This window comes from Bifidobacterium sp. LH_419, assembly GCF_056356955.1.
The window spans coordinates 57,672-115,342 of record NZ_JBKEVG010000005.1 but is presented as its reverse complement, the minus strand read 5'-3'; the positions used below and the strand labels follow the sequence as shown (position 1 = coordinate 115,342).

46 protein-coding genes and 1 tRNA gene (2 of these 47 cut by a window edge) are annotated in these 57,671 nt (G+C 64.9%); 37 read left to right on the top strand and 10 right to left on the bottom strand.

The features are described 5' to 3' along the window. The 3 genes from AC1AYX_RS05240 to AC1AYX_RS05230 form a co-directional block, all read left to right on the top strand. On the top strand, window positions 1-2,545 hold the 3' portion of the coding sequence (locus tag AC1AYX_RS05240) for an Ig-like domain-containing protein (protein ID WP_476502513.1). Its footprint begins 2,216 nt before the window's first position; the window shows 2,545 of its 4,761 coding nt (coding positions 2,217-4,761); the start codon falls outside the window, past its left edge; its stop codon occupies window positions 2,543-2,545. Window positions 2,546-2,624: 79 nt separating this feature from the next. Continuing rightward, a complete protein-coding gene (locus AC1AYX_RS05235) occupies window positions 2,625-3,005 on the top strand; it encodes a glycerophosphodiester phosphodiesterase (RefSeq protein ID WP_476502512.1) in 381 nt (126 codons plus the stop codon). A gap of 161 nt (window positions 3,006-3,166) precedes the next feature. Next, the gene (locus AC1AYX_RS05230; RefSeq protein WP_476502511.1) at window positions 3,167-3,886 is read left to right on the top strand and encodes a hypothetical protein; all 720 of its coding nucleotides are present in this window, start codon (window positions 3,167-3,169) and stop codon (window positions 3,884-3,886) included. A 126-nt stretch (window positions 3,887-4,012) separates the two neighbouring features. Here the strand turns inward: AC1AYX_RS05230 and AC1AYX_RS05225 are convergent, their stop codons facing one another. Next, entirely contained in the window at window positions 4,013-4,435 is a 423-nt protein-coding gene (locus AC1AYX_RS05225) for a glycerophosphodiester phosphodiesterase (protein WP_476502510.1), read from the bottom strand. A gap of 373 nt (window positions 4,436-4,808) precedes the next feature. Between AC1AYX_RS05225 and AC1AYX_RS05220 the strand changes: the two genes are divergently transcribed. The 9 genes from AC1AYX_RS05220 (at window position 4,809) to AC1AYX_RS05180 (ending at window position 12,839) form a co-directional block, all read left to right on the top strand. Continuing rightward, window positions 4,809-4,882 (top strand) — tRNA-Ile (locus tag AC1AYX_RS05220). A 148-nt stretch (window positions 4,883-5,030) separates the two neighbouring features. Then, a complete protein-coding gene (gene rpmE / locus AC1AYX_RS05215; RefSeq protein ID WP_151917191.1) occupies window positions 5,031-5,243 on the top strand; it encodes a 50S ribosomal protein L31 in 213 nt (70 codons plus the stop codon). A 138-nt stretch (window positions 5,244-5,381) separates the two neighbouring features. Continuing rightward, window positions 5,382-6,470 carry a peptide chain release factor 1 gene (gene prfA, locus AC1AYX_RS05210; protein ID WP_476502509.1) on the top strand — a complete coding sequence of 363 codons (1,089 nt, stop codon included), beginning with the start codon at window positions 5,382-5,384 and terminating at the stop codon, window positions 6,468-6,470. A gap of 2 nt (window positions 6,471-6,472) precedes the next feature. Continuing rightward, entirely contained in the window at window positions 6,473-7,390 is a 918-nt protein-coding gene (gene prmC / locus AC1AYX_RS05205; protein WP_476502539.1) for a peptide chain release factor N(5)-glutamine methyltransferase, read from the top strand. A 430-nt stretch (window positions 7,391-7,820) separates the two neighbouring features. Next, complete coding sequence (locus AC1AYX_RS05200; protein ID WP_476502508.1) at window positions 7,821-8,999, top strand: ABC transporter substrate-binding protein; 1,179 nt, start codon at window positions 7,821-7,823, stop codon at window positions 8,997-8,999. 236 nt (window positions 9,000-9,235) lie between these two features. After that, window positions 9,236-10,162, top strand: coding sequence for a branched-chain amino acid ABC transporter permease (locus AC1AYX_RS05195; protein WP_476502507.1), 927 nt, complete (start codon window positions 9,236-9,238; stop codon window positions 10,160-10,162). Window position 10,163: 1 nt separating this feature from the next. Then, the gene (locus AC1AYX_RS05190) at window positions 10,164-11,264 is read left to right on the top strand and encodes a branched-chain amino acid ABC transporter permease (RefSeq protein WP_476502506.1); all 1,101 of its coding nucleotides are present in this window, start codon (window positions 10,164-10,166) and stop codon (window positions 11,262-11,264) included. 1 nt (window position 11,265) lies between these two features. After that, complete coding sequence (locus tag AC1AYX_RS05185) at window positions 11,266-12,135, top strand: ABC transporter ATP-binding protein (protein ID WP_476502505.1); 870 nt, start codon at window positions 11,266-11,268, stop codon at window positions 12,133-12,135. Next, the gene (locus AC1AYX_RS05180; RefSeq protein WP_476502504.1) at window positions 12,135-12,839 is read left to right on the top strand and encodes an ABC transporter ATP-binding protein; all 705 of its coding nucleotides are present in this window, start codon (window positions 12,135-12,137) and stop codon (window positions 12,837-12,839) included. The genes AC1AYX_RS05185 and AC1AYX_RS05180 overlap by 1 nt, the downstream gene beginning before the upstream one ends. A gap of 64 nt (window positions 12,840-12,903) precedes the next feature. Here AC1AYX_RS05180 and AC1AYX_RS05175 read toward each other — a convergent pair whose 3' ends face one another. Continuing rightward, window positions 12,904-13,506 (bottom strand): sugar O-acetyltransferase, encoded by a 603-nt coding sequence (locus tag AC1AYX_RS05175; protein WP_476502538.1) that lies wholly within the window; start codon window positions 13,504-13,506, stop codon window positions 12,904-12,906. Window positions 13,507-13,770: 264 nt separating this feature from the next. On the opposite strand from AC1AYX_RS05175, the gene AC1AYX_RS05170 reads away from it, so the two are divergent. From AC1AYX_RS05170 to guaB, 3 genes are all read left to right on the top strand, one after another. Continuing rightward, the gene (locus AC1AYX_RS05170) at window positions 13,771-14,418 is read left to right on the top strand and encodes an L-threonylcarbamoyladenylate synthase (RefSeq protein ID WP_476502503.1); all 648 of its coding nucleotides are present in this window, start codon (window positions 13,771-13,773) and stop codon (window positions 14,416-14,418) included. Next, the gene (locus tag AC1AYX_RS05165) at window positions 14,415-15,605 is read left to right on the top strand and encodes an MraY family glycosyltransferase (protein ID WP_476502502.1); all 1,191 of its coding nucleotides are present in this window, start codon (window positions 14,415-14,417) and stop codon (window positions 15,603-15,605) included. Before AC1AYX_RS05170 ends, AC1AYX_RS05165 begins: the two co-directional genes overlap by 4 nt. A gap of 110 nt (window positions 15,606-15,715) precedes the next feature. Beyond that, the gene (guaB, locus tag AC1AYX_RS05160; RefSeq protein WP_476502501.1) at window positions 15,716-17,266 is read left to right on the top strand and encodes an IMP dehydrogenase; all 1,551 of its coding nucleotides are present in this window, start codon (window positions 15,716-15,718) and stop codon (window positions 17,264-17,266) included. Between the two features lie 138 nt (window positions 17,267-17,404). On the opposite strand, the gene AC1AYX_RS05155 is transcribed toward guaB, so the two are convergent. Continuing rightward, window positions 17,405-18,487, bottom strand: coding sequence for a LacI family DNA-binding transcriptional regulator (locus AC1AYX_RS05155; protein ID WP_476502500.1), 1,083 nt, complete (start codon window positions 18,485-18,487; stop codon window positions 17,405-17,407). Window positions 18,488-18,863: 376 nt separating this feature from the next. On the opposite strand from AC1AYX_RS05155, the gene AC1AYX_RS05150 reads away from it, so the two are divergent. From AC1AYX_RS05150 to AC1AYX_RS05130, 5 genes are all read left to right on the top strand, one after another. After that, the gene (locus AC1AYX_RS05150) at window positions 18,864-20,594 is read left to right on the top strand and encodes a glycoside hydrolase family 13 protein (RefSeq protein WP_476502499.1); all 1,731 of its coding nucleotides are present in this window, start codon (window positions 18,864-18,866) and stop codon (window positions 20,592-20,594) included. 127 nt (window positions 20,595-20,721) lie between these two features. Continuing rightward, window positions 20,722-21,987, top strand: a complete 1,266-nt coding sequence (locus AC1AYX_RS05145; RefSeq protein WP_476502498.1) for an MFS transporter — start codon at window positions 20,722-20,724, stop codon at window positions 21,985-21,987. 418 nt (window positions 21,988-22,405) lie between these two features. Beyond that, window positions 22,406-23,062: an oligoribonuclease gene (orn, locus tag AC1AYX_RS05140; RefSeq protein WP_476502537.1), complete on the top strand. Its 657-nt coding sequence runs from the start codon at window positions 22,406-22,408 to the stop codon at window positions 23,060-23,062. 22 nt (window positions 23,063-23,084) lie between these two features. Then, window positions 23,085-24,530 (top strand): DEAD/DEAH box helicase, encoded by a 1,446-nt coding sequence (locus AC1AYX_RS05135; RefSeq protein ID WP_476502497.1) that lies wholly within the window; start codon window positions 23,085-23,087, stop codon window positions 24,528-24,530. Window positions 24,531-25,065: 535 nt separating this feature from the next. Further along, complete coding sequence (locus AC1AYX_RS05130) at window positions 25,066-26,607, top strand: polysaccharide deacetylase family protein (RefSeq protein WP_476502496.1); 1,542 nt, start codon at window positions 25,066-25,068, stop codon at window positions 26,605-26,607. 19 nt (window positions 26,608-26,626) lie between these two features. Here AC1AYX_RS05130 and amrS read toward each other — a convergent pair whose 3' ends face one another. From amrS to AC1AYX_RS05115, 3 genes are all read right to left on the bottom strand, one after another. Then, a complete protein-coding gene (amrS, locus tag AC1AYX_RS05125; protein WP_476502495.1) occupies window positions 26,627-27,757 on the bottom strand; it encodes an AmmeMemoRadiSam system radical SAM enzyme in 1,131 nt (376 codons plus the stop codon). Next, window positions 27,744-29,624, bottom strand: a complete 1,881-nt coding sequence (gene amrB, locus AC1AYX_RS05120) for an AmmeMemoRadiSam system protein B (RefSeq protein WP_476502494.1) — start codon at window positions 29,622-29,624, stop codon at window positions 27,744-27,746. Before amrB ends, amrS begins: the two co-directional genes overlap by 14 nt. A gap of 589 nt (window positions 29,625-30,213) precedes the next feature. Continuing rightward, the gene (locus tag AC1AYX_RS05115; protein WP_476502493.1) at window positions 30,214-32,709 is read right to left on the bottom strand and encodes an SCO7613 C-terminal domain-containing membrane protein; all 2,496 of its coding nucleotides are present in this window, start codon (window positions 32,707-32,709) and stop codon (window positions 30,214-30,216) included. A gap of 751 nt (window positions 32,710-33,460) precedes the next feature. Here AC1AYX_RS05115 and AC1AYX_RS05110 point away from each other — a divergent pair. The 3 genes from AC1AYX_RS05110 to AC1AYX_RS05100 all read left to right on the top strand — a co-directional run bounded on the left by AC1AYX_RS05110 (window position 33,461) and on the right by AC1AYX_RS05100 (window position 37,075). Beyond that, window positions 33,461-35,263: a proline--tRNA ligase gene (locus AC1AYX_RS05110; RefSeq protein ID WP_476502492.1), complete on the top strand. Its 1,803-nt coding sequence runs from the start codon at window positions 33,461-33,463 to the stop codon at window positions 35,261-35,263. A gap of 166 nt (window positions 35,264-35,429) precedes the next feature. Next, window positions 35,430-36,320: an aldo/keto reductase gene (locus AC1AYX_RS05105; RefSeq protein WP_476502491.1), complete on the top strand. Its 891-nt coding sequence runs from the start codon at window positions 35,430-35,432 to the stop codon at window positions 36,318-36,320. Further along, window positions 36,317-37,075, top strand: coding sequence for an HNH endonuclease family protein (locus AC1AYX_RS05100; protein ID WP_476502490.1), 759 nt, complete (start codon window positions 36,317-36,319; stop codon window positions 37,073-37,075). Before AC1AYX_RS05105 ends, AC1AYX_RS05100 begins: the two co-directional genes overlap by 4 nt. A gap of 25 nt (window positions 37,076-37,100) precedes the next feature. On the opposite strand, the gene AC1AYX_RS05095 is transcribed toward AC1AYX_RS05100, so the two are convergent. Then, entirely contained in the window at window positions 37,101-38,474 is a 1,374-nt protein-coding gene (locus AC1AYX_RS05095; RefSeq protein WP_476502489.1) for an ATP-binding protein, read from the bottom strand. Between the two features lie 333 nt (window positions 38,475-38,807). Between AC1AYX_RS05095 and AC1AYX_RS05090 the strand changes: the two genes are divergently transcribed. Continuing rightward, the gene (locus AC1AYX_RS05090; protein WP_476502488.1) at window positions 38,808-40,322 is read left to right on the top strand and encodes an Nramp family divalent metal transporter; all 1,515 of its coding nucleotides are present in this window, start codon (window positions 38,808-38,810) and stop codon (window positions 40,320-40,322) included. Between the two features lie 582 nt (window positions 40,323-40,904). Here the strand turns inward: AC1AYX_RS05090 and AC1AYX_RS05085 are convergent. Next, on the bottom strand, window positions 40,905-41,783 hold the full coding sequence (locus AC1AYX_RS05085; RefSeq protein WP_476502487.1) for a hypothetical protein: 879 nt from the start codon (window positions 41,781-41,783) through the stop codon (window positions 40,905-40,907). 463 nt (window positions 41,784-42,246) lie between these two features. Between AC1AYX_RS05085 and AC1AYX_RS05080 the strand changes: the two genes are divergently transcribed. The 11 genes from AC1AYX_RS05080 to AC1AYX_RS05030 all read left to right on the top strand — a co-directional run bounded on the left by AC1AYX_RS05080 (window position 42,247) and on the right by AC1AYX_RS05030 (window position 54,833). Further along, window positions 42,247-44,607 (top strand): autotransporter outer membrane beta-barrel domain-containing protein, encoded by a 2,361-nt coding sequence (locus AC1AYX_RS05080; protein WP_476502486.1) that lies wholly within the window; start codon window positions 42,247-42,249, stop codon window positions 44,605-44,607. Between the two features lie 58 nt (window positions 44,608-44,665). Further along, window positions 44,666-44,833 (top strand): hypothetical protein, encoded by a 168-nt coding sequence (locus AC1AYX_RS05075; protein WP_476502485.1) that lies wholly within the window; start codon window positions 44,666-44,668, stop codon window positions 44,831-44,833. Window positions 44,834-45,439: 606 nt separating this feature from the next. Next, the gene (locus tag AC1AYX_RS05070; protein WP_476502484.1) at window positions 45,440-47,347 is read left to right on the top strand and encodes a hypothetical protein; all 1,908 of its coding nucleotides are present in this window, start codon (window positions 45,440-45,442) and stop codon (window positions 47,345-47,347) included. A gap of 22 nt (window positions 47,348-47,369) precedes the next feature. Further along, complete coding sequence (locus tag AC1AYX_RS05065; RefSeq protein ID WP_476502483.1) at window positions 47,370-47,543, top strand: hypothetical protein; 174 nt, start codon at window positions 47,370-47,372, stop codon at window positions 47,541-47,543. 20 nt (window positions 47,544-47,563) lie between these two features. After that, window positions 47,564-47,971, top strand: coding sequence for a hypothetical protein (locus tag AC1AYX_RS05060; protein WP_476502482.1), 408 nt, complete (start codon window positions 47,564-47,566; stop codon window positions 47,969-47,971). Window positions 47,972-48,194: 223 nt separating this feature from the next. Further along, entirely contained in the window at window positions 48,195-48,995 is an 801-nt protein-coding gene (locus tag AC1AYX_RS05055) for a hypothetical protein (RefSeq protein ID WP_476502481.1), read from the top strand. A gap of 211 nt (window positions 48,996-49,206) precedes the next feature. Continuing rightward, a complete protein-coding gene (locus tag AC1AYX_RS05050) occupies window positions 49,207-50,538 on the top strand; it encodes a hypothetical protein (protein WP_476502480.1) in 1,332 nt (443 codons plus the stop codon). Window positions 50,539-50,547: 9 nt separating this feature from the next. Next, complete coding sequence (locus AC1AYX_RS05045; RefSeq protein ID WP_476502479.1) at window positions 50,548-50,721, top strand: hypothetical protein; 174 nt, start codon at window positions 50,548-50,550, stop codon at window positions 50,719-50,721. A gap of 100 nt (window positions 50,722-50,821) precedes the next feature. Next, on the top strand, window positions 50,822-51,325 hold the full coding sequence (locus tag AC1AYX_RS05040) for a hypothetical protein (RefSeq protein WP_476502478.1): 504 nt from the start codon (window positions 50,822-50,824) through the stop codon (window positions 51,323-51,325). An 8-nt stretch (window positions 51,326-51,333) separates the two neighbouring features. After that, window positions 51,334-53,094 carry an ABC transporter ATP-binding protein gene (locus AC1AYX_RS05035; protein WP_476502477.1) on the top strand — a complete coding sequence of 587 codons (1,761 nt, stop codon included), beginning with the start codon at window positions 51,334-51,336 and terminating at the stop codon, window positions 53,092-53,094. A gap of 188 nt (window positions 53,095-53,282) precedes the next feature. After that, window positions 53,283-54,833: a sugar transferase gene (locus AC1AYX_RS05030; RefSeq protein ID WP_476502476.1), complete on the top strand. Its 1,551-nt coding sequence runs from the start codon at window positions 53,283-53,285 to the stop codon at window positions 54,831-54,833. A 136-nt stretch (window positions 54,834-54,969) separates the two neighbouring features. On the opposite strand, the gene AC1AYX_RS05025 is transcribed toward AC1AYX_RS05030, so the two are convergent. Both AC1AYX_RS05025 and AC1AYX_RS05020 read right to left on the bottom strand, forming a co-directional pair. Continuing rightward, on the bottom strand, window positions 54,970-55,608 hold the full coding sequence (locus AC1AYX_RS05025; RefSeq protein WP_476502475.1) for an ATP-binding protein: 639 nt from the start codon (window positions 55,606-55,608) through the stop codon (window positions 54,970-54,972). 109 nt (window positions 55,609-55,717) lie between these two features. Continuing rightward, the gene (locus tag AC1AYX_RS05020; protein ID WP_476502474.1) at window positions 55,718-55,966 is read right to left on the bottom strand and encodes a hypothetical protein; all 249 of its coding nucleotides are present in this window, start codon (window positions 55,964-55,966) and stop codon (window positions 55,718-55,720) included. A 175-nt stretch (window positions 55,967-56,141) separates the two neighbouring features. Between AC1AYX_RS05020 and AC1AYX_RS05015 the strand changes: the two genes are divergently transcribed. Together AC1AYX_RS05015 and AC1AYX_RS05010 are read left to right on the top strand one after the other, a co-directional pair. Next, window positions 56,142-57,350, top strand: coding sequence for an AAA family ATPase (locus tag AC1AYX_RS05015; RefSeq protein WP_476502473.1), 1,209 nt, complete (start codon window positions 56,142-56,144; stop codon window positions 57,348-57,350). Then, window positions 57,350-57,671, top strand: partial view of an RloB family protein gene (locus AC1AYX_RS05010; RefSeq protein ID WP_476502472.1) — the start only. Its footprint extends 329 nt past the window's final position; only the first 322 of its 651 coding nucleotides appear in the window; its start codon is at window positions 57,350-57,352; its stop codon lies off the right edge, out of view. The genes AC1AYX_RS05015 and AC1AYX_RS05010 overlap by 1 nt, the downstream gene beginning before the upstream one ends.

Genomic DNA, 57,671 nt, shown 5'->3' with positions numbered 1-57,671 from the left:
CAAGTCGCTCGGCGTGCGCAACTTCGACGAACAGACCACCCGGCTCGGTCTCATCTACCGCACCGCCGCCGACCGCAACACGATCGATGTGGACGACAGCAAGGACCGCAACGATTTCTACCTCACGTGGGACGACGTCGCCTACGAGCCCGGCGAGCTCAAGGCCGTCGCCTACGCGGGGAATGACGCCACGGGCGGCGTGATCGCCGAGGACACGCTCAAGACCGCCGGCAAGGCCGCCGCGTTGAAGCTCACCCCGGACCGCCGCCTCATCGACAACTCCGGATATTCGGGCGACGACCTGTCGTTCATCACCGTCGAAGCCACCGACCTCGACGGCACGCCCGTGCCCGACGCCGACGACACCGTCACCTTCGACGTGAGGAATGGCTATATCGCCGGCGTCGACAACGGCGACGGCGCCAGCCTCGAGAAATGGCAGACCGCCACCGGCGACTACACGACCAGCCATCGCAGCCTGTTCTCCGGCAAGGCGATGCTCATCGTCCGTTCCGACGGCAGCGGCAAGCCGATCGAGGTGAACGCGCAGTCGGACGGCCTCGCCGACGGCACCACCACCGTACGCACCGTGAAGGGCGACGCGAATACCGTCGTCGAAGTGCTCGGCGAACGCCGCGCCACCGACGTCGGCGTCGATCCGGGCGCGAAACTGCCCACCACCGTCACCGCCGTATACGGCGATGGCCATACCGCCCAGCTGCCGGTCACCTGGAACGCAATCGCACCCGCCGACTACGCGAAGACGGGCGTCGTGACCGTGGAAGGCATGGTCGACGGCACCACGATCAAGGCGACACTCACCCTCTCCGTCGGCGACGTCAAACCGGGCGAACCGTCGACGCTCGCCGGCCTCACGGCAGGCCTCGATGGTCTGAAGGCCGACGGTTCCGGCGCATACACGCTCAAGGACGGCGACGACGCCCGCATCACCGTCACCGCGACCGGCAAGAACGGCGAGAAGATCGGCTTCGGCGTGGACTACACCTATGCATGCGACGACGAGACCGTCGTCGACGTGAAGGCGGACGGGGCGAGCGGGACCCTGACCGCGATCGGCAAGGGCACGGCCACCGTCACCGTGACCGGCTCCTATCGTGGGAAGACCGCGACCACCGTCATCACCGTGAACGTCGTCGATTCCGGCCGCGACGTCACCGCCGTCGAACCGGTGAGGACGACGGTCATGGTCGGCGCGGCCAAGGTCACGCTGCCGGACTCGGTCAAGGTGACGTATGCGACCGGACCGGAAGGCACGCGCGCCGTCAGGTGGGATCCGGCCGCCGTGGCCGGACTCGACCTGACGCGCGTCGGCGTCGCCAAGGTGACCGGCGCGGTGGACGGCACGCCGTTGCCCGCCGAGGCCGTCGTGACCGTGCGCGACGTGGCAGCCGTCGAGAACATCGCCGTCGCCACGCCGGTCGGCGCCGTGCCGACGCTGCCCGAAACCGCCGTCGTCTACTACACGGATGGCACGGACGCCGAACAACCGGTCGCCTGGAATCCGATCGACCCCGCATCCGTCGCGAAGCTCGGCTTCGCCGACGCCACCGGCGCCGTCTCCTTCGAGGAGGACGGCGTGACGGTGACGCGCAAGGTGAGGGCGCGCATCCGCGCCGGCGAGGAGAAGACCGGCGAGAACCGCATCCTCTACCAGACCAACGCGTTCCCGCAGGTGAGCTCCACGCCCGCCTCGCCGGCCGAATCGGTGGGGCAGGTCAACGACGGCATCGTCAGCTTCAAACGCAGCAGCGGCAAGAACCGCTGGACCACGTACAAGCTGGACGACGGCGCGACCCCCAAGGACGCGAAGCTGGACTTCATCCTCGGACTCGCCAACGAGACCGCGTACGACTTCAACAGGCTGCGCGTGTACTGGTACAAGTCCGGCATCGACGGCCCCGCAGACACGATCGCCATCACCGAGATCGAGGCGTATGAACGTGATGTGGCCGCCGGCACCTCGACGGCGCTCACCGGGCTCAAGGTCGGGGGAGCGGCGCTCGACGGATTCTCCACCGACAAGACCGACTACACGGTCAAGATCGAAGGAACGGCGATGGACGGGACCGTGGCGGACGGGGAATATCCGGCCGTCGAACCCGAGTACGACGTGGCCGACAACCCCGGCGTCACCGTCGTGCCCGCCTCGACGACCTATCCGACCGCGCGCGTCGTCGTGCGCAGCGAGGACCGGGAGAGTTCCGCCACGTACACGGTCGTGTTCGTCGGGGATGGACAGCCGGACCCGGAGCCCGAACCGACACCGGACCCGGACAGGCCGGGCAACGGTGACGGCGGTGGTTCCGGCGATATCGGCGGTACCGGCAACGTCGGTGGTTCCGGTGACGACGGTGGTGACGGTGACGGCGGTGGTGCCGGCGGCAAGACCGGTGCCGGCGGCAAGACTGGCGGTCTGAGCGCCACCGGTTCGGCGGTCGCGCTCGCCGTCCTGGCGACGGCCGTGTGCGGCGCGGCCGGCGCGGCGCTGACGGCCGGACGCCGGCGCAGGGGACGCCGCAGCTGAGGAATCCGGTCCATGGCCGCCGAATCATGGCGGCCATGGACCTGTCAAGACCATGGACCCGTCAATCAAGGAGGACATCATGTCATTGCCCGTTCCGCCGCGAGACTGCGGCTATGACCACGACCACGCCGTCGCACTGGCGCGCCGCGCAGGCGTGACCGACGCCGAGTTCGCCGAAGCCGCCGATTACGCGCGGCGACTCGACGCGCACCGGGCGTGGGGACTGCCGTTCAACGGCTACTGCAACGCCGCCGGATACGGCTACGTGCAGGAACCGACGTTCGCCGTGGCCCAGGACGGGTGGAACGCCTACGCGGCGTTCGCCGGCCTCTCCCGCGGCGCGCAGACCGCCGTCGTCTACGAGAGCCTCACCGACGCGCACGACGTCGACCATGAGTCCGCCCGCCAGTTCCTCAAACACGAACGTGGCATCATCATCCACGCCAACCAGCCGTACTGACCGGCGGCGGCGATGCGGACGCCGGGCCGCTCGTCCACCGGGTTTTCCACCGTCCCGCACCGCGGGGCGGCCGGGGTTGCCCGGGCCGTGACGCGGGCCTTATGGTGGGCCGCACATGGAGGGCGACGGCGCCTTCCGCAGGACCCTGAAGGGGGAGGACCATGACGATGTGCGATGTAGTGACGGTGGACGGGTGCGAGCGCGGCGATCCGGGATTCTCGACGATTCCGACCGACAAGGTGGTGTCCCTGTTCCGGGAGAACGACCTGGTGACGTACGGGGACGCGCGACGCGAGTTCTTCATCCAGCTGAATCTGAACCCGTTCCGTACGCGTTCGCGCTCCTTCCACGAGCATGTGGAGGACGCGTTCGCCCAATGGTTCGCGTTCGACTACCATCTTGACGTCTCCGGGCTGACGCCGTTCGTCGTGGCCGCCGCGCGCGAAAGCGAGGACGGCGGCGACGTGAAGGAGCGCGGTTACCAGGACCTGTGCGAGACGGCGGTCTCGAACTTCGCCTCGTGGTTCTGGGTGCACGCCGCCAACGCCGCCGACGGCGTCGTGACGGTGGAGGACCTGGCGCGCGGCGGCATGATCGAGATCCATGACCGTGCGGCGGCCGGCCGGTTCGACGGCGCGGCCGGCGGTTCGATCATCGGGCGCGTCGCCCAGGTGCGCGGCGTGTGGCGCATGCCGTGGACGCCGTTGTATGAGGCGCATACGCCGAACGACGACACGTTCCGCGTGCATGTGGCGGCCTCGCTACATGAGTGGGAGCCGGGGTACGTCGACTACGCGCGCATGCTGTTCGGCCGGGACCGTCGACTCAAGATCGATTGGGAGGAGATGGCGCGTGCGGGCGCGCCGCGGGTGCGTCGTTAGCCGGCGGATGCCGGTGCTGGCTCGCCGGAACGCACAGGGCCGTGGGGCGGACGACTTCCGGCCCACGGCCCTTCGGTGTTGTCTGTGCGGACGCCCCGTTGCGTCGCATCGGTGAAGCGGTGCGGATCAGTACTTGTTGGCGCCGGTGCCGACGAAGTTCACCTTGAAGCCGCGCTGGTAGTGCAGGAACATGCTGGCACCGTAGCGGTCGACCGGACGGTGGGTGAACAGCATGCGGATTGCGAACGCGGTCTGCACATCCTCCGGCAGCGCGAGGAACGCCTTGTGGGCGTCCCAGTAGGGCTCACGCACGATGGCGGCATCCGGCACATAGGCGTAGCCGTAGCCGTCGTCGTTCACGTAGCCCATGAACGGCAGGTCCCACGCGTTGTAGCGGGTGAGCTTGGCCTTGTACTCCTCGACCTCGGCGATGGCCTCGTCGCTGACGCCGAACGACTTGGCGACCTTGTTGGCCTCGGCGGTCTTCTCCTCCGGGGTCTTGTCGAACATGTCGAAGTTGACGGTGATTTCCTTGGCTTGCTCTGCCATGTCTGCTCCCTTCCACCGTGAATCGAACAATATTGATGTTCGATTCAGTGGTGAGAAAATGTACGGTTTTACTGTAACGTTTGTCTGTTGTTGGGGATGCCCTTGCGAACATCTGCGATATAGGTTAGCACGTTGTGAGCGCTAAACATATTGAAAATGCGTGATTTTTGACCTTGTTAACGCGAGCTTTACCTGAGTGCGCGGTATTGTGCGGCTCCTTCGCTTTGTGTGCGAATGACTACGTAATCTATCATCTACAATGGTAGATTTTTCATTGAAACGAACATTGATGTTCGTTTTGGCTGGGTGCTCCGGCGTGTTGCGCGACGGTGCGCCGCGCGCCGTCCTCGCCGCCGGTACAATCGTGTGGGTCGCCCCCGTAGCTCAGTCGGTTAGAGCAGCACCCTTATAAGGTGTTTGTCCTGGGTTCAAGTCCCAGCGGGGGCACTGTCCGTTCGTCGGCCCCCTCGTCAGAGGGGACCGGGCTCAGCGTGTCCTGGGTGTCGGCGGTGGGGACTATCATCCACTAGGTTCCGGTTCACGCCAGCCATAGGGGCATGGCGACCCGGGTCACCTGAATTCCTTAGGAGACATCATGAAGCAGGGTATCCATCCCGATTACCATGCCGTCGAGGTCCTGTGCTCGTGCGGCAACACCTTCGTCACCCGTTCCACCTACAAGGGCGACCACATGACGGTCGACGTGTGCTCGAAGTGCCACCCCTTCTACACCGGCAAGCAGAAGATCCTCGACACCGGTGGCCGCGTCGCCCGCTTCGAGCGTCGCTACGGCAAGAAGACCAAGTAGCATACTTGACGCCAGTCCCGCGAGACGGGTCGGCGCGCTTCGGCGTACCGTCCCGTCGTCCATCGCAGGACTGGCGTTTTTGTATGCCCGCGCACCGCGAAACCGAACACCATACCAATCCCAAGGAAGACAGCGACCATGGCAGACGAACAGTTCCCCGCGGCGGCGACCGCGCTGGAGGAATACCAGAACATCGAACAGGAGATGGCCAGCCCCGAGGTGGTGACGAACCCGGACAAGATGCGCAAGCTGGGCCGTCGTCACGCCGAACTCGGCGCGATCGTCTCCGCATACAAGACCTACCTCTCCCTGCGCGATGACCTCGAGGCCGCCCGCGAGATGGCCGGCGAGGACCCCGACTTCGCGGCCGAGGCGAAGCGGCTCGAAGCCGAGCTGCCCGCCGCCGAGGAGAAGCTCCGCACCGCGCTCATCCCGCGCGACCCGGACGACGCGCGCGACGTGATCATGGAGATCAAGGCCGGCACCGGCGGCGAGGAGGCCGCGCTGTTCGCCGGCGACCTGCTGCGCATGTACACCCGATACGCGGAGAAGCGCGGCTGGACCGTCACCATCCAGTCGGAGAACGGCACCGAGCTCGGCGGCGTCAAGGACGTGCAGGTCGCGATCCGCGCCAAGGGCACGCCTGCTCCGGAGGAGGGCGTGTGGGCGTCCCTCAAGTACGAGGGCGGCGTGCACCGCGTGCAGCGCATCCCCGTCACCGAATCGCAGGGCCGCATCCAGACGTCCGCGGCCGGCGTGCTCGTCTTCCCGGAGGCCGACGAGGACGACGACGAGATCGAGATCGATCCGAAGGACCTCAAGATCGACATCTTCATGAGCTCCGGCCCCGGCGGCCAGTCCGTGAACACCACGTACTCCGCGGTGCGTATGACCCACCTGCCCACCGGCATCACCGTGAACATGCAGGACGAGAAGTCGCAGATCCAGAACCGCGCCGCCGCGCTGCGCGTGCTCAAGAGCCGCCTGCTCGCCATGAAGCACGAGCAGGAGGCCGCTGAGGCCGCCGACATGCGTCACTCTCAGGTGCGTTCCCTCGATCGTTCCGAGCGCATCCGCACGTACAACTTCCCGGAGAACCGCATCGTCGACCATCGCACCAACTACAAGGCGTACAACCTCGACGCCGTGCTCGACGGCGACCTGCAGGCCGTGATCGACTCCGACATCCAGGCCGACGAGGCCGAGCGTCTCGCCAACCAGAAGTGATGATGGACATCGACGATATGATCCGCGCCGCGGCTGCGCGGCTGCGCGAGGCGGGCGTCGACACGCCCGAGCATGACGCGAAGCTCCTGCTCGCCGAGGCGGCGGGCGTTCAGCTGCGCGACGTCGACAAGGCGCTGCTCATGGGCGATCCGCTCGACGCCATCGGTGATGCCGCCGACGACGCGGACGGCTTCGACGCCGTCGCCTCCCGCTTCGACGCGATGGTCGCGCGCCGCGCCAAGCGTGAGCCGCTGCAGCATATCACCGGCCATGCGCCGTTCCGCTATCTCGATCTGAAGGTCGGCCCGGGCGTGTTCATCCCGCGGCCGGAGACCGAGACCGTCGTGCAGGCGGGACTCGACTGGATCACGCGCAACGGGCTGTACCATCCGATCGTCGTCGACCTGTGCGCCGGCTCGGGCGCGATCGGCCTCGCCGTCGCGACTGAGGTGCCCGGCGCCGAGGTGTGGGCCGTCGAGAAGTCGCCGGAAGCCTACGCGTGGACGGAACGCAACCGCGACCTCGTCGCGCGCGCGAACCCGACCGCCGGCTACAACTACCATCTCGAACTGGGCGACGCGACCAGCGCGCTCACCCTCCCGCAGCTCGACGGGCGCGTCGACGCCGTCATCACGAACCCGCCGTACGTGCCGCTCGACCAGATCCCCGAACAGCCCGAGGTGCGCGACCATGATCCCGCGCTCGCGCTGTACGGCGGCTCGGCGGACGGCGCGCTCATCCCCGAGCGGATCGTGCTGCGCGCCTCGCACCTGCTGCGTGCCGGCGGCGTGCTCGTCATGGAGCATGACGTGACGCAGGGGGAGCGGCTCGTCGCCTACGCGCGCGCGAACGGCTTCGTCTCCGCGCGCACCGAGAACGACTGGACCGGCCGCCCCCGCTTCCTCTTCGCCGAGAGATAGGATTTCGGCCCCCTCTGCTGAGGGGGCTCCCGGCGTAGCCGGGTGGGGGAGAGACAGCCGGCGCGTAACGATTCCGGTATCTCTCCCTCCGTCAGCCTGACGGCTGACACCTCCCTCGTCAGAGGGAGGCTGATATGTCCGGGATGCGGAAGATGACCGCATCCCGGACGTGAATGTGACTCGTCTCACAATAAGAAACGGCACTGCGGCCGGTACGGGCGTACCTGTATAACAGTCGGCGGCAAGCATCGTGAGAGAAGAGACACGGGTGCCGTACGCATGGCCACAAGCCGTGCGGGCCGCACACCGCCAGGATGTCCCGCGCGCACATCATGCGCGTCACCGCACGAGCCGGCGATCCCGGAAGGACCGGGTGGAGGCTTGTGGCCGCGATGCGTAATTCACGAAGAAGAAAGAAGGCAGAACAGTCATGTTCTCCAAGAAGATGATCGCGGCCGGCGCGGCCGCCGTCATGGCCATGTCCCTCGCCGGATGCTCCGGCGGCAGCATGGACGACTCCTCCAGCTCCAGCTCCGCGGCTTCGGGCGACACCATCACCATCGGCTCCGTGACCACCAACTCCGGCACCGCCGCCGCGTACGGCGAGGCCGAGCTCAAGGGCTTCGAGCTGGCCGTCTCCGAGATCAACGCCAAGGGCGGCATCAATGGCAAGAAGGTCAAGCTGGAGTCCCTCGACGACAAGGGCGACGCCACCGAGGCGTCCAACGCCTACAACAAGCTCGCCGCCGACGGCAACGTGCTCGCCGTGGCCGGCCCGACCATCTCCTCCACCACCGCCGCCGTCGCGCCGCTGGCCGACCAGACCAAGCTGGTCACCATCGCCCCGGCCGCCACCGCCGACTCCATCGAGACCGGCAACTACCTGTTCCGCACCTGCTTCAAGGACTCCTACCAGGGTGAGGTGGCCGCCCGCTTCGCCGCCGAGAACCTGAAGGTCAAGAAGGTCGCCGTGCTCTACGGCACCGGCGATCCGTACTCCTCCGGCGTGGGCGAGGCCTTCGCCAAGGCCGCCGAGAAGCTCGGCATGCAGGTGGTCGACAAGGAGAGCTCCTCCTCCGCCGACGACACCGAGTACTCCGCCCAGCTGCAGAAGATCCAGGCTTCCGGCGCCGAGCTGCTGTACGCCCCGTACTACTACTCCGTGGCCGGCCCGTACATCATCCCGCAGGCCCGCTCCGTCGGCTTCGAGGGCTACGTGATGGGCCCCGACGGCTACGACGGCCTCAAGCTCACCGGCGACAAGTCCCAGTACGACAAGACCTTCTACACCACCCACTACTCGGCCGACGACACCTCCAACACCAAGGTGCAGGACTTCATCAAGTCCTACAAGGCCAAGAACAACGCCGATCCGAACACCTTCGCCGCCCTCGGCTACGACACGATCTACATGATCAAGCAGGCCGTCGAGAAGGCCGGCAAGAACGCCACCCGCGAGGACGTGCGCAACGCCGTCGCCGGCATGAGCTTCGAAGGCGTCACCGGCAAGTTCACGATGGACAAGTCCGGCTCGCCGACCAAGTCCGTGATCGTGCTCGAGCTCAAGGACGGCAAGCCCGTCTACAACACCACCGTCCAGCCCAAGTGAGCCACGCTCCAGTGAGTTCCGCCCACCAGGGTCGCGGCGTGTGACGCGACGCAAACGAGGAGAGCGGCCGGTTTCGCCGGCCCTCTCCGTTTTTGCGTTTTTCCGATCGATTTCTTTGTCGATTACCCGTTACCTGTTTCCGTTTTCGATTTTCGATTCATCCATCCATAACCATCCGTTCATGACGTCCCTGATTCGTGGGGACGTCCACGACTACCAGAAAGAAAGGGGGAGCGATGACCGATCAGATCATCATGTTCATCAGCCAGCTGTTCAGCGGTCTCAAGATCGGCAGCGTCTACGCGCTCGTGGCGCTCGGCTACACCATGGTCTACGGCATCATCCGACTGATCAACTTCGCCCACGGCGATTTCATCATGGTCGGCGCCTACGTGCTGATGCTCACCATTCCCGCCATCGTCGCCATGGGCCTGCCCGCCTGGGTGGCGATCGTCCCGGCCGTCCTCGTGTGCGTGGCCGTCGGCATCATCGTCGAGAAGGCCGCCTACAAGCCGGTGCGTGAGAAGGGCAATTCGATGACCGCCCTCATCACCGCCATCGCCATGTCGCTGCTGCTGGAGAACGGCGCCCAGGCCATCTTCGGCGCCGACTTCCAGACCGTCCCGACGATCTTCCACCTGCCGTCCATCGCATTCGGCAAGCTCAAGCTGCCCGGCGACACGCTCCTGACGATCGTGCTCGGCCTGGTCATCATGGTCGGCCTGCAGCTGTTCGTCAAGTTCACCAAGCAGGGCAAGGCCATGCGCGCCGTCTCCGAGGACAAGGAGGCCGCCGTGCTCATGGGCATCAACGTGAACTCCACGATCGCCCTCACCTTCGCGATCGGCTCCGGCCTCGCCGCCGTCGCCTCGCTCATGTACTGCGCCGCCTACCCGCAGGTCTCCCCGATGATGGGCGCCATGCTCGGCCTCAAGGCGTTCGTCGCCGCCGTGCTCGGCGGCATCGGCTCGATCCCGGGCGCCATGATCGGCGGCATCGCCATCGGCCTCGTCGAGAGCCTCACCAAGGCGTACATCGGCACGATCACCGGCGGCGTCATCACCTCGGCGTTCTCCGACGCCATCGTGTTCGCCATCCTGATCGTCGTGCTGCTGGTCAAGCCGTCCGGCATCATGGGCAAGAACGAGGGAGAGAAGGTCTGATATGAAGAAGTCCATGCTTTCCACGAGGCAGTCGTACCTCGTCTGCTTCCTCGGCATCCTCGCCTCGTTCGGCGTCGTCATGGCGCTGTGCGAGTCCGGCATCGCCAACTCCTACATCAAGGGCATCATGATGACCGCCTGCATCGCCATCATCATGACCACCTCGCTGAACCTCACGATCGGCGTGCTCGGCCAGCTGACGCTCGGCTGCTGTGGCTTCGAGGCGATCGGCGCGTACGTGGCGGCCCTCGCCTCCAAGTACATGGTCGCCAACGGCATGCTCGCCGACCCGACGCTGCGCTTCCTCGTCACCACGCTGCTCGGCGGCATCGTGGCCTGCGTGTTCGGCATCCTCATCGGCATCCCGGCGCTGCGCCTGCATGGCGACTACCTCGCCATCATCACGCTCGGCTTCGGCGAGATCATCCGCGTGGTCATCCAGAACCTCAAGGTGGCCGGCGGCATGGGCCTCGACAAGGGCGCGGCCGGCCAGGCGCTCATCGGCATCGAGCGCACCGCCAACCTGTACATCGTGTTCTGGATCATGATCATCACCGTCGTGGTGCTGTTCATGTTCGGCCGCTCCCGTTACGGCCGCGCCGTCAAGGCCATCCGCGACGACGAGATCGCCGCCGGCGCCTCCGGCCTCAACACCACGTACCTCAAGGTGCTCGTCTTCGCGATCTCCGCGTTCTTCGCCGGCATCGCGGGCGGCATCTTCGCCCAGTACATCGGCTCGCTCAACCCGACGATGGCCGGCTGGCTCAACTCCATCAACTACGTGATCATGGTCGTCTTCGGCGGCATGGGCTCGATCACCGGCTCGATTGTCTCCGCGGTCGGTCTGACGATCCTGCCGGAGCTGCTGCGCGCGTTCGCCGACTACCGCATGCTCGCGTACTCGGTGGTGCTCGTGCTCGTCATGATCTTCCGCCCGCAGGGCATCTTCGGCTCCTGGGAGTTCTCGCTGCCGCGCCTCGTGAACCGCCTGCTGTTCCGCAACCCGAAGGCCGAGGCCGAGGAGAAGGCGGAAGCCGCCGGGAAGGCCGCGACCGGAACCGCCGCGACCGCCGCAACCGCCACGGACACGAAGGAGGCGTGAGATGACCGACGCGAAGAACAACGGACAGCCCATCCTCAAGGCCGAGCATCTCGGCATCACCTTCGGCGGCCTCAAGGCCGTCTCCGACTTCAACATGACGATCCGCAAGGGCGAGCTCATCGGCCTGATCGGCCCGAACGGCGCCGGCAAGACCACCGTGTTCAACCTGCTGACCGGCGTGTACAAGCCAACGGAAGGCGACTTCTGGCTCGACGGGCAGCACATGAACGGCAAGAAGACCTATCAGGTCGTGCGCGCCGGCATCGCCCGCACCTTCCAGAACATCCGCCTGTTCAAGCAGCTCACGGTCGAACAGAACGTGCTCGTCGCCTTCGACGAATCGTTCAGCTACCGTCTGGGCGGCGCCATCTTCCGCACCCCGCGCTTCTGGAAGCAGGAGAACGAGATGCACGCCAAGGCGATGGACCTGCTGAAGATCTTCGACCTCGACGGCCTCGCCTCCACGCAGGCCGCGAACCTGCCGTACGGCCAGCAGCGCAAGCTCGAGATTGCGCGCGCCCTCGCCACCGGCATGAAGCTGCTGCTCCTCGACGAGCCGGCCGCCGGCATGAACCCGACCGAGACCGAGGACCTGCTGCGCTGCATCAACACGATCCGCGACCGCTTCGGCATCGCGATCCTGCTCATCGAGCACGACATGAGCCTCGTGATGAGCGTGTGCCAGCGCATCCAGGTGCTCGACTACGGCCGCACGATCGCCTCCGGCACCCCGGAGGAGATCGCGAACAACCCGCAGGTCATCTCCGCCTACCTGGGCGCCGACGACTCCGACGACGCCGAAGGCGACTCCACCGACCACGCGACGCCCGAACCGAGCATCGCCAAGACCATGCAGGAAGGGGCACGCTGATGCTGGAAATCAAGGATCTGTGCGTCTCCTACGGCGCGATCGAGGCGGTCAAGGGCATCAGCCTGACCGTGAACGACGGCGAGATCGTCTCGCTGATCGGCGCGAACGGCGCCGGCAAGACCACGACGCTGCACACGATCACCGGCCTCGTGCCGGCGAAGTCCGGCTCGATCGTCTACGACGGCCACGACCTGCTCAAGACGCATGCGAACAAGATCGTGACCCTCGGCATGGCGCACGTGCCGGAAGGCCGCCACGTGTTCACCCGCATGACCGTGCAGGAGAACCTGGAGATGGGTGCGTTCAGCCTCAAGGACCAGTCCGGCATGGCCAAGGACCTCGAGATGGTGTTCGACTACTTCCCGCGCCTGAAGGAGCGTCGCCGCCAGCTGGCCGGCACGCTCTCCGGCGGCGAGCAGCAGATGGTCGCCATGGGCCGCGCCCTGATGAGCCATCCGAAGACCATCCTCATGGACGAACCGTCGATGGGTCTGTCGCCGCTGCTCGTCAAGGAGATTTTCAACATCATCGTGGCGCTGCGCGAGAAGGGCATCACCGTGCTCCTCGTCGAGCAGAACGCGAAGATGGCCCTGTCCATCGCCGACCGCGCCTACGTGCTCGAGACGGGCCGCATCACGATGGAGGGCAAGGCCTCCGACCTCCTCCACGACGAAAAGGTCCGCAAGGCCTACCTCGGCGCGTGAGCGCTCGGTAGCGCCGAAAGACGACGTGGCCCCCTCCGTCAATCGCGGAGGGGGCCACGTCGTCTCACGCCCGGCAGTAGTCCTGGTACACGCTGGCGTCCTTGTCGGTGATCGTCTTGATCACGCGGGCCGGGTTGCCGACGGCGACCGAGTTCGCGGGGATGTCCTTGGTGACGACCGCACCGGCGCCGATCACGCAGCCGTCGCCGATCGTCACGCCGCCGAGCACGGTCACGTTGCCGCCGAACCAGCAGTTCGAGCCGATCCGAATCGGCTCGCCGTATTCGTAGTCGTAGCTGGAGCCGTCCTCGCGCGTGCGCACGTTGCGGTCCTGCCAGCGAAGCGGGTGCATCGGCGGCAGCAGGGAGACGTTCGGGCCGAACAGCACGTCGTCGCCGATCGTGACCGGCGCGCAGTCGAGCACGGTGAAGTTGAAGTTCGCGAACACGCGGTCGCCGATTCGTGTGTGGCAACCGTAGTCGAAGAAGACGGGGCCCATCACGTCGAGGTTCGCGCCGTGGCCGGGCAGCAGTTCGTCGAGGATCGCGGCGCGCGTCGCGTCGTCGTGGCGGGAGGTCGCGTTGAAGCGGGTGCACAGGTCGCCGGCCTTGCGGCGCAGTTCGTCGAGTTCCGGGTCGGAGGCATCGTACAGTCTGCCGTCGAGCATCTCCTCGCGTTCGGAGCGGCGCGGCGTCGGCAGTTCGACGGGCGGGACCGCGAAGACGGGGGAGTCGGATGCGGCGGATGTCGCGGAATCGTTGGAAACGTTGTCATCGGTGGTGACGTCGGTCATGATGCTCCTTTGCGTTACGGATGTCGCGTGGTTGCGATTCAGCTTAGATGTACGACCGTACATAACGGGTCATATGTGGCGGTCGAGGTGCGATGGTGCAATGATGGATTGTGTCAGACAGGTTTCAGGAGGCGTTCGATGAGTGAGATTCGTGCGATCGACGACGATGCGCTGCGCGAGGCGGCGGCCATCGTGAAGGACGGCGGACTGGTGGTCATCCCCACGGACACGGTGTACGGGATCGCCGGCGATCCGCGTTCGACCCGTGCCATCGACCGCATCTACGAGCTCAAGCGCCGTCCGCGCTTCAAGGCCCTGCAGGTGCTGCTCGCCGGCACCGACCAGCTCGACGAGATCGGCCTCGACCTGCCCGCCCCGCTCAACCGTCTGTCCGCTCGTTTCCTGCCCGGCGCGTTCTCGCCGATCGCCGTCGCGCGCGAAGGCTGCACGCTGAAGACCGTCGCCAAGGACGGCACGCAGGGCATCCGCGTGCCGAACTCGGCGCTCACGCTGCGCATCCTCAAGGCCACCGGCCCGCTCGCCGCGTCCAGCGCGAACCTGTCCGGCGACGAAAGCGCGCAGAGCGTGCACGAGGCCGTCGAGGCGTTCGGCGACGCCGTCGCCCTGTATCTCGACGGCGGTTCGACGCCCGGCCACGTCTCCAGCACCGTCGTCGCCGCCGATCCGCACGAGCGCGACGGCATCGCCATCCTGCGCGAGGGCGTGATCGGCCAGTCCGAGATCCGCGCCGCGCTGCACGTCAACGGGGGAGGACTCGGCGCATGAGGATCTACCTGTTCATCGCCGCCATCGCCGGCGGCGCCACGTACCTGCTCACCCCGCTGATCCGCCATGTGGCGATCGAGATCGGCGCGGTCGGCGAGGTGCGCGCCCGCGATGTCCACACGATCCCGACGCCGCGCATGGGCGGCCTCGGCATGATGCTCGGCTTCGCCGTCGCCATGCTGTTCGCCAGCCACATCAGCTTCATCCAGGGCCTGTTCCAGGGCAGCCACCTGCCGTGGGTCGTGCTCGCCGGCGCGGTCATGATCTGCCTGCTCGGCATGGCCGACGACCTGTGGGACCTCGACTGGATGCTCAAACTCGCCGGTCAGCTGCTCATCTCCGTGTTCGTCGCGTGGGGCGGCCTGCAGATCATCTCCCTGCCGCTCGGCTCGCTCGTCACCGCCTCGCCGAGCCTGTCGATGGCGATCACCGCGTTCCTCATCGTCGCGTCGATCAACGCGGTCAACTTCGTCGACGGCCTCGACGGTCTCGCCTCCGGCATCGTCGCGATCGGCGGCATCGCGTTCGCGATCTACTCGTACATCCTCGCGCGCACGTCGCCCTCCTACGCCTCGATGGCGACGCTCATCGACGTGGCGCTCGTCGGCATCTGCGTCGGATTCATCCTGCACAACTGGCATCCGGCGAAGCTGTTCATGGGCGATTCCGGTTCGATGCTGCTCGGCTATCTCATCACCTGCGCGTCGATCGTGATGACCGGCCGCATCGACCCGGCCTCCGTGCACACGAGCATGTACCTGCCCGTGTTCATGCCGATCCTGCTGCCGATCCTCGTGCTGTTCCTGCCCGTGCTCGACATGTGTCTGGCGATCGTGCGCAGGCTCGCGAAGGGGCAGTCGCCGATGCACCCCGACCGCATGCACCTGCACCACCGCATGCTGCGCATCGGGCACAGCGTGCGCGGCGCCGTCGCGATCCTGTGGTCGTGGGCCGCGCTCATCTCGTTCGGCTCGCTGATGATCCTGTTCTTCAAGGCGTGGCACGTGTTCATCGGCATGGCGGTCGTGGGCGCGGTGCTCGCCGTCGCCACGATGTACCCGTACCTGAAACGCCGCCTGCCGGAGATCATGGAGGAGAACGCGCGCGACGCGGTCGCCAGGGCCGAGCACGCCTCCGGGCGCATCGCCATCGGCGACCCGGACGAGGACGGGGAATCCGGCAAGTGAGGCGTCCCCACGCCTCGCCGGGCCTCCGCCCACTTTGCCTACGGCGTGGCGGAACGCCCGCATAACGCAGGATTGTGTATTACGTCACCCCACGTTCTTATAGTGGACGCATGGCTACAAACCCCGATATGAACGCGCAGTCCGCGTACGCTCCGCTCCCTCCGATCTTCGCCAAGCTCGGCCTCGCCTATGACGATGTCCTGCTGCTGCCGAACGAGACGGACGTCATTCCCTCCGAGGTGGACACCACCACCCATCTGACCCGCAAGATTACGATGAAGGCCCCGGTCCTCTCCGCCGCCATGGACACCGTGACCGAGTCCGAGATGGCCATCGCCATGGCCCGCAACGGCGGCATCGGCGTGCTGCACCGCAACCTCTCCATCGACGACCAGGCCGCCCAGGTCGACGTCGTCAAGCGCTCCGAGTCCGGCATGATCACCGACCCGCTGACCGTCAACCCGGACGTCACCCTCGCCGACCTCGACAAGCTGTGCGGCAAGTTCCACATCTCCGGCCTGCCGGTCGTCGACAAGGACAACAAGCTCGTCGGCATCATCACCAACCGCGACATGCGCTTCATCGCGTCCGAGGACTACGACCACCTCAAGGTCAAGGACGTCATGACCCGCGAGAACCTCATCACCGGCCCGTCCAACATCTCCAAGGAGGACGCGCACGACCTGCTCGCCAAGCACAAGGTCGAGAAGCTGCCGCTCGTCGACGCCGAAGGCCACCTGACCGGCCTGATCACCGTGAAGGACTTCGTCAAGACCGAGCAGTACCCGGACGCCACCAAGGACGAGCAGGGCCGCCTGCGCGTCGCCGCCGGCGTCGGCTTCCTCGGCGACGCCTGGCAGCGCGCCTCCGCCCTGATGGAGGCCGGCGTCGACGTGCTCGTCGTCGACACCGCGAACGGCGAGGCCCGTCTCGCCCTCGACATGATCTCCCGCCTCAAGCATGATTCCGCCTTCGACGGCGTGCAGATCATCGGCGGCAACGTCGGCACCCGTTCCGGCGCGCAGGCGATGATCGACGCCGGCGCCGACGCTGTCAAGGTCGGTATCGGACCGGGCTCCATCTGCACCACGCGCGTGGTCGCCGGCGTCGGCGTCCCGCAGCTCACCGCCGTGTACGAGGCCGCCCAGGCCTGCCGTGCGGCCGGCGTGCCCTGCATCGCCGACGGCGGCATCCACTACTCCGGCGACATCGCCAAGGCCCTCGTGGCCGGCGCGTCCTCCGTGATGCTCGGCGGCACCCTCGCCGGCTGCGAGGAGGCCCCGGGCGAGAAGGTGCTCCTGCACGGCAAGCAGTACAAGCTGTACCGCGGCATGGGCTCCCTCGGCGCGATGGCCCCGCGCGGCAAGAAGTCCTACTCCAAGGACCGCTACTTCCAGGCCGACGTCACCTCCAACGACAAGGTCGTGCCGGAGGGCGTCGAGGGCGAGGTCCCGTACCGCGGACCGCTCAACGCCGTGCTCTACCAGATGCTCGGCGGCCTGCACCAGTCGATGTTCTACATCGGCGCCCACAACATCGGCGAGATGGCCGAGAAGGGCCGCTTCATCCGCATCACCGACGCCGGCCTGCGCGAGTCGCACCCGCACGACATCGTGATGACGGCCGAGGCGCCGAACTACTCCGGCTTCCACGCCAACTGATCGGCGCGTTCAGTCGGGTAGCGTATAACGCATGACGTGGGGTCCCACCGTTTCGGGTGGGACCCCACGTCGCGTTTCGGGGGAGCGGCGTCGTCGCGCCGTCCATGCGTCGTCGCGTCACGCGCGACGGCCGCGCGCTCACGCCGTGAGCCGCGCCGTGGTCGCGCGCATGAGCAGCGACGTCGGCGCCACCGTGTGCGCCTCGTCCGGCTCGTCGCCGCGCATGAGCGCGAGCGCCTTGCCGGCGGCGGCGCGTCCCAGCTGCACCGGATTCTGGCGCACGGTGGTCAGGTCGACGACGTCGCCGACGTTGTCGCCGTCGAAGCCGACGAGCGACACCTCCTCGGGGATGCGCCAGCCGAGCCGTCGCAGCTCCTTGAGCAGCAGGACCGCGCACCGGTCGTTCTCGACGCAGATGCCGGTGGGACGGCTCATCGCGCCGACGAGCTGCGCGGCGATGCCGGAGATCGCGGCCGTCTCGCCGCCGATCGACTCCTGCGCCTCCTCGTCGCCGTCGTCACCGAGACGGGAGAGCGAGGGGATCGTGAGGATGTGCTCCTCGTCGTAGCCCTGCTGTTCGGCGGCGTCGAGGAATCCGTCCATGCGCACCGAGTCGCTGCACGTGAACGGCGAGGGCTGCACCGGCTGCTCGACGTAGGCGATGGATTCGTGGCCGAGGGAGCGCAGCAGCCGCACGACGGCGTGCATGGCCGCGTCGTCGTCGATGCGGATGGACGCGTCGAAGCCTTCGGTGGAGGGCACGTTGATGCCGACCATCGGGATGGTGAGCGTGTCGAGGAACTCGCGCTGGCGCTCGTCGAGGATGAACGAGGTGATGATGACCGCGTCGAAGTTCTGCGTGCCGGGCAGCGTGTGGAAGAAGCGGTTGAGGTCGGCCTCCTCCCACATCACGTAGGGGACCACGTCGTAGCCTTCGGTCGACAGCACCTCGTACACGCCTTCGAAGGTGTTCGAGTTGAACCAGCTGTTGATCTCGTTGGGCAGCAGCACGGCCACGCGCATCGACTTGCCGCTCGCCAGCGACGAGGCGGTCTTCGAGAAGGTGAAGCGGAGCTTCTCGGCGGCGGCCTCGACGCGGGCGCGCGTGTCCGGATTGACCTTGTCGAGGCCTCTGAGCGCGCGTGACACGGTGGATACGGAGACGCCCGCCTCCTTCGCCACGTCCGCGATCGTCGTCCTCGCCGTCTGTTGGCCGGGCATAGCCGTCCCTCCTTGTCGTGTGATCGTCCGTATCGTCGGGCGTCGTCGGCCATCCCGCGGTCCCACCGCATACCGTATTGATGTTCGACTGCGAATCCATCGACGGTGCGCCGGTACCGCGGCCACGCCGTCGTCCACCTTCGGATTGACGCCGTTACTACGATACTCCACGCGTTTCAAGCGCTTTTACCGGAATTATATAAAAGCGCTTGCAGTATTGCAAACCGGCCATTTCGCGTCAATGTCGAACCCGTTCGACACGCCGATTGCAGGCCGTTTTGCATTTCGTTGTGCAAGCGTTATCATGCAATAGTCACGAAAACGAAGAACATGTTGAAACGCTTGCATGCAAGCGTTTGTATTCAAGGAGGAACACATGGTCGAAGCCACCGATCCCGCCCTGTGGTGGAAGCAGGCGGTCGTATATCAGGTCTATCCGCGCTCCTTCAAGGACACCAAGGGCGAGGGCCTCGGTCAGATCGCCGGCGTGACCGAGAAGATCGATTATCTGGCCGACCTTGGCGTCGACGCCATCTGGCTCAGCCCGTTCTACCCCTCCCAGCTCGCCGACGGCGGCTATGACGTGGACGACTACCGCAACGTCGACCCGAAGCTCGGCACCATGGACGACTTCGACGCGCTCGCCAAGGCCGCACATGAACGGAACATCAAGGTCGTCGTCGACATCGTCCCCAACCACAGCTCCAACCTGCACCCGTGGTTCCAGGAGGCGCTCGCCGCAGCTCCCGGCTCCCCGGAGCGCGACCGCTACATCTTCCGCGACGGCAAGGGCCCGAACGGCGACATCCCTCCCAGCAACTGGGAGAACCACTTCGGCGGCCCGGCCTGGACCCGCGTGCCCGACGGCCAGTGGTACCTGCACATGTTCACCAAGGAGCAGCCCGACTGGAACTGGAACAACCGCGAGGTGCGCGAGGACTTCCTCAAGACCCTGCGCTTCTGGCTCGACCACGGCGCCGACGGCTTCCGCGTGGACGTCGCCCACGGCCTCGCCAAGGACCTCGACCGCGACGACCTCGACAACTACGTCGTGTGGTGCACCTCCGACCAGCCGGACGACGGCTCCCACCCGGTCATCGACCGCGACGAGGTCCACGAGATCTACCACGAGTGGCGCAAGGTCTTCAACGAGTACAACCCGCCGGCGTTCGCCGTCGCCGAGGCGTGGGTGCAGCCCAACCGCCAGTACCTGTACGCCAGCCCGGACGACCTCGGCCAGATTTTCAACTTCGAGTTCGCCAAGAAGGACTGGATCCGCGACAACATGCACCAGGCCATCGAGGAGGGCATCGAAAGCGCCGAACGCTCCGGCTCCTCCGCCACGTGGGTGATGAGCAACCACGACGTGGTGCGCCACGCCACCCGCTACGGACTGCCGCAGGTGCCGACCAGCGAATACCACCAGCTCGCCAAGGACTGGGTGCTGCGCGACGGCACCACCTATCCGCTTGACAAGGCGCTTGGCACCAAGCGCGCCCGCGCCGCGATCCTCATGGAGATGGCGCTGCCCGGCTCCGCCTACGTCTACCAGGGCGAGGAGCTCGGCCTGTTCGAAGTGGCCGACATCCCGTGGGACCGCGTCGAGGACCCGTCCGGCCACCGCACCTCGCAGGCCGCGTCCACCAAGGGCCGCGACGGCTGCCGCGTGCCGCTGCCGTGGACGGCCGATCCGGTGAACTCCTACGGCTTCACGCCGGCCACCAAGGCCGACGGCACCCCGGCCGAGGAAGCCCACCTGCCCCAGCCGGCGTGGTACAAGGACTTCGCCGCCGACGCCGAGGCCGCCGATCCGGACTCGATGCTCAACCTGTACCGCCGCACGCTGGCCCTGCGCCACAAGCTGCAGACCAACGACCTGAGCCTCGAATGGCTGCCCGAGGACCGTTCCACGGGCAAGCCGGACGGCGCGAACGGCTTCACCGGCGGCACGATCGCCTACAAGCGCGCCAACGGCTGGGCGTCGATCACCAACTTCGGCGCCGACCCGGTCGACCTGCCCGCCGGCGAGGTGCTCCTCACCTCCGGCCCGCTGACCGACGACGGCAAGCTCCCCCAGGACACCTCCGCCTGGATCCAGCTCGCCTGATTTCCATCCGCCCTGGCTCCTCCTTTCTTGGCCCCCTCTGACGAGGGGGCTCCCGGCGGAGCCGGGTGGGGGAGAGACCACTCAAAAGACTTACCCAAAACTCAACGCAGAGAAAAAGGAAAGAACAATGACAACAGCAAGCGCGGCCCCGATCCGCAACACCCCGGCCGAGAAGTGGCGTTACGTCGCCGGCTTCATGGCCTTCGCCGTCCTCTCCGGCGTCGCCTTCTTCGGCACGATGTCCGTGCTGGTCCCGCAGCGACTGCGCGCGGACCTCGGCATGGGCGCCGTCGAGTCGACCGCCGCCCTCGGCGCGATCAACTCCGCCGGCTCCATCGCCTCAATCTTCATCGCCCTGTTCATCGGCGCGCTGTCCGACCGTACCCGCAGCAAGTGGGGCAAGCGCACCCCGTGGATCTTCACCGGCGCGTTCATCTACGGCGTCTGCTTCTGGTCGCTGAGCCGCCCGTCCACCGCCGTCCTCATCGGCATCTTCTACGTGCTCGCCCTCGTCGGCCTCAACATGGTGCAGGCCCCGATCTACGCCCTCATCTCCGACCGCGTCGAGGAATCCAACCGTGCGACCGTCTCCGCGGCCATCGGCGGCGGCGGCGTGATCGGCCAGGGCATCGGCACGCTCATCGGCTCCCGCTTCATGGAGAACGTCGAGGTCGGCTTCATCTGCACCGGCCTGTGCGCCCTCGCCGCCGGCCTGCTCGCCGTGTTCCTCACCCCGAAGGAGCCGTCCAGCAAGGACGCCCCGAAGGACACCTCCAAGTCCATGGGCAAGGTCATCCTCGAGTCCCTCACCCCGCCGCTCAAGAACTGCGGCGACTTCTACCGCGCGTTCATCTGCCGCACCTGCCTCATCGTCGCCTATCAGATGATCTTCAGCTACCAGCTGTACATCCTGACCGACCACATCGGCGACTCCGACAAGCAGGCCGCCAACGCCATGGTGGTCATCTCCACGCTCACCATGGTCGCCTCCCTCATCGCATCCCTGATCTCCGGCCCGATCGCCGACGCGCTCCACCGCCGCAAGGCCCCGATCGCCGTCGCCTGCGCCGTGTTCGCCATCGGTCTGGCCATGCCGTGGATCTTCCCGACCGAGATGGGCATGTTCCTCTTCGGCGGCATCGCCTCCTTCGGCTACGGCATGTACCTGTCCGTCGACCAGGCGCTGAACGTGGACGTCCTGCCGAACAAGGAGACCGCCGGCAAGGACCTCGGCTTCATGAACATCGCCACCTGCGCCGGCCAGGCCATCGGCGTGGCGATCACCTCCAGCATCGTCGCCGCCACCCACTCCTACAACATCGTGTTCCCGACCGCCATCGCCATGGCCGCGATCGCCGCGATCGCCGTCCTCGGCATCAAGCGCGTCAAGTAACACGCATCGACTTCCGTGGTCCGCTCCGGCGGACTGCGGAAGAGAATCCCCGCACTTCTCCTACGGCCCGTCAGGAACGGGCCGCGGGAGAGACCACACTTCCCTTCATTCCCTTTCCAACAGTGGGCCCCGCCGTTTCCAACCGGCGGGGCCCACGCCTTTTTGCCTGTCGTCCGTGATTTCGTGTGCTGGGAGGCGGCCAGCGCAAGTATTCCCGGAGATTAACCCACTCGTCCGGGAATGATTGTGCTGCCGCCACGTCAGCGCAACTATTCCCGGATGATGGGGATGATTTCCGGGATTTCTTGTGCCGAGACGGGGGGCTATGGGCGATGGGCGACGACGGCCGGCCGTCCGTTGCGCGGTATAGTCTGTACTGTTCTGCTCAGGCATAGGCTAACTAGGAAAGAGGCACATGATGGTGGACGCGCATGACGCGGAGACGTACACGGCGGAAGGTTCCCGCCTCATCTGGATCGACTGCGAGATGACCGGACTCGACATCTTCGGCGGCGACGAGCTCGTCGAAGTGTCCGTCGTCCCCACCGACTTCGACCTCAACGTGCTCGACGAGGGCGTCGACTACGTCATCAAGCCGAGCGACAAGGCCGTGGCGCACATGAACGACTTCGTACGCCAGATGCACACCCGCTCCGGCCTCATCAACGAGTGGGAGCACGGCCTCAGTCTCGAAGAGGCCGAGAAGAAGGTCACCGAATACGTGCTGCGCTTCACGCCGGACGGCGTCAAGCCGCTGCTCGCCGGCAACACGATCGGAAGCGACAAGAAGTTCCTCGACCATTACATGCCGAACCTGATGAGCCACCTGCACTACCGCAGCATCGACGTGAGCACGTTCAAGGAGCTCGCCCGCCGCTGGTATCCGGCCGTGTACGAGAACCGTCCGCCGAAGAACGGCGGCCACCGCGCCCTCGCGGACATCATCGAATCGCTCGACGAGCTGCGCTACTACCGCGCCGCCGTCATGGCCGCCGCCCCCGGCCCGGACGCCGCCGAAGCCGCGCGCATCCGCGACGAGATCGTCGCCACCAGCCTCAACGCCAAGGCCGAATAGCCGCATAGGGGCATCACGGGGCATGAGACAATCCGAGGCGCTCGCGATCCTCAACGCCGGGGCGAACGTGTTCCTGACGGGCGCGCCCGGCGCGGGCAAGACGTACGCGTTGAACGAGTTCATCCGCCAAGCCCGCGCGGACGGCGCGAGCGTCGCCGTGACCGCTTCGACCGGCATCGCCGCCACGCACGTCGACGGACAGACCATCCACTCGTGGAGCGGTGTGGGACTCGCCAACGTGCTCGACGCGAAACTGCTCAAAACCATCAAGACGCGTCGCAGACGCAAGATCCAGGCGACCGACGTGCTCGTCATCGACGAGGTGTCGATGCTGCACGCGTGGCTGTTCGACATGGTCGACCAGGTGTGCCGCGAGATACGCCACGACCCGCGCCCGTTCGGCGGCCTGCAGGTCGTGCTCTCCGGCGATTTCTTCCAGCTGCCGCCCGTTTCCGTGTCCGGCCGCAACCGCGACGTGATCCCGCCCACCCCCGAGTTCACGGCGTCGCGCGAACGCTACGCGCGCGCCGGACTCAACCCGGAGGGCTTCGTCACCGAATCATTGGTCTGGCCGGAACTCGATCCGGTCGTCTGCTATCTGACCGAACAGCATCGCCAGGATGACGGCCGACTGCTCACCGTGCTCACGCACATCCGCGAAAGCCGCGTCGACGACGCCGACCGTGACGCGCTCGTCACGCGGCTCGGCGTCGCGCCCGAACCCGGCGTCGTCGCCACGCACCTGTTCCCCGTGAACCGGCAGGCCGACAACCTCAACGACCTCAGGCTCGCGAGCATCATGCTCGACAGCCACGAGTTCCACGCCGAGCAGGCGGGACCGGCGAACCTCGTCGAACGGCTCAAACGCAACATGCTCGCCCCCGAACGGCTCGTGCTCAAGGAAGGCGCGGCCGTCATGGCCCTGCGCAACGACGCCGACCGCCAGTTCGTGAACGGCTCGCTCGGCACCGTGCGCGGCTTCGCGAACGAGAACAAGGGCGGCTGGCCGATCGTCGCATTCGAGAATGGCAACATCGTCACGATGAAACCCGCCACATGGGAGATGATGGACGGCGACACCGTGCTCGCATCCGTCTCGCAGGTGCCGTTGCGCTGCGCGTGGGGCATCACGATCCACAAGTCGCAGGGCATGACGCTCGACCGAGCCGTCATGGACCTCAAACGCACGTTCGCGCCCGGCATGGGCTACGTGGCGCTCTCCCGCGTCGAATCGCTCGACGGACTGTATCTCGAAGGCGTCAACAACCGCATGTTCACGGTCTCGCCCGACGCGGTCGCCTTGGACGGCGACCTCAGGGAGGCGTCCGCCGCCGCCTCCGACCTGCTCGCCGGGCAGGGTGCCGCCGCGTTCAAGCCGGGCGCCGGCTCCGACGACGGATTCGGGCTGGACGGCGTGCCCGGGGGAGCCGCCCCCGGCGACGAATTCGCCCAAGCCGCGCTCTTCTGACCGCCTTCGGCTGCCGTGCCCGTAACGGGTTCTTCGCATTTCGGCGTGCAGGGGTGGGTTTGGAGGACATGTCTGGAGCCGGGCTTCTCTTTCTCGCTTGACAGGGGTGCATTCTCACTGTTCCGGACTGCCATCTGCGTTACGAGGGGTACTTGATCAAGGTTTATCCGGGGCGCAGGTGCCGCAATGGTCGTAATGCACCTCGATGAGGCACCCTCAGGTACCCCTCATACGCAAGCTGTCTCCGGAGAACGATGGGGAAGCACCCCTGCCAAACGAGAATGCGGCGGAATGGCGACCGCTCGCTTCCAATCTGCCACGGCACCCTCCGGATTGGTCGCGGTTCCCTCCCGGACTGCCGCGGTTCCCTCCGCATCCGTCCGTGTTTTCCCGTGGAAAACCGTGGAACGAGTCATGATGACAGGGGAACGAACCTGTGTCGTCCACGTTCGTTGACGCGGGCGGGGTACCAATCCGCCCGCCTCGCGCATCGTGTGGGACAATGGGATGAGAAATCATCGCGGAGGAGGGTGTCATGGCGGACGACAAGCACATCGACGACGCGGATGACGTACGAATCGACATCGAACACGGCGACGTCACGGACGATGAAGCGGACGACGATGCGGACGATATGTTCCGCGAGCTCGGTGACGACGCCGCGGAACCGTATGACGACGGCACGACTCCGGACGCGACCGACTCGCCGGGCGCAAACGGTACGGGTACGGACGCACCCGTGACGGGCATCGGTGACGGCGGAACCGCGGCGGCGCGGCGTCGGCCGAAGCTGCTCGTCGCCGCGCTCGTCGCCGTGTTCGCGGCGGGCGTCGTGTTCGCCGGCGTGGCCGTCACCCGCTCAATCCTCGACCTCAACGCGCGCAACCACGCGTCCGCGCTCGCCTACTGCCGCCGGGAACGCGCGCAATACACGGAGACGCTCACCGGCTACACGCCCGTCGCACGGCAGGCCGCCGCGCTGCTCAAGGACACGGCGTCGATCACCGGCAGCGAGTCACGCGACCGGCTCCAACAGCAGATGGACAACATGCACGACGCCGACGTGACCGCTCCCGCCAAACAGGACTGCGCGGCGGACGCGCACACCGCCGACATCGCCGCGCTCGGCGACCGGTACGCGGCCGCGGCGAGCGCCATGGCCGACGGGCTCATCTCCATCCGCTACGACGCGGACACGCTCGAACAGATGAAGGACGGATTGAACGCGCAGGACGCGCGCGAACAGCTGACCACGCTCATCGCGCGCGGAAAACTCGCCTACGACCGGTCCGCGGGCAAGGCGGACGAGACGGCGCGCGGCACGCTCAAGAACGCGATCGACACGGCGCAGGCCGTGCTCGACACGACGCCGTCCGACCAGAGCGACGCCGTGAACGAGCAGATCCAACCGTTGAGCGAGGCGACGGCCAAGGTGATCGCGCTGATGCCGCTCGACTGCCATTTCGCCGACTGCGTGGCCCTCACCTTCGACGATGGACCGAACAAGCAGACCACGCCGAAAGTGCTCGACGCCTTGAAGGCGGCCGGCGTGCCCGCCACGTTCTTTCTGCAGGGGCAGTTCGTCAGCGGGTCGAACGTGAAGCTCGTGGGGCGCATGGCCGCCGAAGGGCATAGCGTCGGATCGATGTCATGGCGGCACACGCAGATGCACGCGATGCCCGCCAGCCAGCTCGCCAAATGGTTCAAGGACACTGATTCGGTGATCTCGTCGGCTTCCGGCAAGCCGGTCACGCTGTTCCGGCCGCCGGACGGCGCGTGGAGCGACACGCTGCGCGACCAAGCCAAGGCGAACGGGCAGGCGATGATTCTGTGGGGCGTGGACTCGGGCGACTGGGGCAAGCTCGACGCCGCCGAGATCGAGAAGCGCACGCTCGACGGCGTCTACTCCGGCTCGATCATCTCGCTGCGCGACGGGAACCCCGAAACCGTGAAGGCGCTGCCGGGAATCATCAAGGAGTTGCAGGCAAAGGGATACCACATCGTCACCGTGGACACGTTGCTCGCCGGCGACATCCAACCGGGCTCCGTCGCCTACGGCCTCAACGACGTGCAGTAAGCGCCGGCGCCCGTCGGGTTCACCAACGGCCGGCGATCGGGGTGCCGCAGTCGGGGCAGCGGGCGGTGACGGTAGTGTCGGTGGTATCGCCCGTATCGCTCATACGGTTCTCGATGATGCGGTACCAGTCGCGGACCACGAGCGGGGCGCGGCAATCCGGATTCGGGCAGAACGTGGTGTCGCCCTCACGGTCGTGCACGTTGCCGGTGTACACGTACCGCAATCCCTCATCCATCGCGATGCGCCGCGCGCGCGTGAGCGTCGCGTGCGGCGTGGGCGGCACGTCGGTCATCTTCCACGCCGGGTGGAACGCCGAGAAATGCAACGGGACGTCCGGGCCGAGCGTTTCGCGGATCCACGCGCATTCCGCATGCAACTGCGCGTCGTCGTCGTTGAGACCGGGGATGAGCAGCGTCGTCAACTCCACCCACACGTGACGGCCGTCCGGCGTGCGCGCCTCGTTCACCGCATAGTCGATCGTGTCGAGCACGTCCTTCAGGTGCGTGCCGGTCACCTTCCAATAGAACTCCTCGGTGAAGCCCTTCAGATCGATGTTCGCCGCATCCATCGCCGCGTAGAAGTCGGGGCGGGCCGGCGCGGCCATATAGCCGGCGGTCACCGCGATCGGGTGGACGCCGCGCTCCCGGCACGCCCACGCCGTGTCGATCACGTACTCGGCGAACACGATCGGATCGTTGTAGGTGAACGCCACCGAACCGATGCCGCGGTCGGCCGCGACGGCCGCGATCCTCTCCGGCGACGCCTCCACGCCCAGACGGTCGAAGTCGCGCGCACGCGAGATATCCCAGTTCTGGCAGAACCGGCACGCCGAATTGCAGCCGGCCGTGCCGAAACTCAGGACGCTCGAACCCGGGTGGAAATGGTTGAGCGGCTTCTTCTCCACCGGGTCCACGGCGAACCCGGAACTGCGGCCGTACGTGTCCGAATAGATCGCGCCGCCGTGATTCGAGCGCACGAAGCAGAATCCACGCTGGCCGGGCTTCAGCACGCACCGGCGCGGGCACAGCTCGCAACGCGCGCGGTCGGTGCCGTCGGCGAAGCGGGTCTGCCAACGACCGAGGGCGGGATCGGTTGTGGCGGGGGATGTGGGGGATTCGGAGGTGCCCCGGACTTGGTCAGTGGTCGGCATAGGCGGTCACCTCGTAGCGCTCGCAGACGATCTCGCCGTCGCGCCAGTCGAGCGCGGCGTCGAGGCCGGCCTTGGCGAGCAGATGCGTGACGAAATCATGCGGATTCGGCAGCTGCTCCCACACCTGCGGCAGGAACGTGGCGCGACGTCGCTCATCCCGTTCGGCGAGGACGAGACCGTCCTTGCCGGGACGCAGCGCGCGCTCCAACTCGTTGCGCGAGCGCACCGGGTGCTCAGACGGGACGGCGACCATGCGGCCGTCGTCGCCGCGCCGCCATTCGGGCGTCACGACGAGAATCGGCTCCGGCTTCGAAAGCACCGACACCTCCACGTCGAGCAGCGGATACTCCTCCGCGACGACCGGGAAGAAGCGCGGATCATGGATCGCCGCATCCACCGCGTGCTCGGCGACGTCGCGGCCGAGCGGCTGATGCGCCTCCAACGCGCCGATGCACCCGCGCAACTCGCCGCCCTCAGTCAACGTGACGAAGCTCGCGCCCGGCTCGTCCAACCACGGGTGCGCGGCGATGATCGACGTTACGGAATCCTCCGAAGCGGTGGCCATGTCCGGTTCTCCATCCAATCCGAGATGCTCGCGGATCGCCGCCCGTGCCAACCGCAACAGCACGTTGCCGCGCGGTTCGTCGGTATGGGCGTCGTCGGCATGGACGGTGGCGGAGTCGCCCACGTCGGCGATGGCGGCATCATCGGTGTCGGCGTGAGTGTCGCCGCGCGGTTCGTCGTCCTCCCACACGGCGAACGACGCGTAGCCGACCACCGCCTCGTCCGGATTGCGCATCGCCGGGCGTTCCTCGCCCGCGATCGCGACCACGCCGTCATCGCCGGATGTGGACCGGCCAAGCAGCCGCAACGTGAACGGCGAAGACGTCTTGGCGGTACCGGCCGGACCGCCTGCCGAAGAACCAGCCGGACTGTCGGGCGCCGGAGCCAGCCCGCGCGTCAGCACATCCAACAGGCCGTTGACCGGATACGCGCCGCATGCGCGGTCCGGGCGGATCGGTCCGTCAAGCCGCCCGATTGCGTCGATGGTCGCGTCATCCAACGCCCGCGCGTACTCCTGCGGATGGTAATGCGACAAATCGGAGCTGATCACGATCACCGTCTCCGGGCCGCCCCACAGGGCGCGCAGCACGTCGCCCACCTCGCGCGGGCTCGCATCGCCTGCGTTCAGGGGCACGATCTCGATGTCCGGGCCGAGCACGGTCTGCAGGAACGGGATCTGCACTTCGACCGCATGCTCGCGCGCATGCGTCGGATCGTTCACAATCAGGGCCGGAGCGGGGGCGCCAGGCGCGGCACGCATGCCGGAGGTCAGCGGCTCGGCGGATGCATCGTCTTGCGTGAGCCCCAACGCGCGCTTCTCCGACGCGGTATCGATGGGGACCACGCCGAGGGGCGTGGCGAACGCATCGGCGCTCGGGGCCGCGACGCCGCGCACCGCCACACGATGCGTCGGCCCGACGATCACCGCGCGCGTGATGCGACCACGCCCACGTTCGAGCAGCGCATAGGCGAGCGCCGCCGTCGTACCAGAATACACGTAGCCGGCGTGCGGTACAATCACCGCCTTCGGCGTGCCATGCGGCAACGGGGTCGCTTCCTGCGGCAACGAGGCCGAGGCTGTCGCTCCTGCGTCCGTGCCCGTGACCGGGGATTTTGCCGCGCTCGCCGTCACAGGCGCGCCGGCATCCGCGCCGGCGAGCTTCGCGATGAGTTCGCGCCCGTACTCGAGTTGACGGTCGAGCATCCGCTTCAGCACCACGCGGTCGGCCGGGTAGAACGCGCCCGCCACCGCCGCCGGACGGATACGATTCGCTTGTGCTTTCGACACTTTCGGCTGTGTCATATCGACCACCCCCATCCCATTCTATGTTCGTCGGGGTGGTTTTTCTCCGGACAGTGCGTCCGGGCGCTTCGTGCCGAAGCCGCCGCGGAGTATATCGCTTCCTCGACCGCCATGGTCGCAACGGGAGGAGCGAAGAGGAATCGGAAGAATCTTCGGTGCGGGCCGAGAGGGGGCAGGTATCGTGCATGGTTCTGCTGTGTACGTGCATGGTTCTGCTGTGTACGTGCATGGTTTTGCTACGAACGTGCATGGTGCTGCGACGAATGTGCATGGTTCATAGCCGAACCTGTAGGATTCCGGGATGAACCTGTGCGGCATGGCCCTGAAGATCCGACGAAAGGTCTGATGAGCCGACACCTATTTCGGCGGAATTCCGGGCTTTTCCGTTGCTCATTCCGTGCCGGGAACGGCGGTCTTCAGCACCACACCCTACACGTTGGCACATGCGAGCTACACATCACCGGCTGAATCATGCACATTGATGCTCGAACCATACACATTCGCCTCTCGACCATGCACATCACCACCTCGACCATGCACATTCGCGTGATGCATTCACGTGACGATTGGCGCTTGGCCCCGTCGGTCCCTACCGCAGCTGGCTGATGCGGACGGCGAGGGTCCGCATCGTCCGCAGGCTCGCCTCGTAGCGGGCGGCCGCCACGATGAGCACCACGCCGCCGATCAGCAGCCACACCCACCAGAACTGGCGGGAGAACACGGCCAGCCACGGCCACAGCACGGTGATCATGTGCACCACCAGCACCGCCGTGCCATAAATGAGCGGTGCCTGAAGCCCGCGCAGCGCACCCCACAGCAGCATGCCCAGCGCGATGCCGAACAGGATGAGCGCCCTCGGGAACGACAGCGGCGAAGTCCAGCTCACCAGCAGCGACGGCACCGTGAGCAGGGTGAGCGCCGGCCACAGGGCCGTCCAACTGCGTATGCGCGGCCACACCATCAGCCAGCGGACTCCGACGGCCAACGCTCCCATGCCGATCGCCCCGCAGATGAGGTCGGCCGGCATGTACGGCCGTGGCGCAATCAGCGTGTTGAGGAGCAGGAACACGGTCGCCAGCGCGGCGAACGCCGTGACGATCGCGCCGGCCACGTCCACGCCCCGCGCCTTCGTCACGATCACTGGCTGCTGGGGTTGCGGGGGTTGCGGGGGTATCACCGGCGTGCGCGGTGCGGGCATCTGCGGCTGTGGAGCCGGCATCGGAGGCGTATTCGGCATCGGGACCGGCGCCTGAACCGGCATCGGAGCCACCGGTGCCGTCGAAGACGGGGATGGTGCCGGTTGCGGTGATGCCATCGGTTGCGCCGGTGCAGCCGGTCGTCCATATCCGGGATGATTCGCGGAAGCGAAGCCGGATTCGACCGGATACGGTTCGACCGGATACGGTCCGACCGGATACGGTTCTGTCGGATATGAGCCCGCCGGATACGGTGCCGCCTGATATGGCCCGACCGGATGCGGCTGTACCGGATAAGGCTGTACCGGATAAGGCTGCACCGGATAAGGCCCCGCCGGATGTACGGCCGCCGGATAGTGGTTTGTCGGATAGGGATTCGCCGGATACACGGGGTATCGCGAAGCGGGAACCCCAGCGCCGGGAACCCCCGGAACAGGAGGCGCCGCGACCGGAGGCGCCGTCACCGCGCCGGCCGTCGGTCCTGGGGCCGGAATCCCCGTCATCGCACCAACCGCCGGTCCCGCAACCGCCGGTCCCGCCGTCGGCGCGGGCCCGACCGGCCTCGCCCCGATCATCTCCAGACCGCCTGTCACTATCTCCCTCCGCACCCGTTCGAGCCTGCGCGTCGGCCGGGCCGCACGCATCCACGCGCATCCCGTCGCGGCCAGCAGCCCCACGAACGCCGCCATCGCCGTCACAAGCGCCGGAATCCCGTCGCGTCCGAATTCGCCGCACACCATGATGAGCAGCACGATCGCGCCGTTCAACGCGGCCGCCACCCGTTCCGCCAGACTCACGACCGGCCTGCCGCCAGCCTTCTCGGCAGTTGCGCCTTTCCCGGTCGTATCCTTCCCGGTCGCGTCAGTCCCGTTCACATCCTTCCCGGCCGCCGGCAGACCCGCCCCAGCCGCTTCCGTCCCGGCGCTCGCGCCCGCCTCAAGCGCGCCCGCCTCAAGCTCAGACGTATCCTCCTCCCGCGGCCCCGGCATCACGCACGCGGCGATCGCCGCCGCCGAGGCCACGAGGATCGCCGGCAGATACGCCCACATGCGCCGGGTCTCCGACGGCATGGTCAGCGGGAACAAGCGCAGGACCAGCGTGGTCGAGACCGCCAGCACCCAGATGATCGCGCTGACCGGCACGAACCGCAGTCCGGTCGGCAGTGGACGCCCGTCGCGCACCGACGGACGGACGTACGTGACGGCGAGCACGCCCATCCACGCGCCGACCATGACGGGCAGCAGCGCGGCCGACACCCACAGCAGGTGCCCGTAGTCGGTGGCCATCGCGAATTCGATCGACCCGAAGACGAGAATCACCGTGGCGACGACGAGCGCGGCGATCGCCTCGAAGTCGGGGATGGCCCGTCGCGCGTCGGCGGGCAACGTGACGGCGAGCAGCGTCGCCGTCACGCCCGCGAGCGCGCATTGGACGACGATGCGTTGCGGATCGTCGTCGATGGGCAGCGCGTACGCCATCATCAGCGCGGCGAACGGCATCGCGAACACGGCGTACAGCGAGTACGCGCGCAGCGGCGGCATTCCGCCGGGCAGCGGAATGCGCCGCAGTCCGAGCCCCGCCGCCGCGACGACGAACAGCATCGCGCCGCAGATGAACGATGCGGGTTTGCCGGCGATGTGCGGTTCGTTGATCGTGGAGACGAGGATCGCGCCGATGGCGAGCGCGATGAGTCCCGCCCATGCGAGGCCTTCCGCGGTGACGCGTAGCCGCGGCGTGAGCGCGACGGCCACGCCGACGGCGATCGCGCCTACCGCGCTCACGCACGCGGCGCGACCCACGTCGCCGAGCAGTCCGTAGGCGAACCATGCGAACGCGAACACGGCGATGACGACGAGTGCGACGCCGAGCGCGAGCAGCAGCGTCTGCACGGTGGACCGGTGCGGCGGTTGCGCGGTGGACCGGTGCGGCGGTTGCGCGGTGGACCGGTGCGGCGGTTGCGCGGTCGCGCCCGTTCGCGCGGTTGATTGCGGTGATTGCGACGATTGTGGTGATTGTGGTGGCTGCGTCGATGTCGGAGTCGATGATGCCGGTGATTGCGGTGATGCCGGTTGTGGTGGTTGCTGTTGCGTCATTGCTCGTCCCCTTCGTATGTCCCCGTCCATTCTCCCACGTGGCTGACGAAATTCCAAGATTCGTCACGGCCCGCTGCCAGCCCTATGCCGCATGGTGCCAATGCCGATGCCGGTATCGCTGCTGCTGCCAGTGTTGGTGCCAGTGTTGGTGCCGCTGCCGGTCCGGCCCCCGGAATCGACCGCTCCTATCGTTTCGGCGCAACTTTTCCCGGAGATATGCGGCTTCGTCCGGGAATAGTTGTGCTGAGCCCGTGTCAGTGCAAGGATTCCCGGCCGACGCGGTGATTTTCCGGGATTCTTTGCGCTGGGACGTCGTCAGCGCGAGGATTCCCGGATGAGTGGGCTGATTTCCGGGAATAGTCGCGCTGAAGGGTGGTGGGACATGAGGTGCCGGGGCTGCATCGGGTGGTTTGGCGTTGTTGGATGATTCGGAGTTGCGGTCGAACCGGTGTCATCGGTTGGTTTGGTGTTATCGGTCGAATCGGTGCCGTCGGCTGGTTCGGTGTTGTCGTCGGTGTTGTCGGTTGATTTGAATATCGTGGAGCGCATGACTTCCAATACCCTTCGTATGTCCACCCTGTTCCTGCGCACGTTGCGCGAGGACCCCGCCGACGCCGACGTCGATTCGGCGAAGCTGTTGCAGCGCGCCGGCTACATCCGCAAGGCCGCCCCCGGCATCTGGACCTGGCTGCCGCTGGGCCTGAAGGTCCTCAACAAGATCGAGGAGATCATCCGCGAGGAGATGGCCGGCATCGGTGCCCAGGAGGTGCACTTCCCGGCCCTGCTGCCGCGCGAACCGTACGAGGCCACCCACCGCTGGGAGGAGTACGGCGACAACATCTTCCGTCTCAAGGACCGCCACAAGGCCGACTACCTGCTGGCCCCCACGCACGAGGAGATGTTCACGCTCCTCGTCAAGGACATGTACTCGTCCTACAAGGACCTGCCGGTCGTCCTCTACCAGATCCAGACCAAGTACCGCGACGAGTTCCGTCCGCGCGCCGGCCTGATCCGCGGCCGTGAGTTCGTCATGAAGGACGCCTACTCGTTCAACATCGACGAGGAGGGCCTGAAGAAGGCGTACTACGACGAGCGCGGCGCCTACGAGCGCGTCTTCCAGCGTCTCGACCTCAAGTACGTGCCGGTGTTCGCGATGTCCGGCCCGATGGGCGGCTCCGCGTCCGAGGAGTTCCTTGCCCCGATGCCGATCGGCGAGGACACGTTCGCGCTCGCCCCGTCCGGCAAGGCGTGGAACGTGGAGGCGCTGCACACGCCCGAACTGCCCGAGGTCGACTGCTCCGCCACTCCGGCCGCGCACAAGGAGGCCACTCCGGACGCGAAGACCATCGACAAGATGATCGAGCGCGCCGACGCCGACCATCCGCGCGCCGACGGCCGCGGTTGGGCCGCCTCCGACATCCTCAAGAACGTGGCGATCACCGTCAAGCACCCCGAGGACGAGGACCACGACGAGCCGTGGCGCGAGGTCGTCGTCGTCGGCGTGCCCGGCGACCGCACGGTCGACATGAAGCGTCTCGAAGCGCAGTTCGCGCCCGCCGAGATCGAGGAGGCCACCGAGGACGATCTCAAGAAGCACCCGGAGCTGGTGCTCGGCTACATCGGACCGATGGTGCTCGGCCCGCAGGCCGAGAAGGCCGGTGTCGAGAACCCGTGCCGCTACTTCGTGGACGCCCACGTGGTCAAGGGCTCCGCATGGTTCACGGGCGCCGACGAGCATGAGGTCGACTACTACGATCTCGTCTACGGCCGTGACTTCGAGGCCGACGGCACCGTCGAGGCCGTCGAGGTCCGCCACGGCGACATGAGCCCGGACGGCTCCGGCCCGTTGAGCTTCGAGCGCGGCGTCGAGATCGGCCAGGTCTTCCAGCTCGGTCTCAAGTATTCGAAGGCGCTGGACCTGAAGGTCCTCGACCAGAACGGCAAGGCCGTTCCCGTGTGGATGGGCTGCTACGGCATCGGCGTCTCCCGCGTGCTCGCCTGCATCGCCGAAACGCATCACGACGAGCGTGGCCTCGCCTGGCCGAAGGTCTGCGCCCCCGCCCAGGTGCACGTGGTCGCCACCGGCAAGAACGCCGAGGCGTTCGACGGCGCGGAGAAGCTGGTCGAGGAGCTCGAGGCGAACGGCGTCGAGGTCATCTACGACGACCGCAAGAAGGTCTCCCCGGGCGTCAAGTTCAAGGACGCCGAGCTCATCGGCGTGCCCGTCATCGCCGTGGTCGGCCGCGACTTCGTCAACGACGGCACCATCGAGATCCGCGATCGCGACGGCGGGAACAAGGTGGTCGTCCCGGCCGCCGACGCCGTCAAGGAACTGCTCGAGCGCCTGTAAGCCGCGATCGTCGCGATTCATCGCAATCGTCGTGACGTCGATCACGTGACAGTGATCCGCCAAGTGCCGTGTGCCCGCCTCCCGCGGGCCACGGCACTTGTGATTAACGACGGTAACGGCGACGATGGCACCTATGATGAGGAAGACGGATAAGGAGACAACCATCATGACGAACACCCCCGGCACCCCCGCGGCCAACCCCGCGAAGACCTTCCACACGCCCCTCGTCACCCTGAACGACGGGCATCTCATCCCGCAGATCGGCCTCGGCGTCCTGCGCATCGACGACGAAGGCGTCGTGCCCGTCGTCGAAAGCGCGCTCGAAGCCGGCTACCGCCACATCGACGGCGCCGCCGGCTACAACAACGAGGCGGGCGTGGGCCGCGCGCTCGCCGCCACCGGCTACAACACGGGCGAGCAGCGCAAGAGCCTGTGGCTCACCACCAAGCTGCGCGACTCCCAGCAGGGCTACGATTCCGCGCTCAAGGCGTTCGACGACTCCCTCGCCAAACTCCAGGTCGACTACGTCGACATGTACATGATTCACTGGCCCACGCCGTTCGACTGGCGCAGCGGCGAGACGTGGAAGGCGTTCACGAAGCTGCGCGAGGAAGGCCGCGTCAAGACGCTCGGCGTGTGCAACTTCCTGCCCGAGCACCTGGAGAGACTGCACGAGGAGACCGGCGAATGGCCGGCCATCGACCAGATCGAACTGCACCCCACGTGGCAGCAGCGCGAGGTCGTCGCCTTCTGCAAGGCGCACGGCATCGCCGTCGAAGCGTATTCGCCGATGGCCCGCGGCGCCGACCTCAACGCCGGCGACGGCACGATCGAACGCATCGCCGCAGCGCACGGCGTCACGCCCGCCCAGGTGATCCTGCGCTGGCACATCGAGAACGGCACGATCATCATCCCCAAGTCCGTACACGCGGACCGTCAGCGCCAGAACCTCGACCTGTTCGGCTTCGTGCTCGAACCGGCCGAACACGCCGCGATCGACGCGCTCGACGGCCCCACCCGCGCCGGCCACGACCCCCTCACCTTCACCTACGCGTGAGCCGCCGTCATCATTCGCGCTTCCGTCGTCGCCGTTTCAGCGCGGAACGGCTCGTCGAGCGTGTGCTGATTCTCGTCATCCTCGCCGCGCTCGCCGGTGCGGCGATCGGTCTCGGTCTGCCGGAGATCAGTCCGACCGTCGCGAGCATCACCGGCGAGAGGGCGGCGACCGGACAGGCCGCTGACGTGCTCGCCACGCTCGCTGTCGACGACCAGCCGAACGCGTCCGGCTACAGCCGTGACGCGTTCGGCTACCGTGAGACCGACGATGACGGCGACGGCTGCGACATCCGCGAGGACATTCTCGCCCGCGATCTGAAGGACGTCACGTTCAAGGGCGCGACCGGCCGGTACGCGTGCACGGTCGCGTCCGGCACGCTCGACGATCCGTACACCGGCAAGACCATTCAGTTCACGCGTGGTGCGACGACGTCCGCCGCCGTGCAGATCGACCATGTGGTCGCGTTGGAGAACGCGTGGCAGTCGGGCGCGCGCGGCTGGGATACGGCGAAACGGTACCGTTACGGCAACGATCCGTACAATCTGCTCGCGGTCGACGGCCCCGCCAATCAGGAGAAGGGGTCCGCGTCCGCCGCGTACTGGCTGCCGACGAACGGCGCCTACCGCTGCGACTACGTGGCGCGGCAGATCGGCGTCAAATCGAAATACGGTCTCACCGTCACGTCCGCCGAAAAGGACGCGATGCTCGCCGTCCTCCACGCCTGCCCCGGCCAGGCAGTCCCCGCCGACCAGTGAGACGTGACTCCGGCCGGCGGGCGGTTCAGCGTTCCGGATCGTCCAGCAGCGGTGCGCGCCCCGCATCGTATTCGCGCAGCAGCCGACGCAGCAGGAACGTGGTGAAATACGGCGCGGTGAACACGTGTTCGCTGCTGCCGACATTGCCGGCGTGCAGTTTGACGCCGAACCGGATCTCCGGGTATGAATCCGAGGCGATGAGTGTGCGCATCGACTTCGCCGTGCCCTTGCGCGCCTTCACCTCGACCGGCACCAGCCATTCGTGGGTGCGTACGAAGAAGTCCTGTTCCAGCGTGGAGTCCTCCTTCTTGTAGTAGTAGAGTCCATAGCCGGATTTGCGCAATGCCTCGGCGGCGATGCTCTCGTACAACGCGCCCTTGTAGACGCCGAGGTTGCGGTTGGCGCGAAGGTCGTCGCTCGCCTCGTCGTCCAGCATGGCGACGAACAGGCCGGTGTCTCCGAAATAGAGCTTGAACTTGTTCTCGTCGTAGTTGCCTTTGAGCGGCAGTTCCGGGTAGGACAGGCAGTGACAGACGTTCACCATGCCGGATGATTCCAGCCATTCGACGCATCCACGGTAGTCCTTGAACCGGGCGCCACGCGCCACTTTGCTGATTTGGAACTTCTTGTTCTCCTTGGCAAGCTGCACGGGGATGTGGTTGAACACGTTGAGGATGCGCGCCTGGTCGAGACCGTCGGCGTATTTGCGGATGTCCTCCTGATAGTCGCCGATGAGCTGCCGTTGCATCTGCAACGTGCCTTCGAAAGTCCCGGTGCGGATGGACGAGGCGACGACCGCGGGCATGCCACCGAGCACGCAGTAGTCGAGGAACAGCGAGGAGAAGGTGTTCATCTCCACCTGGCTGAACGGCCGTGCCTCGCACAGATGGGCGAGCATGCCGTCCGCGGTGTCGTCGCCGTATCCGCGCGCCCACAGATATTCCTCGAAATCCATCGAATACATCTCGTAGTCGGTCTTGTACCCGACGCTGTTGCTTTCGATCTGCCGATACCCGATGCCGAGCATCGAACCGCTGCAGATCACGTCGAAACGCCCGTCGATCGCGAAGAACTTGAGCGTGGTCGCGATGTCCGGATGCGCCTGGATCTCATCGAAGAACAGGAGCGTTTCTCCGGGGATGAAGCGTTTCGACGGGTCGATGAGGGAGATGGCGCGGACGACGGCGTCCGCGGCGTAGCCGTCCGCCGTGATCGCGCGGTATTTCGGTTCCTCCACGAAGTTGATCTCCACGACGTTCGCGTAGTGGCTGCGTGCGAAACGACGGATCGTCTCGGTCTTGCCGACCTGACGCGGGCCTTTGATGATGAGGGGAAGCCGATGCGGATCGGATTTCCACGATTCGAGGAAACCGTCCGCGTTGCGCTTGAGATACGTCATGTTCCCCACCTTCCATGAATCGTTGCGATATGGCCGATTTTACACTTTTATGAGCGAGTTTTCTATGGTGAACAACATTTCCTGAGTGAGTTTTGCGATGATTTCACGATTTTATGAGGGATACTCCTGCGATGTATCGCATTTTATGAGGAAGATTGGTTTGGCGTGGGGCGGCAGGCGGGATGGTGGGCGGGTTGCGGCGCGCAACATGGGTGCGCTATACCGGTGTGCGGTGATTATGCGGTGACCATACGGTAATCGCGAGGGGGAGTGCGGCAAGTGCAGGATACCGGTGTTGAGAATGATGAGAATAATGATGAAGCGCGTGGCGATATGGTGCGTGGTGACGCGGTGCGTGGTGACGCTTCGCGCAAGGCGCTGAACGACGATCGCGTGGTGAGCGGCGCGGCGGCGACGAACGATCCGACCGTCGCGAACGCGCGGCGTCAGGGGCGCGGCTACGGACGCGGGCATGCGGTGCGCGCCACGCCCGACACCGCGGCCGGCAAAGGCTACGGCCGTCGGCACAGCGTCGACAAGCATCGCGACTACGTGAAGGCCGGCGGGCCGGAACGCGTCGCCTCCGAACTCGAGAAGGAACGCCAGCGGGCGCGCCACGAGGCCGGCGTCGTACGGCACGGGCACTCGCTGGCGAGCATCCTCGGCCCCGCGTTCGTGGCGGCCGTCGCCTACGTGGACCCGGGCAACGTGGCCGCGAACGTGACCTCCGGCGCGCGCTATGGGTACATGCTCATGTGGGTGCTGGTCGTCGCGAACGCGATGAGCGTGCTCATCCAATACCAGTCCGCGAAGCTCGGCATCGTCACCGGGCGCTCGCTGCCCGAACTGCTCGGCTCGCGCATGAGCGACGCCGGGCGCTTCATGTTCTTTATGCAGGCGGAGGTCATCGCCATCGCCACCGATCTGGCCGAGCTGATTGGCGGCGCCATCGCGTTGAACCTGCTGTTCGGCTTGCCGCTGTTCGCGGGAGGCGTGGTGATCGGCGCGGTGTCCACCGTGCTGCTCATGTTCGAAGGCGGTCGCACGCACCGCCTGTTCGAGAAGATGGTGATCGCGCTGCTGCTGGTCATCACGTTCGGGTTCATCGCGGGACTGTTCATCGCGCCTCCCGCGCCGGCCGACGTGCTCGGCGGCCTGATCCCGCGCTTCTCGAACCGTGATTCCGTGCTGATGGCCGCCTCGATGCTGGGCGCGACCGTCATGCCGCACGCGATCTACCTGCATTCGACATTGGTCAACGACCATTACGCGGGCGGCGAGGAACGTCCGACCACGCGCGAGCTGCTGCACGGGTCGAAGATCGACGTGTTCTGGGCGCTCGTGCTCGCCGGTACCGTGAACCTCGCGCTGCTGATCCTCGCCGCGAACTCGCTGCACGGCATGACCGGCACCGATTCGATCGAAGGCGCGCAGCATGCGATCGTGAGCGTGCTCGGCCCGGTGATCGGCACGATCTTCTCGATCGGACTGCTCGCCTCGTCGCTGAGCTCCACGTCGGTCGGCACCTACGCGGGTTCGGAGATCATGCACGGATTGCTGCGCATCAAGGCGCCGATGTGGGCGTGCCGCGTGGTCACGCTCGTGCCGGGCCTGATCGTGCTGTGGTTCGCGCCGAATCCCACCGAGGCGCTGGTCATCGGCCAGGTGATCCTCTCGATCGGCATCCCGTTCGCGATCATCCCGCTCCTGCGCTACACGCACGACCGCAAGCTGATGGGCGAGTACGTGGACGGCACGGTCAAGCACGTGATCTTCATCGCCGTGGCCGCGCTGATCGTGGCGCTCAACGTGCTGCTCATCGTGCTCACGCTGTTGGGCGTGGCGTAGCGGGGTGGGCTGGCCCCTTTCATGAGCCCCTCGGCTTGGAATTATTCGGGAATCGCATCGAGGGGCAAGATTCGGATGGCGATTCGTGCCCCTCGGTGAGGAATGGAGGATCATCCGCGCCGAGGGACAAGGATTCTTGCCTCTCGACGTCGAATTGAGCCCCATGTGTATCGAGGGACAAGAAATCCTGCCCCTCGACGAGAAATCAGGCATATTCCGCGTCGAGGGGCATGGATTTCGCGAGGCCTGCGGAATCGTGATTTCAAAAACCGCCATTTTCCAACGGTTCTTGGCTCTCCTTCACAGGCCATGGTGTTTGGGGCTTGCCCCTCGATGCCGAATCATCCGTAATCTCCATCGAGGGGCAGGAATCGTTGTCCCTCGACGACGGATCATGGCTATTCTGCGCCGAAGGGCAAGCCGAGCCTGGCCGGATGCTCGATAGGTCCTCATTCGAAAAGCAGGTCATAGCCCCAGCCATCATTCATGCCCACTCATCTCAGCACACCCGCTCACCTCAGCACTTCACTCTCACCCCACGCCAGCCCTCACCCCACACCAGCATCCACCTGCACCGGCACCTCACCGCAGCGGCTGCTCCACCGGGTGAAACGTGAACTCGGCTCCGCGCAGCATCAGCGATCGCGCGACACCGAACGCGTGTTCCGCCCGCGCATCGGCGTTGGCCATCGTCGCTCCCGTAGCGATGCGGATGATCCACCCGTGGCTGAGCAGCCGGTCGCGTTTCTCGCTGTCGCGCCGCCATTGGACTTTATCGGTGCGATGCTGGTCGCCGTCGTATTCGACGGCCACGCGCTGTTCCGGCCATGCCATGTCGAGCGTCATCGGAGCGCCGTTGGCGAACACCATGCCGGGCACCGTGTATCCCGTGACCGGGCGCGGGATGCCGTGCCGTATCAGGGCGAGCCGGTTGCGGGTCTCCATCGGCGAATCCACGCCGGCCATGATGTGTCGGCCTGCCGCGATGCACGCGCGTTTGCCTCGGAACGTCGGCAGTTCCGCGGCGAACGTGGCGAGGCCGTCGCGTATCTGGGTTGCGGTGCGTCCGTGATGTAATGAGGATTGCCGTGCGATCGCGGTGACGATCGCGTCGCCGAGCGCGATCAGTTCCTCGAACGGCAGGTGCGACGCGAGCTGCGCCCACGTGTGCGTCAGGTCCAATGCGTAGACGTGTCGGTTGACGCGTACCGGTTCGGCGTCGCCGAGCGCCCGCCAGACGTGTGGTTGCGTCGGGATGCCGCGTTTGCGTGTGCGGCGTTGTTTGGTGCTGGACACGGTGTGGAGGAGTGACGTGTCGAGGTCGCATGTGGCGGGAATCGGCACGGATTGGAGCATGAGCGAGGTGGTCATGCCGAACATCAGTTGGCGGCCGGCCGCCGTCGCCGCTTCGGTGCAGCGGCGTACGGCGTCGCGCCGCCGTTGCGCGAGATCGTCCGTCATGGTCGTCGCCGTGCCGCCTGCAATGGTGTGGTCCGTTCCGTTCATGGGTTCGACGGTAACGATGCGGGGGAGTGCGGCGCAAGCGTGCTCGGCAATGTGGTCGGAGCCCCCGTGAATCTTCACATTTGTGGGATTGCCAAAGGGGTCGGCGTTTCGCGCTTGGCCGGGTGGGTTCGCGATGGGTGCGATGATGTGTGGGGAACGTCGGTATTGCAACGGTTCGATATGTGATTGTCTGATTATGTGAGATGACGTCCGATGGATGGCAGCGTTGCCAAAAAGTGGACCTACGCGGGCGGCATTTCGTGCGGATGCGTTATTTTCGGTCGTCATGGAACGCCACGGTGATTGTGAAACCGGTTGCGGCTGGAAATCACCGTGACGGTGCCATGACGCGGTGCGTCCACCAATGAAGTATCCAGGTGCGGGCGGTTTGCATGGTCCGCGCCATGAGGAGGAAAACATGAAGAACCTACGAACAAGGGGCAGCGTCGCCGCGGCGATCGTAGCCGCCGCCGCGATGGTCCTATCGACCTTCGCCATCGCCCCGGCCTATGCCGCGGATAGCGTGTGCGACGTTTCTACGCAGAAGTCGTTTGAAAAAGCTCTCAACGGCACGTGCTCGACCATCGTCATTGCCGGCGATCATGGTACCGACAATGAGGTGCTGGCTTTCAATTATGGTCCGGAATTGATTACAGCCGGTGTGTTGTGGGGCAACACTCTTACTGGTTATGGCAAAGTTGCTACGGAGAAAGTAACGCGTGACGTCACTATCACGACCGCAGAAGATGGCAACGATGTAATCATGCGCAATGTGCAGTTCGATGTGCAATCGGGAGCGCACCTTACTTTTGCGGGCAAAGTGGTGTTGGACGATGCGGAACTTGCGGGAATCAGTATTGGGGGCCTTATCGGTCTCGGAACCAGCGGTACTCCTGCGGGTATTGATTACGGTGTCAGGGTTGCAGGTAACGCCACGTTCACCATGAACGACTTCTCCCGTATGGCGGTCGGTGCCGGCAACAGGACCAGTCAGGCGAATCGTGGTATCGTGCTTACCGGCAGTGGCGCTACTGTGAATCTCAACAGCACTGGCACCTACACGCAGAAGGGTCGTGCCGGCTTGGCCGCTATTGACCTTTCGGGGTTGGGTTTCCTAGGTGATCTCGTAGACACGCTCCTGGACCCGGTTCTTGGATTGCTCTCCTTTGACCGTACCGTCGACTACCCCACCGTGTGGGGCCGTGACGCAGCTGTGTACTCCGTGCCAGGTGCTGACACCACCATCAACATCACCAACGGCTCCTACTCGAACCAGAAGGACACCGAGGTGACCGGCACTCACGTGCTCAATGGTGCCGTTTCTACCTCCGGCACCGTCAACATCGGCGGTGAAGGCAATGCCGTGCAAATCAGCAGCACCAAGATCGGCAATGCCGTCGACAGCGAGCATAACGGTGTGTACACCGGCGGTACGCTCAACATCGACAATTCCGCGGCGCTGCTCAATCCCGGCACCGAGACGGACTCCAGTGCTCGCAAGAGCACTGACAGCTATGCTGTGGAACTTCGTGGCTCTGCCGTGATGAACCTTGTCAAGGGTACGGTCACGGACACCATTGACCGTTCCACTCTCACCACCAAGGGTACTCCGAAGGTCATCGAGTCCGAGCAGAATTCCAAGGTGAACATCCTTGCTTCCAAGCAGGGTGACGCGAACATCACCGCGAACGGCAGCTATTGGATCGAGCAGGTGCAGAAGCAGGGCGACAACACGTTTGCCGCTCAGGTGAACTCTACTGCGTCCACCACGCTGAACGATCCGGCTGGCGCCGACAACTATGAGTTGTGGACCAGCGGCGCGCAGTCCAGCGACAACGCGCTCACCCAGCTTGGGAACCTGCTGACCGCCGAGACCGCGGGCTCCACTCCGGCCGCTGCCAAGCTGAATGATTCCACCTACAAGGACGGCAAGCTCACCGCCGACTATGCCGACGCCACCAACCAGGCGATTTACGGGCGTAAGGTCATCTCCGACGGTTCCACGAGCGTCAGCCCGTTCCAGACGGTGAACATCTCCAAGGATAAGACCAAGGTCGGCGGCACCGTCACCCTGTATGGTGCGCCGTGGACCGGCACCTACACGCCGGGTGACTCCGCGCCGACCAAGGATGGCCAGCTGTTCGCCGGCTGGTATACCAGCCAGTCCCAGTGGGAGGCCGAGGACACCATTCAGGGTGAGTCGCTGAACAGCGGTACCACCGTTGATGCCGACGGCAACCAGCCGAAGCATCACGTGTGGGATGCGGGCTCCAAGTCTTGGAACGACACGATCGTTCTGGACAAGAGCAGCTACTCCGGTTCTCTCTACCCGCACTTCGTCGGGTCCAAGACCATCAAGGTGACTGGTCAGACTGCGTCCGCCAGCAAGGGTGACGGCTATCGCAATGTGCGTCTGCTGGCCGGCTTGGACAGCTACAACTTCAAGGGCGTCACGTTCGCGGTGATCTACAAGGGTTCGATCAAGGGCCTGTACAGTCACACCGCCTACGACTATGTGACGGAGAACGGCGAGAAGAAGGCGTTCGCTCTGAACCCGGCGTATATCGACGACCATAAAGACACGTCGAAGACGCCGACGTACACGGCGAAGGCCGCTCAGGACCAGGCCCGCTATCTGGCGACCGGCGTCATTTCGAATGTGCCGCTTGGTTCGACGTTCACCGTCGCTCCGAAGTGGACGACGCTTGACGGCACGGTCGTCAAGGGCGCCCGTCAGACGGTCACCCTGAGCCAGGACGGCAAGCTCACCATCGAGTGAGTCATAATCCGACAACTGCAAACAAGCAAAGTAGAAATACCGACAAAAGGAAACGAATATGAAGCCTTATGAGAAGCCGGAACTGGAGATTATCCAGCTGGTCGGTACTGACATCGTGTGCGAGTCGAACATGGGCGGCGGCGGTGACGCCGGCGGCGATAACGGCGGCATCGACTGGGGTGATGGCGACGGCAGCGGCGACCTCGACTGGGGCGACCTGTCCTGAGCCCATGCGTCCACGCCCGTGAGTTGACGGGCGTAGCGCGGTGGTCGGCTTCAGTGCCGTAAGCGGGGTGCGGCGACGTGAGTGGTCACGTCGCCGCGCCCCGCGTTTGTTGTATCAGCGATGATGCCGTTCGCGTGTGATGACGCGGGACGATGGCCGTCGGCGTTTCTCTCGCGGTTAATTCTTGATGAATATCGAACGTTCGCGTGCGATATGGTCGAGAATGCCCGGTATTGCAACGATTTCGGAGTGATTGACCAAATACGCGGAGCACGCTTTCGGGCGGATTTCGGCATGATGACGTGCGATATCCGACCAAATTTGTGGACGATGTCCCATTATGCGGTGAGGGGGAGGGCTACGTTGAATAGCAGGGGATGCCGCAGGGGACACGTGTAGGAAGTAAGGAGCGCGGCCACCGTACCGGCATCCGCCGATGAAGTTGCAGACGCGGCGGATTAGGCCGCGTCGGGAAGAGAGCAATCATGAGGAATCTACATATGAGGGGTGGCGCAGCAGCAGCCATCGTGGCCGCCGCCGCGATGGTCCTCTCCACCATCGCCATAGCCCCCGCCAACGCCGCGGATACAAATTCGTGCCCGGCATATGACCAAAAGTCTTTTTAACACTTGCATCACAAATGGCAATTCAGAAATATTTATAACTGATTCAAATGTCATTAAGTTTAACGAGACAAGTGAGCATACTCTATTAAGCGCTGGTGTAACAAGCTATGACGGATATGCGGAACCGGCATCGTACAAACTGGGGCATGATGGAGTTTCGACGTCGTTAACGATTACGGCTGCTGATACTGCTATTTTGCGTAATGTTGTTTTTTCGATTCCTGATGGCACTTCTTTGACCTTGGCTGGAAAAGTCGTTCTTGACGATGTCAATCTTGCTGGAATCAACCTCTTGAATGTGGCTGGTCTTACTGGTCTTCGTAATTACGCTGGTATCCCTAGTGCGATTACGGTTGATGGTGGAGATTTTGACTTGACCGGTAACTCTCATGTGGTATCTGGGGCTAGTGGAGCGAACACGAAGCAGTATGCAATTCGTGTCACGCAAGGCGGTTTTACCGTTAATCTGAATAGCTCGGGATATTATGAACGTACGGATAACTTGGGTCTTGATATTAAAATCAATTTAACTCGTACAGGCATTTGGCTTGTTGATGAATTGATCAACGCAGTCGATGAGGTTATTAAGGACCTTTTGACAACAGAGCGTAGTACCACTTATCCGACCATATGGGGTCGCGACGCCGCCGTCTACTCCGATTCCGGCGTTGCTTCGACCATCAATATCTCGAACGGCTCCTATTCCGCCAATGGGAGCAACAATGCTCTGGTCTTGGGCAAGGGTGCTACGGCGAATATCGTTGGTGGCAGCATCAGCGATGACAACAAGAACGGCAATGCCATTGCTTCGGAGTCCGGTTCCGCGGTGAACATCCTCGCTCAGGAGCAGGGAAGCTTGCAGATTGGTGAAGGCAGCAGCAAGGAGTACTACATCGGGCAGGCGCAGCAGAGTGGCAACACCTTCTCCGCGAATGTGAATCCGGCTGCCACTGCCACGTCTTCCGCGGATGAGAGTGAATACAACTTGTGGCTCGGCGATGCTTCTCAGAGTGATAATCTGCTGGAGCAGCTTGGCAATCTCGTCAACGATTCCAAGCGCACCAAGCTGGACACCACCTACACGAACAATGGCGAGACGATGACCGCGCTCGCTTCGGCCGCCACCACCAAGGCCATCTACGGCCGGAAGGTCCTCACCTCCGGTACGAGCGCGGCTCCGTTCACGGCTGCAAACGGCACCACCACCGGTACCGTCACCCTGTATGGCAGGCCGTGGGTCGGTACTCGACAGCTTGATAGCACCGCGCCGACCGTGACCGGCAAGCTGTTCGCCGGCTGGTACACCAGCCAGTCCGCGTTTAAGACGGAAGATAAAGTCCAGAATTCTGTGGACGGTACGAACCACCACGTGTGGGATCCCACGGCCGCTGGTTTTGAGGGCGTGGTGCCTGGCACCGGCATCGTCGTGAGTAGAACCGCCTATTCGGGTTCCCTGTATTCGCACTTCGTCGGGGATGGTACAATCACCACCCACGCGCAGTTCTCCAAGCCTGTTGACGGCAAGCGTGATGTCCGTCTGATTTCCGGTCTCGACAGTTACAATTACGGATCCTTCCTCTTCATCATCAAGTCGGGCAAGAAGAGCATCGTGCTTGATACGAAGAAGAAGGTCTACAACTACGTGAAGGGAACGGACGCGGCAGGTGAGGATGTCTCGTACACGACTGCTGGTAATCCTAAGTATGGAAGCGATAGCGGTTATACGAAACTCAATCAGGGTGACGCAAGGTATCTCACCACCGCTGTCATTACAGGTGTTCCGGCCGGTACCACGTTTACTGTGATTCCGCAGTGGCGTACGCTTGACGGTACTGCCGTCAGAGGCGCCGCCCAAACGGTGACCGTGCCCACTGCCACTGCCGAATGATTGATGAGGAAAGAAGAAGATCATGAAGGAATATGAGAAGCCTGAACTGGAAGCCATTCTGGTGTCCGGCACCGATATCGTCTGCGACTCCAACATGACTGGTTGCGAAAGCCCGGATGATCCCGAGTGCAGCACTGATAACGGTGGCGGCGACATCGACTTCGGTGACCTCTCCGGTGCCAGCACCCTCAACTGAGGCGGTAGGAGTTCGGTAGTATGCCTCAGCATGACGGACACGGCGCTTCTGCGTCGTCCTCTGCCTTCCCGCGCAAGCGGGTCATCGCGATCGTCGCGGCCATCGTCATCATCGTCGTGGTCGCGGCGATCGCCGCGTTCGCCGTCTCCTCCGGGAACAAGACGAACGGCAACACCGGTACCTCCGGTACGAGCACCAGCGTCAACAAGGAGTCCACGTCGAAGTCGAAATCCGGCTCCGGCAACTCCGACAGCGGCGAACCCACGTTGGACTTCTCCGAACTGGAGAACTCCGACGGGTCCGATTCGCAGGATTCCAGCGGGGATTCGTCCGGTGACGGCTCGTCCTCGCAGGGGATGACGCCGGCCGAGCATCCGGATTCGGATTCGGATAATTATGGGCCGATTTATGAGCTGAGTGGGAATTAAGAGGCGGCTGACGTAGCGGTTTGAAAATGTTGCGTTCCAGCTAGCTTGTCTTGGGTTTCTCTCCCTCAGTCGGCTTCGCCGACAGCTCCCTCATCAGAGGGAGCCGAATTTGGCGAAGGCTCGTATCTGCATGAATGTGCGGATACGAGCCTTTTTGTTTTAGAATGCGGGGGTGAGTGAATTTTGTATGCGGGTGGCTGGGGTGACGGTGGCGGTGCGGTCGATGCATGATCGGATTCGCCGTCAGGCCGCCGACTATCTCATCGAATCGCACGGATTCGAACGCGACGCCGCGTCGGCCGACCTCGCCATCGTCACCACGCAATCGGACATCGACCATGAGCGCACCGTCGGCGACCCCGGCGACTGGCGCGACGACTATCTCGAAACCCTCGCCGTATTCCGCAGGATCGCCGAATACGCGCCCCTGCACGACCGGCTCGTCTTCCATGGCGCGACCATCGCGATGGACGGACGCGCCTACATCTTCACCGCGCCCAGCGGCACCGGCAAAAGCACGCACATCAGCCTGTGGCGACGCGTGTTCGGCGACCGCGTGCAGATCGTCAACGGCGACAAACCGATTCTGCGCATCGAACGCGGCGGCGACGCCGGCACCGCGACGCCGCGCGTCATCGCGTACGGCACGCCGTGGGCGGGCAAGGAAGGCTGGCAGCGCAACGTGGGCGCGCCTCTCGCCGGCGTCTGCGTCGTGACGCGCGCCACCGGCGGTGGCCCCGTCAACGAGGCGGACCGCGGCGCGGCGGCGATTCCCGCCGACGCCGCGCCGGTCCGTTTCCTCGACGACGACGGCGTGGCGAACACGTGCGTCCGTCTCGATGCCGCCGCCTCGTTGCCGTACGTCGCGCGACAGACCTACATGCCCGCCGACTCGGCGGCCGCGCTCGGCACGCTCGGTCTGCTCGACGCGCTGCTCGCCGCCGTGCCCGTCTACCGCCTCTCCTGCACGATCAGCGAGGCCGCCGTCCGCGCCAGCTCGACCGCCCTCCTCGGCGGCGAGTGACGATTGGCGCGCGGCGTAGCCGACGGACGACACGGATTTGCGAACGATGTCAGCCTGTGGACGATTCGGGTGCATGGCTGTTCCCTTGTTAACGGGTGGGTGTTAGACTCCCCGGTAGAGGAAGAACGATGGACGCCCGTGCAGTGTAGGACATGCACCATGATTCCCACGATGAATCGGCAGAATGACTGACCGAGAACGAAGGTGAAAGATGACAGTGAAGAACATGAAGAAGGGAATCGGCGCGGTAGCTGGCCTCGCCATGGTAGCGGCCCTGTTTGCCGCCGCCCCGGCCGCCTACGCCGCGGATGGTGACAATACTGCTGCTGATGGTTACGTGGCCGAGGTTATTCGTAAGGATACCGGCAATAAAATCGAAAACGGCGATTTCACCACGTTGCAGGATGCTGTTTCCGCGGCATGGGGTGGGAATTCCACCGTCAGGCTGCTGAAGAACGTTGAAGTGAACCAGGTCTACCTGAACAACAAGGCCATCGATCTGGATCTCAACGGATACAGCATCACCGCGCCCGCGGAGACCCCGGCGCTCGCCGTCGGCGGCGCGAATGGCGCCCTGACCATTAAGGACACGTCCGCCAAGAAGACAGGCACCGTTACCGGTGGCCCGGCGGTTCAGGTGAACGATACCGCGAAGCTGACCATCGAAAGCGGCAACTTCGACGGTCTGACGACGTGGAAGAGCGCCACCAAGGCCGATGAGAGCGTCGCCTACGCCATCAAGGTCGACGATGCCACCGAAGGCAACAGCGATGTCCAGGTGACCATCAACGGCGGTACCTTCGGCATCGGCGACAGCGCCAAGGATGCGAGCTCCAAGCGTCTGCTCGACCAGAACGATGCGGATACCGCCAAGGGCATCGTCCGCTACTCCGTTTCCGGCGGTACGTTCGACGGCACCGGCTGGGCCAACACGGCGTACGCCAACCCGGCGAATGGCGACAAGTGGGGCACGAAGTCCTACGTGAAGGACGGCTACCAGTCCGTCAACGCCGTGGATACCAACAACGGCAAGTCGGCCGTCAATGCCGCCAAGTTCGTGGTCGTCCCGCAGTCGTCCGACTTCTTCGCGTTCAACGGCGCCTCTCTGCGCAACTCGAACAACGGCAACGCCGCGACCACCGAACTTCGCTTCCGTTACCGCCTGACCAAGGTCGACGGCTTCAGCGACTATGCGTGGGGCTGGGACTACGGTACCGGCGCGACCTATGACGCTTCGAAGCGTCTCCCGCTGACCCTTGCCGGCAGCAAGTACATCGAGTCCGATGACGGTTCGTACGCCACCAGCCTGCTGCTGCCCTCCATCCCGGCGAAGAACTACAATGACCAGGTGGTCTCCCGGTTCTATGTCCAGTTCAAGACCGCGGACGGCACCACCGCCCGCGTGGAGGACGGTGTCCAGTACCGTTCGGTCAACATGGTAATCAACGCCATCCTCTCCGACCAGAACGCGTCCCGGACGGACAAGGCCTACGCTCAGGCCCTTCAGGATGCGTACAAGGAAGCCACCAACGCGACTAAGTGAGGCATGATTATGGAAAAGATGCAATACGAGAAGCCGTGGCTGCGCGCCACGATGTTCACCGGCCTTGACGTCATCACCACGAGCGACAACAAGGGCTGCAACCCGTTCGACCCGACCAACTGCACGACGACGCCGACCGATCCGTCGACGGCCGTCGACCCGTCCGTCACGCCCACCGCGTGACGACTGACGTCCGATGAGGCGGGGAGCATGAGCATGGCTCGTGCTCCCCGCCTTTCGCATGTCCCGTGCTAATCGCCATCAATCATCAAGGAGAGCAACGATGACGCAACCCGAATCCGGAACACATGATTCCGGGAAATCCCACGAGAAGGCGGAGCACGCCGCGCACGGCTCCCGCAAACGTGTGATCGTGCTGGCGATCGTCGCCGTCTGCGCCGTCGCCATTGCGGGAGGACTGTTCGCCTTCGCGACCTCGCACGCCGGTCGCCCCGGCGACGTGACCACCGTCTCGAACGGCACGAGCCAGCAGTCCGGCACCGACTCCACGTCGAAGTCCAAGAACACCACCACTACCGATGGCTCCGGCAACACCAGCGGCACCAACGGTGGCGCCGGTTCCAGCAGCACTGGTTCCGGCAACGGCAGCTCCACCACGGGCGGCAACGGCTCCACCGCCGACCCGGACGCGGGGGAGGACAACTCCGCCGACACGTCCCAGCTGTTCGGCGACAACGGCACCAGCGGAAGCGGCACGAACAACGGCACCTCCGGCTCGTCCGGCACCACCGACGGCGGAGACGGCGGATGGACCGGCGACTACTGATCCCGCACATGGCCCGTCACAAGGCGAACCCCGCCGGCACCCCCACGTGGCGCATCTACCGCTGGTTGCTCGGCGTCTACGGCCGCTCATCGCTCCTCGTCGCCGCGCTATGCGTGCTCCAGGCCGCGATGGCGGCCATCGCCGTCGGATATGCGCTGATGATGCGCGGCGCGATCGATGCGGCCGTCGCCCATGACGAATCCGCGTTCATCCGCGAGGCGCTGACGTTCGGCGTCGCCATCATCATCCAGATCACGCTGCGCGCCGCCAACGTCATGGTCGCCGAACGCGCCCGCGCCACGATGGACAACCGCATGCGCGCGCATGTGTTCGCCGGCATCCTCGACGCACCGCTCGCCCGCACGCAGCAATACCATTCCGGCGAGCTCATGAACCGTCTCACCTCCGACGTGACCGTCGTCTCCGGCGCGGTGACGTCGCTCGTGCCCAACGCGGTGTCGATGACGATCCGCATCGTCGGCGTCGTCGCCGTGATGATCGTGCTCGCGCCGCTGCTCACCGCGCTGTTCCTCGTCGCCGGATGCGTGATGGCGTCCGCGTCCTTCCTGCTGCGCGGCCTGCTCAAGCGCCTCCACAAGCGCGTGCAGGAGGCGGGCGGCCGCGTCCGCTCGTACATGCAGGAGGCGCTCGAATCCCTGCTCGTGATCCGTGCGTTCGGCGTCGGCGGCAAAGTGGAAACGCTCGCCGGGCGGCGCATGGACGCGCACCGGCGTGCGCGCATGCGCCGCGTCACCGTCACCGCCGTGGCGAGCACCGGCCTGTCATCCGCGATGAACCTCGGCTATCTCATCGGATTCGTCTGGTGCGGTTTCGGCATCCTGCATGGCACGCTGAGCTACGGCACGATGATGGCCGTCATCCAGCTTATCGGACAGATCCAATCGCCGTTCGCGATGATGGGCGGCATGTTCCCGCAGCACGCGGCGATGCTCGCCAGCGCGGAACGGCTCATCGAAGTCGGCGATGACGCGGCGCGCGACGCGACCGGCCTCGCGACGCGCGACGCGCACGGTGCGCACGCACCGGCGCCGCGCGAGGCCGGCGACGCGCGCGCACTGTACGCGCGCGCACGCGGCCTCAGCTTCGACCACGTCGACTTCACGTACGGGCGCAACCAGGTGCTCCGCGACTTCTCCTGTCTTATCCGCAAAGGTGACTTCGTGGCGTTCACCGGACGTTCCGGCATCGGCAAAAGCACGGTGATGAAGCTCCTGCTCGGTGCCTACGCGCCGCAGCAGGGCGCGATCGGCGTGCGCGACGATACGGGAGCGCTCGTCGCGCCCGGCGACGTGCCGCACGGCTTCTTCGCGTACGTGCCGCAAGGCAACAACCTGATGTCCGGAACGATCCGCGAGGTCGTCGCGTTCGCCGACCGCGACCCCGACCCGGCGCACATCGACGACGACCGCGTGTACGAGGCGTGCCGGATCGCCGACGCCGCGGGATTCGTCGAGAACCTGCCGGACGGCTACGAGACCCTGCTCGGCGAGCATGGCACTGGACTGTCCGAAGGGCAGATGCAGCGCATCGCCGTCGCACGTGCGCTCTACAGCGGCGCGCCCGTGCTGCTCCTCGACGAATCCACGTCCGCGTTGGATATCGCCACCGAGCACGCGATGCTCGAACGCATCCGCGCGCTGCGCGACCGCACCGTGCTCATCGTCACGCACAGGGCCGAGGTGCTGGACTACTGCGACGCTGTGGTGGAACTCGGAGCGGGAGACGGCGGGGACATCGCCGGAAAATGAACGTCCAGCGAACGTTCCGCGAACACTCGGCACCGGCGTTTCCCGGGCCCGCCCGTATTACGGGATGTGTGGAATCTGGGTAGATGGTGCTGGTAAGCTGAGCGTCAGTGGCATCTCCTGACGGAGTCGTGCCGGGAGAGAACAAGGAAAACGAGGTTCGGACAGTGGTGTTGTCAGGTCAAACAGGTGTGGGAACCAGTGCCGCCCCAGCGGCCGGAGGCCCGGTACAGCTCGCCGATACCCGCCAGCTGCAGCTGACGCGCGTCCTGTACTGGCGCTTCTTCGTCAACTTGGCATTGGCGCTCGTCGACGCGGCCGTGTTCCTCGTCGTCGCCACCACCGTGATCATGCTGTGGCAGCCGACTGATGGGTTCGTCTCCGACCGCTTCGGCTTCGACGTCAACCTGACCGTGTACCTCATCATCGCGGCGATCGTCTACGTCAGCTGCCTCAACACGATGGGCGTCTACCACCGCCACGTGATGGGCGACGGCTACCAGCTCAACTCGTTGCTGTTCCTCGGCACCATCCAGGCATGGGTCATTCTGTGCGCGATCAACTACGTGCTCGACGTGGATGTGTGGTTCAGCACCACGCTCGTGCTGCTCCTGCCCGTGTGGGTGTTCGCGATGATCGAACGCTACATCGCGCGACTGTTCATCACGCGCAGTAGGCAGAAGGGCGGCTATGCGTACGGCACCGTGATCGTCGGCTCGCCGCACGGCATCGGCCGCATGCTCCGGTTCCTCGCCAAGAGGGAACAGCTCAACTACCGGCCCGTCGCCGTGTGCCCGATCCTCCTCGACAAGGAGACCGGCACCATCCTCCCCGACCACGACCACGAGGCGATCGACCGCGAGGTGTTCGCCAACTGGGGCTCCCGCCTGCCCGTGCTCGAATACGACGACCACTCGCTCGCCGAGCGCATGGTCGGCATGAACGCGCAGACCGTGATGGTGACCGACGTGCTGCGCCGATTCTCCGACAACTTCAACATCTTCTCCGTGCGCATGGAATCGCTCGGCCTCGAGACCGCGCTCGTCGCCTCCGCCGCCGACACCACCAACCACGAGATCCAGGTGCGCTCCATCCAAGGCACGACGATCATCACGCAACGCCTCGCCCAGTACGGCCCGGCCACCACGATCGTCAAGCGCGCGTTCGACCTGATCGTCTCGACGCTCGCGATTCTGTGCTCGCTCATCATCACGTTGCCCGTCGCGATCGCCATCAAGGTGACCGACGGCGGCCCCGTGTTCTACTCGCAGGAGCGCATCGGCTTGCGCGGCAAGCCGTTCCGCATGCTCAAGTTCCGTTCCATGGTGGTCAACGCCGACGAGCTCAAGGCGAAGCTCGCCGAGGAAAGCGGCCAGGAGGACCGCTTCATCTTCAAGATGAAGGACGATCCGCGCATCACCAAGGTGGGCCATTTCATCCGCCGCTTCTCCATTGACGAGCTGCCGCAGTTCCTCAACGTGTTCAGGGGCGACATGTCCGTCGTGGGCCCGCGCCCGCCGCTGCCTGAGGAGTACGAGCGCTACAACAAGCTGTACGCGACGCGCATGCTCGTCAAGCCCGGCATCACCGGCCCGTGGCAGGTGTCCGGCCGTTCCGACCTGACCGCCGAGGAGAGCGAGGCGCTCGACGTGGCGTACGTGCAGAACTGGTCGATTCTGGGCGACATCGTGCTCATGTTCCGCACGGTAGGCGCCGTGCTCAGCCACAAGGGCGCGTACTGAGTTTCCGACGCACACGGTGCGTGCATGTGGGGTCGGCCCCCTCTGCCGAGGGGGCTGTCCGCGAAGCGGACTGGGGGAGAGTCTCGTTGGCCCGTCGCGACCCGTACGACAATGTGGACGGAGCCCCGGTTTGTGCCTACCGGAACAGAGGGATTGACCCGAGAAGGAAATCCTCCAACGGTGTCTCGTATGAACCGACGACAATGGTGTGAGTGCCGGGATATCGGCTACAGAATGCGTCAAGGCCATCGAGCTTACGGATACGGCCGCTTTTCACTTCGATGGCGGTGCGGCTTGCTCCGCTGGTGATGACGAAATCGACCTCACGGTTGCTGGTGTCGCGCCACCAGTTGACCTCGAAACCTTCCCGTGCGGCACGTCTCAGCAGGTATGCGCCAATGGCGCTTTCGACGAGGTGCCCCCGTCTAGTGTGATCCGACAGCAACAGACTGCGATTCGGCCCATAGGATGCAGTCATCAATGAGGTGTCGTGCACGGCCAAACGCGGTGACGATGCTCGCTTTCGGATGGCCTGGTCGCTGTATTTCTGAATACCGCTGAGTAGCCCTGCGTCGGACAGGACATCAAGGTAGTGGGCGATGGTGGTGGTGTTGCCGGCATCGTCGAGTTGACCCATGATTTTGCGATAGGAAATCTCCTGCGCGGAATACGCCGCCCCCAATGAGAACAATGACTTCATCAGTGCGGGCTTGGTGATGCGTTCGAGGCCTATCACGTCATTGAGGATGCTGGGGTTGATAATCGAATCGGTCATGTACGACAGCCATCGTTCCTGGTCGTCGCGCAACGGCAGGGTTTGCGCTCCCGCATGGCGAGCAATCTGACCTCGTCCCATTCCCTGCGCAGCCATTCTCTGGGCATGGTCAGTTCCTGAGATACGCGGGAGAAGCGATATGGCAGATCGTTTTTTTTTCAAAGCTTGGCGTACTGCGGTGGTTTTCCCGGTTTGCCGGGGTCCGACTACCACCTGTATGAATCGTCTCGGTTCGTTCATCCGACTGACGAGGCTGTTGAGTATTTTTGCTCAATGACTGAGCAAAAATACTCAACAGCCATGCAATCCTGTGATTCTCGGCCCGCCTGCCATGAATCACAGTGTCGTTGGTGCTCATGGATTCACCGTATGAGGCCGCGCATCCCCGTCGCAACCCGTACCGGCAATGTGGACAGAGCCCTCGGGAACCTTCGCCAATCGCACCGGTATGAGCCGTGACGTAGAGTGATGGCATGCTTATCAGATTCGCGGTTTCGAATTTCCGGTCCATAGACGAGCGCATGGAGCTGTCCATGGTTTCGGCCGACGAGAACGCCGAATCCCCGCTGTATCAGAAGTCTTTGGGTGTGGGACTTCTGCCGGAGGCGGCCATATACGGTGCCAACGCCTCGGGCAAGTCGAATGTGCTGCTTTCGCTCCAGTGGCTGAAGTATGCCGTAATGACCTCATTGCAATTCTGGGATGACAGCATCCCCCTTGACCCATTCGCCTTTTCCAGCGACGACGGTCATCCCAGTGCTTTTGAATTGGAGATGCTGGTAGATGGTGTTCACTATGAATACTATCTGGAGGCGAATCGTGAGCGCATTCACTATGAGTCCGTGTATGCGACACGTGAGGGGAATCGGATCTGCCTGTTCGAGAGGGAAGAGGATATCCTACGATTCGATGACAGCGTCCAGCGGAAGACCGCGATTGAAGAGTTGCTGACGCCGAGGACGCTGGTGATGTCCATCGCGCGGCGATACGATGAAGTCTCTCTCTCCGGCCTGCTGGGGGCCATTCAGTCCATGCAGTTCCTTGGAGAATCCTCCGCACGATATGCCACCATGTCCATGCTGATTACAGATGCAAACACGCGTGACCTGTTCGATGACAGCCTGATTGTGCAGCCCTCGTTGTTCGACTTCGATTCTCCCGAGTTCGACACGAACGGTACGGAGCAGCGCGAGCGTGCTTTGGCATGGTTGCGCATGGCGGATTTGGGTATTCGCGATGTGCGGGTCGTCGAGGATACTACGGTTTCGAGACGCAAACGCAAAAAAGTGGAACTGCTGCATGCTTCTCCCCACGGTGACTCCCCGTTGGATTTCAGACAGGAGTCCGAAGGTACGAGAGCATGGTTCAGATTGATCGGTCCGGCCATTGCAGCGCTGGATGCTGGAGCGCCCCTAGTGTTCGATGAGTTGGATGCGAGTCTGCATCCGGTGTTGGCGGCGCAGCTGCTGCGTTTCTTCCAAGATGAGGATATGAATCCTCATGGCGCCCAGTTGGTGTTCACGTCCCACGATACGAGTCTTATGCAGTATCTGAAAAGTGATGAGATTTGGCTGACGGAAAAGCATGATGGTGCCACGACGCTATACCCGTTGACATCCTTCGACAGTCAGAGGGTGAAGGATTCCATTGACTTGGAATCCGGTTACAGGCATGGTCGTTTTGGAGGAATCCCGGAACTCGATTTGGCTGATTTCCTGCGTAGCAAGGGGGTGATCGCCTGATGGGGCGTCATGACCAGCCAAAGAGCCTGAAGCGCAGTAGAGGGAACCGAAAGGAGAAGACCGTAATCGCGTTATTCACTGAAGGCGAGGTGACCGAGGTCGAATACCTCAATGCGGTCAGGAGACTCCCCGCCATCCGTGAGCGTTTCCGACTGGACATCGAAGACCTCCATGGGGCTCCGAGCAAACTGATGAAGGCGGCCATCCGCATGAAGCGCGCCGATAAGGAAGTGGATCAATGCTGGTGCGTGTTCGACGTGGAATGGCCGAAGAGCAATCCGAAGGCGCATCATCCCAAGTTGGAGGCTGTCCTGAAGGAGG

Bases quoted from the DNA above. Each gene is read 5' to 3' on its own strand.
- AC1AYX_RS05235 (WP_476502512.1), top strand. From the start codon at position 2,625: ATGTCATTGCCCGTTCCGCCGCGAGACTGCGGCTATGACCACGACCAC.
- AC1AYX_RS05230 (WP_476502511.1), top strand. From the start codon at position 3,167: ATGACGATGTGCGATGTAGTGACGGTGGACGGGTGCGAGCGCGGCGAT.
- AC1AYX_RS05225 (WP_476502510.1), bottom strand. From the start codon at position 4,435: ATGGCAGAGCAAGCCAAGGAAATCACCGTCAACTTCGACATGTTCGAC.
- rpmE (WP_151917191.1), top strand. From the start codon at position 5,031: ATGAAGCAGGGTATCCATCCCGATTACCATGCCGTCGAGGTCCTGTGC.
- prfA (WP_476502509.1), top strand. From the start codon at position 5,382: ATGGCAGACGAACAGTTCCCCGCGGCGGCGACCGCGCTGGAGGAATAC.
- prmC (WP_476502539.1), top strand. From the start codon at position 6,473: ATGGACATCGACGATATGATCCGCGCCGCGGCTGCGCGGCTGCGCGAG.
- AC1AYX_RS05200 (WP_476502508.1), top strand. From the start codon at position 7,821: ATGTTCTCCAAGAAGATGATCGCGGCCGGCGCGGCCGCCGTCATGGCC.
- AC1AYX_RS05195 (WP_476502507.1), top strand. From the start codon at position 9,236: ATGACCGATCAGATCATCATGTTCATCAGCCAGCTGTTCAGCGGTCTC.
- AC1AYX_RS05190 (WP_476502506.1), top strand. From the start codon at position 10,164: ATGAAGAAGTCCATGCTTTCCACGAGGCAGTCGTACCTCGTCTGCTTC.
- AC1AYX_RS05185 (WP_476502505.1), top strand. From the start codon at position 11,266: ATGACCGACGCGAAGAACAACGGACAGCCCATCCTCAAGGCCGAGCAT.
- AC1AYX_RS05180 (WP_476502504.1), top strand. From the start codon at position 12,135: ATGCTGGAAATCAAGGATCTGTGCGTCTCCTACGGCGCGATCGAGGCG.
- AC1AYX_RS05175 (WP_476502538.1), bottom strand. From the start codon at position 13,506: ATGCTCGACGGCAGACTGTACGATGCCTCCGACCCGGAACTCGACGAA.
- AC1AYX_RS05170 (WP_476502503.1), top strand. From the start codon at position 13,771: ATGAGTGAGATTCGTGCGATCGACGACGATGCGCTGCGCGAGGCGGCG.
- AC1AYX_RS05165 (WP_476502502.1), top strand. From the start codon at position 14,415: ATGAGGATCTACCTGTTCATCGCCGCCATCGCCGGCGGCGCCACGTAC.
- guaB (WP_476502501.1), top strand. From the start codon at position 15,716: ATGGCTACAAACCCCGATATGAACGCGCAGTCCGCGTACGCTCCGCTC.
- AC1AYX_RS05155 (WP_476502500.1), bottom strand. From the start codon at position 18,487: ATGCCCGGCCAACAGACGGCGAGGACGACGATCGCGGACGTGGCGAAG.
- AC1AYX_RS05150 (WP_476502499.1), top strand. From the start codon at position 18,864: ATGGTCGAAGCCACCGATCCCGCCCTGTGGTGGAAGCAGGCGGTCGTA.
- AC1AYX_RS05145 (WP_476502498.1), top strand. From the start codon at position 20,722: ATGACAACAGCAAGCGCGGCCCCGATCCGCAACACCCCGGCCGAGAAG.
- orn (WP_476502537.1), top strand. From the start codon at position 22,406: ATGGTGGACGCGCATGACGCGGAGACGTACACGGCGGAAGGTTCCCGC.
- AC1AYX_RS05135 (WP_476502497.1), top strand. From the start codon at position 23,085: ATGAGACAATCCGAGGCGCTCGCGATCCTCAACGCCGGGGCGAACGTG.
- AC1AYX_RS05130 (WP_476502496.1), top strand. From the start codon at position 25,066: ATGGCGGACGACAAGCACATCGACGACGCGGATGACGTACGAATCGAC.
- amrS (WP_476502495.1), bottom strand. From the start codon at position 27,757: ATGCCGACCACTGACCAAGTCCGGGGCACCTCCGAATCCCCCACATCC.
- amrB (WP_476502494.1), bottom strand. From the start codon at position 29,624: ATGACACAGCCGAAAGTGTCGAAAGCACAAGCGAATCGTATCCGTCCG.
- AC1AYX_RS05110 (WP_476502492.1), top strand. From the start codon at position 33,461: ATGACTTCCAATACCCTTCGTATGTCCACCCTGTTCCTGCGCACGTTG.
- AC1AYX_RS05105 (WP_476502491.1), top strand. From the start codon at position 35,430: ATGACGAACACCCCCGGCACCCCCGCGGCCAACCCCGCGAAGACCTTC.
- AC1AYX_RS05095 (WP_476502489.1), bottom strand. From the start codon at position 38,474: ATGACGTATCTCAAGCGCAACGCGGACGGTTTCCTCGAATCGTGGAAA.
- AC1AYX_RS05090 (WP_476502488.1), top strand. From the start codon at position 38,808: ATGGTGCGTGGTGACGCGGTGCGTGGTGACGCTTCGCGCAAGGCGCTG.
- AC1AYX_RS05085 (WP_476502487.1), bottom strand. From the start codon at position 41,783: ATGACGGACGATCTCGCGCAACGGCGGCGCGACGCCGTACGCCGCTGC.
- AC1AYX_RS05080 (WP_476502486.1), top strand. From the start codon at position 42,247: ATGAAGAACCTACGAACAAGGGGCAGCGTCGCCGCGGCGATCGTAGCC.
- AC1AYX_RS05075 (WP_476502485.1), top strand. From the start codon at position 44,666: ATGAAGCCTTATGAGAAGCCGGAACTGGAGATTATCCAGCTGGTCGGT.
- AC1AYX_RS05070 (WP_476502484.1), top strand. From the start codon at position 45,440: ATGACCAAAAGTCTTTTTAACACTTGCATCACAAATGGCAATTCAGAA.
- AC1AYX_RS05065 (WP_476502483.1), top strand. From the start codon at position 47,370: ATGAAGGAATATGAGAAGCCTGAACTGGAAGCCATTCTGGTGTCCGGC.
- AC1AYX_RS05060 (WP_476502482.1), top strand. From the start codon at position 47,564: ATGCCTCAGCATGACGGACACGGCGCTTCTGCGTCGTCCTCTGCCTTC.
- AC1AYX_RS05055 (WP_476502481.1), top strand. From the start codon at position 48,195: ATGCATGATCGGATTCGCCGTCAGGCCGCCGACTATCTCATCGAATCG.
- AC1AYX_RS05050 (WP_476502480.1), top strand. From the start codon at position 49,207: ATGACAGTGAAGAACATGAAGAAGGGAATCGGCGCGGTAGCTGGCCTC.
- AC1AYX_RS05045 (WP_476502479.1), top strand. From the start codon at position 50,548: ATGGAAAAGATGCAATACGAGAAGCCGTGGCTGCGCGCCACGATGTTC.
- AC1AYX_RS05040 (WP_476502478.1), top strand. From the start codon at position 50,822: ATGACGCAACCCGAATCCGGAACACATGATTCCGGGAAATCCCACGAG.
- AC1AYX_RS05035 (WP_476502477.1), top strand. From the start codon at position 51,334: ATGGCCCGTCACAAGGCGAACCCCGCCGGCACCCCCACGTGGCGCATC.
- AC1AYX_RS05025 (WP_476502475.1), bottom strand. From the start codon at position 55,608: ATGACCGATTCGATTATCAACCCCAGCATCCTCAATGACGTGATAGGC.
- AC1AYX_RS05020 (WP_476502474.1), bottom strand. From the start codon at position 55,966: ATGAGCACCAACGACACTGTGATTCATGGCAGGCGGGCCGAGAATCAC.
- AC1AYX_RS05015 (WP_476502473.1), top strand. From the start codon at position 56,142: ATGGTTTCGGCCGACGAGAACGCCGAATCCCCGCTGTATCAGAAGTCT.